The sequence below is a fragment of the Parvibaculum sp. genome (genome assembly GCF_039680535.1).
Classification (GTDB): domain Bacteria; phylum Pseudomonadota; class Alphaproteobacteria; order Parvibaculales; family Parvibaculaceae; genus Parvibaculum.
In genome coordinates, this window is record NZ_JBDKSS010000012.1 from 115,146 (window position 1) to 159,083 (window position 43,938).

Sequence of the window (43,938 nt, forward strand, 5' to 3'; positions counted from 1 at the left end):
GCCCGATACGAGCTATGCCTCGTTCATGGATGAGCGCGATCCTGCGCGCCACGCGCTCAGCTTTCAGATCAGGCCTTTCGGACAGGAGCTTGCAATCGCCTATCTCGGCGGGCGCTTCGCCGAAGAGATGGAGGGACAAGGCGAGGCCGCGATGATCGACATGGCAACATCCGCGCTTGCCGACATGTTCGGCTCGTCGATCCGTGGTGCAGTCGAAGGAGCGGTTGCGACCGGCTGGGGTGCGGACCCTTACGCGCTCGGCGCCTATTCGTCGGCGCTGCCGGGACATGCGGAGGATCGGCTCAGGCTCGCGGAACCCGTGGGCGAGCGCATCTTCCTTGCCGGGGAGGCCGTTCACCCAAGCTGGTTCTCGACCGTGCAGGGCGCTTTTCTTTCAGGCCGCGATGCCGTGGAGAGGGCGTGCCTCGCCATCGGCCATTGCTCTTGCTGAAAGCCATTGCCAGAATGGCTGCATCGAAAAACACGAAAATTCAATCAGGGAGGATTTCATGTCTCAGCCGAAACTCATCGCGAGCGGCCTGCAGTTTCCGGAAGGCCCCATCGCCATGCCGGATGGCAGCGTCATTCTGGTCGAAATCAAGCGCGGCACGCTGACTCGCGTTCACCCGGGCGGAAAGACGGAAGTCATCGCGACTACCGGCGGCGGCCCGAACGGCGCGGCCATCGGCCCGGACGGCGCCTGCTACATCTGCAATGACGGCGGCTTCGAATGGCATGAAGTCGGCGGCCTCACCATTCCGGGCGACAAGCCTGCGAATTATTCGGGTGGCCGCATCGAACGCGTCGATCTCAAGACCGGCAAGGTCGATGTGCTCTACACGCATTGCAACGGCAATCCGCTGATCGGCCCGAACGACATCGTCTTCGACAAGCATGGCGGCTTCTGGTTCACCGACCACGGCAAGGGCGATGGCCGCATTCAGTATCGCGGCGGTCTCTACTACGCGAAGATCGACGGCTCGCTCATCAAGGAAGTGGCATTCCCGGTGCTCTCCGCGAATGGCGTCGGCCTCTCGCCGGATGAAAAGACGGTCTATGTCGCCGACACATTTTCGGCGCGCCTCTTCGCTTTCGACATCGTCGCGCCCGGTGAAGTGGCTCCGCCCTCGGGCCCCGGCGGTCCGGGCCGTTATGTCGGCACGGCGCCTGGCCATTGCTACTTCGACTCTCTTGCGGTCGATGCGGAAGGCAATATCTGCGTGGCGACGCTGCTTCATGGCGGCATCACGACCTTCTCGCCGGATGGCTCGAAGATCACGCATACGGCCTTCGACGACGTCCTTCCGACCAATATCTGCTTCGGCGGCAAGGATCTGAAGACCGCCTTCATCACGCTTTCGGCCTCGGGGCGTCTCGTCGCCGTCGAATGGCCGACGGCTGGTTTGCCGCTCAACTTCCTGAACAAGTAAGAGCGGTCGTTACGCCACTACACTCTGCGTCATGCCCCGGCTTGTCCGGGGCATGACGGATTGGAGTTGGTTATTCGACGCTGATCTTCGGCGCCTTGCGGGCGCCGGCGCCGAGAGCGCTGTCGATATGCGCGCCGACGCGGCGCGCGATCTCGATGAAGACTTTCGCTTCCTCGCTGTCGGGCGCGGTGGCGACGATCGGCGTGCCGGCGTCCGAGGTTTCGCGCACCGCCATGTGCAGCGGCACTTCGCCGAGGAAATCGCAGCCGAGCGTTTCGGCCATCTTCCGCGCGCCGCCCTGACCGAAGATGTAGGATTTCTCGTTCGAGCCGGGGCTGACGAAATAGGCCATGTTCTCAACGATGCCGAAGACGGGCACGTGGGTCTTCTCGAACATGGCGAAGCCCTTGCGCGCGTCGATGAGCGCAATCTCCTGCGGCGTCGAGACGACGACGGCGCCTGTCAGCGGAACGCGCTGCGCCATGGTGAGCTGTGCGTCGCCGGTGCCGGGCGGCATGTCGACGATGAGCACGTCGAGTTCGCCCCATTCGGTTTCGCCAAGCATCTGCATCAGCGCCGACTGCACCATCGGACCGCGCCAGATGGCCGCCGTGTCTTCCGGCACGAGATAGCCGATCGACATGGTCTTGAGCCCGTAATTGGTCTTGGGCTTCAGCTTTTTCGTTTCGGTCACTTCGGGCTTGCCCGTAAGGCCGAGCATGCGCGGGATCGAGGGGCCGTAAATGTCGGCATCGAGCAGGCCCACACGGCGGCCGAGCTTGAGGAGGCCGAGCGCGAGATTGACGGCGACCGTCGACTTGCCGACGCCGCCCTTGCCGCTGGCGACCGCGACGATGGCCTTGATGCCGGGCATGTTGATCGGCCCGCCCTGCGGCGCAGGCCGCTGCGGCGCCTCGTGCTTGTGGTCGCCGTGAGAGTGGTCATGCGCGGGGCGCGGAGCCGGCTGGTCGCGATGCGCGGTCAGCACAGCGGTGACGCTGAGAATGCCCGGAAGCTTGCGCACCGCTTCCTCGCATTGCCGCCGCAGCGGTTCGGAGGTCGGTCCGCGCTCCGGCGCGACCTCGACGCTGAAGCCGACATGGCCTTCGCGAACCACGAGGCCCTGAATGAGACCGGCGGAGACGACGTCCCTGCCGCTCGCTGGGTCGATGACGGCGGAAAGCGCCTTGAGAATATCTTCTTTGGATGCGCGGTTCATGCTCTTGCCTTGATGGGCCGGAATGCCCACATGCGAGTGTGCCTGGCGCGCCTGCGGCGCGGCGGGGCCCCGGGGCGCGCGTTGCGCCTTGGGGGTGAGTGTCATATAAACCCCGGTAAGAACAAAACCAACACCGGCGAATTTCCCCAGATGAAGGAAACTTGATGCCCTGGAGCAATCAGAATGGCGGCGGCGGAGGCTGGCAGGGCGGAGGTGGCGGCAATAGAGGACCATGGGGGCAGGGCCCCTCGGGTGGCGGAAACCGGCCGCCGGACCTCGACGAACTGATCCGGCGCGGTCAGGACAAGATTCGCGAAATTCTTCCCGGCGGCACAGGCGGCTCTCGCGGCCCGGCTCTTCTGCTGGGCCTTGCCGTTGTTGCCATCGTGGCGTCGACCAGCTTTTTCCGCGTCGACACCGACCAGCAGGGCATCGTGCTGCGCTTCGGCCAGTTCGTGCGCACCGAGCAGCCCGGCCTTCATATGAAGCTTCCCTATCCGATCGAGACGGTCGCGAAGCCGACGGTGACGCGCGTCAACCGCACGGACATCGGCACGCGCGAAGGCGGCGGGCCGTCGGCGGAGGAAGGGCTGATGCTGACCGGCGATGAGAACATCGTCGATATCAGCTTTTCGGTTTTCTGGCGCATCAAGGACGCGCCGGATTTCCTTTTCAAGGTCGAGGATCCCGAGCGCGCAGTGAAGGCGATGGCCGAAAGCGCAATGCGTGAGGCCGTGGGCCAGTCGAACATTCAGGTTCTTCTGACGACGGGCCGCGCCGAGGTTCAGACCAGGGTGCGCGATCTCATGCAGTCTGCGCTCGACGCCTATGGTGCGGGCATCGTGGTGACGGAAGTGAAGCTCCAGAAGGTCGATCCGCCGTCGGCCGTCATCGATGCCTTCCGCGACGTGCAGGCGGCGCGCGCCGATCAGGAGCGCCTCCAGTACGAGGCGAATACCTACGCCAATACCGTGGTGCCCAAGGCGCGCGGCAAGGCCTCGCAGATCACGCAATCGGCTGAAGCCTATCGCGAGCAGATCGTCGCCGAGGCGGAAGGCGAAGCGAAGCGCTTCCTGTCGGTCTATGGCGAATACAAGAACGCCAAGGATGTTACGCGCCGGCGCATCTATATCGAAACGATGGAGGGCGTCCTGGGCGGCATCAACAAGGTGATCGTCGATCCGAAGAACGGCAGCGGCGTGCTGCCTTATCTGCCTCTTTCGGGCTTGAAGCCCTTGTCGCCGGTATCGGGCAACACATCCGCCGGATCATCCGCGGCTACGGGTTCGGAGGCGGGCCAATGAACAGGTCAATCGGTATCGGCGTCGTCGGCGCTCTCGTCGTCGCAGCAGTTGCGGCCTATCTCTCGCTCTTCACGGTGACCATGACGCAGCAGGCCATCGTGTTGCAGTTCGGCCGTCCGGTCGGGCAGGTCATCACGGAACCCGGCCTTTATGTGAAGGTGCCGCTCATCCAGAACGTCGTCTATATCGACAAGCGGCTTCTGACCCTCGAGTCTCCGACTGAAGAAATCATCGCTTCTGACCAGAAGCGTCTCGTGGTCGACGCCTTCGCGCGCTACCGCATCGTCGATGCGCTGAAGTTCTATCAGGCCGTCCGCGATCCGCGCCTCACCGAGACGCGGCTGCAGCCGAGCTTCGGATCGGCATTGCGCAACACGCTGGGCGACAACAGCCTCGAAGCGTTGGTGCGCGACAATCGCGCCGGGCTGATGCGGAAGATTCAGGAGAACTTCAACAAGACGGCGAGCGATCTCGGCATCGAGATCGTCGATGTGCGCATCCGCCGCGCGGACCTTCCCGAGGCGAACAGCCAGGCGATCTTCCGCCGCATGCAGACCGAGCGTGAACGCGAGGCGGCTGAAATCCGCGCTCAGGGCCAGGAACAGGCGCAGCGTATCCGCAGCAAGGCGGATCGCGACGTGACCGTGCTGCTGGCGGACGCCGAACGCGATGGACAGATCGTCCGCGGCGAGGGCGATGCGACGCAGAACAAGATCTATGCCGAGGCTTTCGGCAAGGATCCCGAGTTCTTCGCCTTCTATCGCTCCATGCAGGCCTACAAGAAGGCATTGGGCGGCGAGAGTTCGACGATGGTCGTGAGCCCGGATTCGGAGTTCTTCCGTTATTTCGGCAATGAGGGCGGCGTGAAGCCCTGATGGCCCAGGTGCCGAGGCTATCGGCTTGACCGACCTTCTCTCTGCGTTGGGCCTGGTGCTGGCGATCGAGGGGGCGCTTTATGCGGCCTTTCCCGGTCCCATGCGCCGGGCGCTTGCCGCCATCGGTTCCCAGCCTGAAAATGCGCTTCGACGCACAGGCATGCTTGCACTTGTCCTCGGGGTTGTGCTCGTCTGGCTGGTAAGGGGATAGCGGCCGGGGCAGGCCGCACGCGAGGTTGAAGGAACGACGTTCGATGGCGCGAGTGGGCTTTGTGAGGGAGTGGGGCATGCGAGCGGCCTTGGCCGGGCTCCTGGTCTCGGCAGGGTTTTTCGGCTTCGGCCTGCAATCGGCCGAGGCGCGCATGGTTCCCCAAAGCCTCGCCGAGCTTTCCGCGAAGCTGTCGCCCGCCGTCGTCAATATCTCCACGACGCAGACCGTTACCGGGCCGGCCAATGACTCCGACGAGGGCGACCTCGATGGGCAGAGCGGTCAGGGCGATGACGATAGGGGCGGCGATGGAGACGGCGATTCCGCCAATCCCTTCGGCCAGCCAGTGCCCGAGGCGCCGGTGCCGCCGGGTACGCCCCAGAAGGTGCAGTCGCTGGGCTCGGGCTTTGTCGTCGACCCAACGGGGATCATCCTCACCAACAATCATGTGATCGAAGGCGCCGACAAGATCGACGTGACCTTTTCCGACGGCACGACGCTGCCTGCGAAGCTGAAGGGCCGCGACGAGAAGACGGATATTGCCGTGCTGAAGGTCGAGTCCAAGACGCCGCTCGCCTATGTCCGCCTCGGAGACTCCGAGAAGCTGCGCGTCGGCGACTGGGTCATGGCGATCGGCAATCCCTTCGGCCTCGGCGGCTCCGTGACGGCGGGCATCGTCTCGGCGCTCAACCGCGATATCCATGCGGGCAGTTACGACGACTTCATCCAAACCGATGCGGCGATCAATCGCGGCAATTCGGGCGGACCGCTCTTCGCGCTCAATGGCGAGGTGATCGGCATGAACACGGCGATCATCTCGCCGTCCGGCGAATCCGTCGGCATCGGTTTTGCCACACCCTCCAGCACGATCGCGCCCGTGCTCGCGCAGATTCTCGAATATGGCGAGATGCGCCGTGGCTGGATCGGCGTACGCATTCAGTCGGTGACGCAGGAGATTGCGGAGACGCTTGGTCTGCCGCAGGCGCATGGCGCCTTGATCGCCGGCCTGACGGCGGGCGGCCCGGGCGAGAAGGCCGGTCTTGAAGCAGGCGATCTCGTGACCGGCTTCGACGGTCATCCTGTGCGCGAAATGCGCGATCTGCCGCGGCTCGTCGCCGAGACGGAAATCGGCAAGCAGGCGGAGATCGAAATCCTGCGGGGCGGAAAGGTGAAGACCCTGACGGTGAAGGTCGGCCGCCTTGCCGAAGCCGACTCCAAGGCGAAGACGAAGGAGAAGCCCGCGGCGAAGGCGCCTGCGGCGGAAAAGACCAAGGTGCTCGGTCTCGATCTCGTCACCGTTACGCCGGATATGCGCGAGCACTTCAAGCTTGGCGTCGATGTTGAAGGCGTGCTTGTGCTCGAGGTCGATCCGACGAGTTCTGCGGCGGACAAGGGCATAGAGCCGGGCGATGTCGTCATCCGCGTCGGTCAGGCCAATGTGCGTTCGCCGAAAGAAGTCGTCGCGGCCGTGGACGCGGAGAAGAAGGCAGGGCGCACGTCCGTTCTTCTGCGGCTTCTCAGCGGCAGCGCCCCGCGCTTCGTGGCATTGCCGCTGAAATAGATTGCGTCAGCCTTTGATTTCTTCCCTGCGGTAGCCCTGCAGATAGAGCAGCGCCGTCAGGTCGCCATGGTCGATGCGCGCGTCGGCGGCTTCCGCGACGACGGGCTTTGCGTGGAACGCAACGCCGAGGCCCGCTTCCTCGATCATGCCGAGATCGTTGGCGCCATCGCCCACTGCCATGGTCGCGTGAGGAGCGAGCTTCAATTCCTCGCGCAGGTTCACCAGCGACTCGATCTTGGCGTAACGGCCGAGGATCGGCTCGCCCACTTCGCCCGTGAGCTTGTCGTCGGCGAAAATCAGCGTGTTGGCGCGGTTGAGATTGAAGCCGACGGCGGCAGCAACGCGCTCGGTGAAGAAAGTGAAGCCACCGGAGACGAGGGCGCAGGTTGCGCCATTCGCGCGCATGGTGCCGACAAGGGCGCGTCCGCCCGGTGTCTCGACGATGCGTTCGGCATAGACTTTTTCGAGCGAGGCGAGGGGAAGGCCCTTCAGGAGTCCGACGCGCTCTTTCAGCGCCGGCTCGAAGGCGATCTCGCCGCGCATGGCGCGTTCCGTGATCGCTGAAATACGGTCCTTGATCCCCAGTTCTGCGGCCAGTTCGTCGATGCATTCCTGCTGGATGATCGTCGAGTCCATGTCGGCGACGAGAAGGCCCTTCTTGCGGTTGCCCGCGGCCTGAACGGAAAGATCGATCTTCGTGTCCGAGAAGGCCGCGCGGATCGCAGCCTCGACGGCTTTTCCGTCCTCGGCTTCGAAATGGATGTCGCAGGCGTGACCCGGTGCGAGCCAATCCGGCGCGGAGGGTGAGGGCAGAATGGTGCCGGCGGCGGCGACATGGGCTTCGGAAAGTGCCGTGGCGCTGTTACCGATCAGGGTGAGGGTGTATTTCATCGGGCGAACCGGAAAAGAGGGTGATCTTGAGCGAGCCGCTCACGACCAAAGGTGCGATCCTTATTGCAGGGCCGACCGCGAGCGGCAAGTCCGCGCTGGCGCTCGCTCTGGCCGAGAGGCTGGACGGCGAGATCGTCAATGCGGACTCGATGCAGATCTACCGCGAATTGCGCGTCCTCACGGCCCGGCCCTCGGCGGCGGAGGAAGCTCGCGTCCCTCATCACCTCTATGGCGTTATTTCGGGCGCGGAACTCTGCTCGGCGGGCCGCTGGTCGCTCATGGCGGTGAAGGTTATCGCCGATATCGAGGCACGGGGCCGCGTCCCCATCGTCGTCGGCGGCACGGGGCTCTATTTCAAGGCGCTGATCGAGGGCTTTTCGCCCATTCCCGACGTGCCCGACGAGGTGCGCGAGGCGGTGCGGGCGGAAGTCGAGGCGGCGGGCGAGGACGCCCATGCGCTCCTTCAGGCAGTCGATCCGGCCCTTGCCGAGGTCATCCGCCCGTCCGACCGCCAGCGCATCGCCCGCGGCGTCGAGGTTGCCCGGGCGACGGGACGGCCCCTCAGTGCATGGCAGAAAGAGCCGCGCGAGCCGTTGCTGGCCGGAAATATCGCCAAAATCGTGCTGGCGCCGGACCGCGCCTGGCTTCGCGCGCGCTGCGATGCGCGTTTCGAGGCGATGGTGCAGGTGGGCGCCATCGAGGAAGCCCGCGCGCTGGCCGCAAGGAACCTTGCCCCGGAGCTTCCGGTGATGAAAACCCTCGGGCTCAGGCCGCTTATCGACTATGTATCTGGAAAGATTGAGCTTTCCGAAGCCGTTGCGCTTGGGCAGGCGGAGACGCGGGCCTATGCGAAACGGCAGGAGACCTGGCTCAGGACTCAGATGATTGCGTGGCAGACCTTTTCAGAGCAAGATTCAGAAAGGCTTAAGGCCATTATCTTTTCATTTATTGACGATTTGGGGTTGACCCGTCCCTGAGCCGCCGCTAGGTTGCCCGCGCTTTTAAGGCCCCCTCGTTCGCATGGCCCGGTCTGTCCGGGCCATCCATGTTTTGGAGGCGGCGAGGAGACGTGGATGGCCCGCATGAAGCGGGCCATGACGCACAAACGGAAGGAATCGACCCATGGCTGCCCAGGAACTGACAGGCGCCGAAATTGTCATCAAGGCTCTGGTCGACCAGGGCGTGGACACGATTTTCGGCTATCCGGGCGGCGCGGTGCTTCCGATCTATGACGCGCTCTTCCAGCAGAACAAGATCCGCCATGTCCTCGTCCGCCATGAGCAGGGCGCCGTCCACGCGGCGGAAGGCTATGCGCGTTCGACGGGCAAGCCGGGCGTCGTCCTTGTGACCTCCGGCCCCGGCGCGACCAATGCCGTCACCGGCCTCACCGACGCGCTGATGGACTCGATCCCGCTCGTCTGCCTGACGGGTCAGGTCGCCACGCATCTCATCGGCAATGACGCCTTTCAGGAATGCGACACGGTCGGCATCACGCGCCCCTGCACGAAGCACAACTGGCTCGTCAATTCGGCGAAAGAGCTGACGCGCGTCATGCATGAGGCGTTTTATGTCGCGACCAACGGCCGGCCCGGCCCGGTCGTCATCGACATTCCGAAGAACGTCCAGTTCGAGAAGGCCGAATATGTCGGCCCGCAGAATGTCGTCCACAAAACCTATCGTCCGAAGGTGAAGGGCGATATCGAAGCGATCAAGGCGGCGGTCGATCTGATCGCCACCGCGAAGAAGCCGATCTTCTACACGGGCGGCGGCATCATCAATTCGGGCCCTTTCGCCAGCCAGCTGCTGCGCGAATTCGTGAAGCTCACGGGCTTCCCGATCACGTCGACGCTGATGGGCCTCGGCGCGTTCCCCGCATCCGACAAGCAGTGGCTCGGCATGCTCGGCATGCATGGCACATACGAAGCCAACAATGCGATGCATGACTGCGACGTCATGATCAATATTGGTGCGCGCTTCGATGACCGCGTGACGGGCCGCATCGACGCTTTCGCGCCGAACTCGAAGAAGATCCATATCGATATCGACGCCTCGTCGATCAACAAGATCATCCGCGCCGATATCGGCATTGTCGGCGATGCTGGCCATGTCCTCGAAGACATGATCCGCATCTGGAAGTCGAAGGCCGTGAAGATCGACAAGGCCGCGCTCGCCGACTGGTGGAAGCAGATCGACCATTGGCGCGACCGTCGCTCGCTCGACTACAAGAAGTCGGACGAGATCATCAAACCGCAATATGCGATCGAGCGTCTCTACCAGCTGACCAAGGACCGCGAGACCTACATCACGACCGAAGTCGGCCAGCATCAGATGTGGGCGGCGCAGCACTATCACTTCGAGAAGCCGAACCGCTGGCTGACCTCGGGCGGCCTCGGCACGATGGGCTACGGCCTGCCGGCGGCCATCGGCGTGCAGATCGCGCATCCCGACGCCCTCGTCATCGACATCGCGGGCGAAGCCTCGATCCAGATGTGCATTCAGGAAATCTCGACCGCCATGCAGTTCATGGCGCCGGTCAAGATCTTCATCCTGAACAACGAATATATGGGCATGGTGCGCCAGTGGCAGGAATTGCTGCATGGCGGCCGCTACTCGCACTCCTATTCGGAGTCGCTGCCCGACTTCGTGAAGCTCGCCGAGGCCTTCGGCGCGGTGGGCATCCGGGCGAAGACGCCCGGCGAGCTCGACGACAAGATCAAGCAGATGATCGACACCCCCGGACCGGTGGTTTTCGACTGCGTGGTCGACAAGTTCGAGAATTGCTACCCGATGATCCCCTCGGGTGCTGCCCATAATGAAATGATCCTGGGCGACGACCCCGAAGCCGCCATGGTCACGGAAGAGGGCAAAATGCTCGTTTAACGGCTTTTCGGCCCCCAAAAGGGGCCGATTGCCCTTTCGCGCCGGGCCTCCCCTGGGCTATAGAGCCGGGGCAAAGCGGGGCAGGCGCTCGCCTTTATGTGAAAAACCAAGCCCGCAGGTACGATGATGAGCAACGAGAGCAATATCGAACGGCACACGATCGCCGTGCTCGTGGACAACGAGGCGGGTGTGCTCGCGCGCGTCATCGGGCTTTTTTCGGGCCGCGGCTACAATATCGAGAGCCTGACGGTTGCCGAGGTCGATCAGGCCGAGCACACCTCGCGGATCACAATCGTGACGGTCGGCACGCCCATGGTGATCGAGCAGATCAAGGCGCAGCTCGCGCGCCTCGTGCCGGTGCACAAGGTCGTGGACCTGACGGTCGACACCAAGGCGGTTGAGCGCGAAATGGCGCTCATCAAGGTTTCGGGCTCCGGAGACAAGCGCGTCGAAGCGCTGCGCCTCTCCGATGCCTTCCGCGCGCGCGTCATCGACACGACGCATAATTCCTTCGTGTTCGAAGTGACCGGCGCGCCGGACAAGATCGACGCCTTCATCGGGCTGATGCGCCCGCTGGGGCTGGTGGATGTTTCGCGGACAGGTGTCGTCGCTATCGCGCGCGGCCCCGAGGCGATGTGACGGATTAAACGGAAAGTCGAAAAGGACGAGAGCCATGCGCGTTTATTATGACCGCGACGCAGACGTGAACCTGATCAAGGGCAAGAGAGTTGCCATCATCGGCTATGGCAGCCAGGGCCATGCCCACGCGCTCAATCTGCGCGACTCGGGCGTGAAGGAAGTCGCCGTCGCGTTGCGCGAAGGCTCGGCCACCGCGAAGAAGGCGGAAGGCGAGGGCCTGAAGGTTCTCTCCGTCGCCGAAGCCGCGAAGTGGGCCGACGTGCTCATGATGCTCACCCCGGACGAGCTCCAGGGCGACATCTACAAGGATCACCTGCACGCCAACATGAAGCCGGGTGCGGCGCTTCTTTTCGCCCATGGCCTCAACATCCATTTCAACCTGATCGAGCCGCGCGCCGACATCGACGTGCTGATGGTCGCGCCGAAGGGCCCCGGCCACACGGTGCGTTCGGAGTACAAGCGTGGCGGCGGCGTGCCTTGCCTCATCGCCGTCCATCAGGACGCGAGCGGCAATGCCCATGACGTCGGCCTCTCCTATGCCTCGTCCATCGGTGGCGGCCGCGCCGGCATCATCGAGACGACCTTCCAGGAAGAGTGCGAGACGGACCTTTTCGGCGAGCAGGTCGTGCTCTGCGGCGGTCTGGTCGAACTCATCCGCGCTGGTTTCGAAACGCTGGTCGAGGGCGGCTATGCCCCCGAGATGGCCTATTTCGAGTGCCTGCACGAAGTGAAGCTCATCGTCGACCTCATCTATGAGGGCGGCATTGCCAACATGAACTACTCGGTCTCGAACACCGCCGAATATGGCGAGTACGTCACGGGCCCGCGCATCATCACCGCCGAAACCAAGGCCGAGATGAAGCGCGTTCTCACCGACATCCAGACCGGCAAGTTCACGCGCGACTGGATGCTCGAGAACAAGGTCAACCAGACCAGCTTCAAGGCCATCCGCGCCCGTAACGCCGCCCATCCGATCGAGGAAGTCGGCCAGCGTCTGCGCGCCATGATGCCGTGGATCGCCGCCAACAAGCTCGTAGACAAGGACAAGAACTGACGCGATCTCGCGAACAGCCCGAAGTTGCATGAAGGGGCCCTCCGCGAAGATCGCGGGGGGCCCTTTCTCTTTCCGGGCTGCGATGACTGCCGAATGTCATCCGGGCTTCACGCGAGGATGACAGTTAGAAATGAACAGCTGAGGTGGAAGGAGAGCGACATGCCCCCATCGTCTCAACGTCACGGCGCCGACATTGCCTTTCTGCATACGGCGGCGATCCATATCGACACCTTCGATGCGCTTGGCCGCGAGATCGCGCCGGAGCTGAAGCTCACTCATGTCGTGCGAGAAGATCTGCTCGCTGCGGCGGAAAAGGCGGGGCGCGTCACTCCGGCTCTCGTCCTCAAGACGCGGGAAGCGCTGCTGGCGCTCGCCGATGGCGGCGCGCGCGTCGTCGTCTGCACATGCTCGACGCTGGGCGCGGTGGCCGAGGCCGCGAACGCGGAAGCTGCGGTGCCCGTCCTTCGCATCGACCGACCCATGGCCGACCTCGCCGTGCTGCAGGGTCACCGTATCGGCGTTGCGGCCTGCGTGCCCGCGACAGTGCCGAACACCGAGGCGCTGATCGCCGAGTCGGCGCATGCAGTGGGCCGCGACTTCGAGCTTGAGACCTTTCTCTTCGACGATGTCTGGACGGCGTTCCGGGAGGGGAGGCTGGACGACTATTACCAGGGCATCGCGGCGCGCGTCGCCGAGGTGGCCGGACGGGTCGATGTCATGGTCCTCGCCCAGGCCTCCATGGCCCCTGTGGCTGTTCTTTGCCATAATCTCCCGGTTCCGGTGCTCGCGAGCCCCCGGATCGGCTTCGAGGCGGCAGCCCGCCTTGCGCGCGGGGGAGACACAATGCGGCGAAATGCGCGTTGACATAAATTGAGAATGATTATCAGATGCCGCAAGTTTACTTCGCTCAAACTGCGGACTGACATGATCATGCGCAATTTCCTGCCGGCGGCGGCTGTCATCCTCGCTCTCGGGGCCGCGGGTCCGGCGCTAGCCGAAGACCCGCTCACCTTCGAAATCAAGATCAAGGATCACAAGTTCGATCCTGCGGTTCTCGAAGTTCCGGCGGGCAAGGAAATCAAGCTCATCGTCAAGAATCTCGACGAGACGCCCGAGGAATTCGAGTCGGCGGAGCTCAACCGCGAGAAGATCATCGGCGGCGGCAGGCAGGGCATCTTCTACTTCGATCCGCTGAAGCCCGGGACCTATCCCTTCTTCGGCGAGTTCAATCAGGCGACGGCGCAAGGCAAGCTGATCGCCAAGTAATAGTTAAGGTAGTTCGCCATGCTTGCGACCCTCATCATCGTCTTTCGTGAAGTCATCGAGGCGGCGCTCGTCCTCAGCATCGTTGCGGCTGCGACGAAAGGCGTGGCGGGCCGCAACAAGTGGCTGGTGCTCGGCGTGCTGGGAGGCATTGCGGGCGCGGCTCTTGTCGCCGTCTTTGCCGGCACGATTTCGGAATCGCTGGAAGGCGTGGGGCAGGAAGTCTTCAACGCCAGCGTGCTCTTCGTCGCCGTCATCATGCTTGCCTGGCACAATGTCTGGATGAGCAGCCATGGCCGCGAGCTTGCCGCGGAAATGAAGGCGGTCGGTCACGACGTGTCGGTGGGTACGCGGCCGCTTTATGCGGTGGCCATCGTTGTCGGCATGGCGATCCTGCGCGAAGGTTCGGAAGTCGTGCTTTTCCTTTACGGCATTGCGAGCGGCGGCGTCGGCGCATCGGGCCTGCTGCTCGGTGGCGCGATCGGCGTGGTCGCTGGTGCGGCGCTCGGCTTCGCGCTCTATTTCGGACTTCTCAATCTTTCGACGCGCCACCTCTTCTCGGTGACGAGCTGGATGATCCTTCTGCTCGCGGCGGGCATGGCGGCGCAGGGCGCGAATTTCCTGACACAGGCCGGTCTTCTGCCGTCGCTCGGCACCGGGCTCTGGGACACGTCGGCGATCCTGCCGGATGGCGGCTCGGGATTTGCCGGTATCATCGGACAGACGCTGCACACGCTGGTCGGCTACACGGCGCGGCCCTCGGGCATCCAGCTGGTCTTCTATGTCGGAACGCTCATCCTCATCGGCGGCGCCATGAAGCTTTATGGCAATGTGCGGACGCAGACGACGCAGGGCAGCGTCGCCCCGCACCCGGCGGCCTGATTCAATAAAACCAGGAATTGACGCCTGAGCGGTCGAAGGGCTGCCAGGCTCCTTCCGGCAGCGCCAGTCGGTCGGCAATCGCCCAGAGCACGAGCGGATTGACGCTCATGCCCATATGGCTCGCCTGAACCTCGATATTGTCCGTTTGCGGACCTTCCGTTTCCCGGCAGGCTTCCCATGGCACAACGCCATCTGTCTTTGAGTAGATGGCGGTGCAGGGCACGGGCGGTGCGACGCGCAGGCGCTTGGCGAGTTCCGGGTCGTAGCTTCCATCCATCCTGTAGCCGGCGGCGAAGGGGCTTCCGAGCGTGATGACCTGGCGCACCAGCGAGGGCTGCTCGCGGGCGAGCTCTCGCGCATAGATGCCGCCGAGCGACCAGCCGATGATGCTGACGCGGCGCTGGTAGCGGTCCGACAATTCCTTGAAGCGGTCGCGCACGCCCTGGCGGATCTTCTCGCTCGGGCCCCAGTTCATGCCGAGCTTCCAGGGGTGAACCTGATAGCCGAGCGCCTGGAGATAGCGGCGCAGCACCACGGTCGAGCCGTCGGAGGTGAGCATGCCGGGCAGCACGAGCACGGGATGCCCGTCGCCGCGCGGCGCATGCATCAGCGCGGGAAGCGCGGGCACCATGGAGCCCAATTCAAGAAAGACGCGGAGCTCTCCGAGCCGGGAAAAGAGGCTCGGCTCTTCAGGCGCGGAAAATGGCATGAAAACTCCGGGGTGACGCAGAGACGGAGGGCATGTTAGCGCGTCCGGTGGTAGCGGTCACCCGGTATGGGGTACCCGGCGGTGAGGCCATCAATGATGCCCGTCATGCCCGCTATCGGCACATTCGCCGCGCTCCAGCTGCACCGTCGCATGGCCGATGCCGAATTCGGAGCTGAGCCGCGCCTTGATGCCGGACAGCGCCGCGTGACCGTCGGCGCCATCCTTCAGATGCGCATGGAGTGTGACGAGCGACTGGGTGGGCGTCAGCGACCAGACATGGACGTGATGCACATCGTCGACGCCCTCGACGTTCCTCGCGAGGTCGGCCGCGATCTCGTCGGGATCGAGATGATGCGGCGTTCCCTCCATCAGGATATGCGCGGAATCCCGCGTCACCTTCCATGCGCTGCGAAGGATGAGCACCGCGACGAGCACGGAGAGCATGGGGTCCACGGGCATGAAGCCGGTGAAGAGAATGACGATGGCGGCAATGATCGCGGCGACGGAGCCGAGAAGGTCGCCGAGCACATGAAGCGCGGCGCCTTTGAGGTTGAGGCTGTCGCCCGCGCCATGAAGCATCAGGAAGGACAGGACGTTTACGATGAGGCCGCCAATGGCGACCACAAGCATGGGTGCGCCCAGAACTTCGGACGGCTGCATGAGGCGCATGGCTGCCTCGACGATGATCCATGCGGAAAGCGCCAGCATGACCACGCCGTTGAGGAAGGCCGCGAGGATTTCCGCGCGGTGCCAGCCATAGCTGCGCGCATCGTCCGCCGGCCGCCGCGCGAGGCGCACCGCGATCCATGCAAGCGCCAGCGCGCCTGTGTCGGTGAGCATGTGGCCCGCATCGGCGATGAGGGCGAGCGAGCCCGAGATGAAGCCGCCCGCCGCCTCGACGATCATGAAGCCGCCGGTGAGCCATAGCGCGACGAGCACGCGGCGTTCATTGCCCGCGCCGTGTTCGTGGGCATGTTCATGGTGATGCCCATGATCATGATGAGGCCCGTGATCGTGGTGATGCGCGGCGGACATTATTCGGGCTCCTCGTTCACATGGGCGACCATGTCGGCGATGACGTGACGCACATGAGCATCGTGAATGCGATAGAAGATCTGCTTGCCGCGCCGTTCGGCCGTGACGAGGCGCGCAGCGCGCAGAAGCCTCAGATGGTGGCTGACGAGGGAAGGGGAGAGGCCGAGCTTTTCGGCCATGTGCCCGACCGATTGCGGTCCCTCCAGCGTCTCCACGACGATCCTGAGCCTGCTTGGATCGCCAAGCAGGCGGAACATCTCGGCAAGCTCCGTCGCCTTGTCGTCGGAAAGCGAAAGCTCGGCTGTCGTCAGGCTGTGCGGGTGCATATCAATCACATATGAACAGGTGTTCATATGTAGCATCGGGGTGGTGGCGGATCAAGTCGAGTCGTATGGCCGCCCGCCTTGTGCTACATCGCCGCCATTCGTCTTCAAGCCTCATCGGGGGACCATCCATGCGTATCGGCACACCGCTCACCAAAGGCGCGACGCGGGTCATGCTTCTGGGCTCCGGCGAGCTTGGCAAGGAGGTGGCGATCGAGCTTCAGCGCTATGGCGCGGAGGTGATCGCCGTCGACCGCTATGAGAATGCCCCCGCACAGCAGGTCGCGCACCGCTCCTATGTGATCGCGATGACCGACGCGGCGGCCTTGCGCGCGCTGGTCGAGAAGGAGCGCCCGCATCTCATCGTTCCCGAGATCGAGGCCATCGCCACCGACGAGTTGGCGAAGATCGAGGCGGAAGGGTTGGCGGAAGTGATTCCCACCGCCCGCGCCGCGCAGCTCACCATGAACCGCGAAGGCATTCGCCGCCTCGCCGCCGAAGAGCTTGGACTGCCGACCTCGCCCTATGCCTTCGCCGCCAGCGTCGAGGAGTTGAAGGCGGGCGCGGCAAAAGTCGGCTTTCCCTGTTTTGTGAAGCCGGTCATGTCGTCATCCGGCAAGGGGCAGAGTTATGTCGAGAATACCGAGGGCGTTCAGGCGGCCTGGGATTATGCGATGGCGGGGGGGCGCGTCGAGCGCCAGCTCGTCATCGTCGAGGGACGCATCGACTTCGACTATGAGATCACGCAGCTCACCGTTCGCGCGCTGGGCGCATCGGGCGCGATCGAAACGCATTTCTGCGAGCCGGTCGGCCATGTGCAGGTGAAGGGCGATTATGTCGAAAGCTGGCAACCGCAGGCCATGAGCGCGAAGGCGCTCGCCCGCGCCCGCGAAATCGCCGGGAAGGTGACGGAGGCGCTGGGCGGACGCGGCATTTTTGGCGTCGAACTCTTCGTGAAGGGGGACGATGTCTGGTTCTCCGAAGTGAGCCCGCGCCCGCACGATACGGGTCTCGTCACGCTGGTCAGCCAGTACCAGAGCGAGTTCGCGCTGCATGCCCGCGCGATCCTCGGCCTGCCGGTTTCGACAGAGCTTCTGTCGCCGGGGGCGTCCGCCGTCATTTATGGCGGCATGGACGAGCAGGGCATTGCCTTCGAAGGGCTCGATCAGGCGCTTGCCGTGCCGGGCGCCGAAGTCCGCCTCTTCGGCAAGCCCGAATCCTTCCTGCGCCGCCGCATGGGCGTGGCGCTGGCGCGTGGCGCGGATACCGCCGAAGCGCGGGCGCGGGCTAAGGAAGCTGCTTCGCGGGTGAAGCCGATCAAGGGTTAGGCCCCCTTTCTTTTGCAAATTCGCAGCATAATTTTTGTCATGCTGCATTTATTCCATGTTCAAAGCCCGATACTCTCATTCAGGCAAGGGCGCTTTGCGCCAAAGCAGGTAGGATGAGCATGGATTGGGACGATCTCCGCTACTTCCTGGCAGTCGCGGGTGCGGGGAGCCTCTCGGGCGCCGCGCAGCAGCTCGGCGTCAATACGACCACGGTTCTGCGCCGCGTCGCCTCGCTCGAGGATGATCTGGGCGCCAGGCTCTTCGAACGCGAGCGCACCGGCTACCGGCTGACGGCGGCGGGCGAAAAGCTCGTGGAGGCGCTGGAGCCCGTGGACAGGCGGCTTTCCGCCCTGCCGAGGGACTTCGCCGCGTCGGGCTCCGGCGGCGAGGGGGCGGTACGGCTCGCGGCAAGCGAGGTGCTGGCGGCAGCCCTCATCGCCCCGGAATTGCCGGCCTTCCGCAGCGCCCATCCCGGCCTTGAACTTGAACTTGTGGATGACCCGCGGGGTGCAAGTCTCGGTAATGCCCCGCGTATCGGCAATCCGCTGCGCGATGTGGATGTCGCGCTCAGGGCCGCCCGGCCAACCCAGGGCGACATGCTTATGCGAAAAGTCGGGGACATGGCTTATGGGCTCTATGCCTCGACCGCTTACCTTGCGGAAAGGGGCAGGCCGGAGCAGATGTCGGACCTTGCCGGGCACGACATCATCGGATTTCCGCGCGGAGAGACGCCATTGGGTCCAGTTTGGTGGATGTCGCGCGCCGAGAAATCTTCCAGTGTTACATTCCGTTCGTCGAGCGCCGCCGCGCGCGCGGAAGCTGCGCGCAGAAATCTTGGGCTGACGGCCTTGCCATGCCTCATCGCCGACAGGGATGCGACGCTCGTCCGGGTGTTCGGGCCAGACCTTCTGGGCGCTCTCGAATTATGGCTCATGGCGCGTAACGATCTCGCCCAGCTCGCCCATGTCAGGGCGGTTATGGAGTTCCTTGTCGAGGTGGTGAAGCGCCATCGCGCGCAACTCGATGGACGTTCGCACGAGATCACCGAATTCGCTCTCAAGCCTCTGAAAAGCCCCTAAAATAAGGTGTTTTTCGTTGCGCCTCTGTCGTCTTTCGGCGTACAAACCTCAAGCTGTCGCGCGCGCCCGGGACGGAATCGCCGCTCTCGACGATTCGCTGCGGCAGCCCAAAGCTGACAGGATGCGATGCGCTTTCGCGGGGTGGACGACGGTCCGGCCGGCACCAGCAAACAAGTGACGAGGCGGGCAGGAAGAATGACCCGAAGGGTGGGAGTGAGCGGAATGGCGGGAGTGGACGGTACTGTCCTCCGCGTTCATGCGTCGCGCCCGGCCTGCACGGCGCCCCGGTTTGTTCGCATACGGATGAATAATGGGGACGATCTTCCCGGATATTGAGATAGCCTTGCTGACCGGCTTCCGGCGCGGTGGCGGGCGGCGGGCGGCGGTGCGTTAACTGAAAAGCCACCGCGATTGACGACACTTTCAACCGTCGACGGAACTCAAGACTGCGACCTCCGGCGACCTACCTTTAAAGGACAAAGATAGACATGCTTTCCGGTCTGCTCGGCATGTTCTCCGCTGATATGGCAATCGACCTCGGCACGGCGAACACCCTCGTCTATGTCAAGGGGCGAGGCATCGTGCTCAATGAGCCCTCGGTCGTGGCCATCATCGAGAAGGGTGGAAAGAAGCAGGTCCTTGCCGTCGGCGAGGAGGCCAAGCAGATGCTCGGCCGCACCCCCGGCAACATTCAGGCGATCCGGCCGATGCGCGATGGCGTCATCGCCGACTTCGAAGTCGCCGAAGAGATGATCAAGCATTTCATCCGCAAGGTTCACAACCGGCGCTCCTTCGCCAATCCGCAGATCATCGTCTGCGTGCCGTCGGGTTCGACGGCGGTCGAGCGTCGCGCCATTCAGGAATCGGCGCTCTCCGCCGGCGCCCGCCGCGTCTATCTGATCGAGGAGCCGATGGCGGCCGCGATCGGCGCAGGCCTTCCCGTGACCGAGCCGACGGGCTCCATGGTCGTCGATATCGGCGGCGGCACGACGGAAGTTGCCGTGCTCTCGCTGGGCGGCATCGTCTATGCGCGCTCCGTGCGCGTGGGCGGCGACAAGATGGACGAGGCGATCATCGCCTATATCCGCCGTCACCATAACCTTCTGGTTGGCGAGGCTTCAGCCGAACGCATCAAGAAGGAAGTCGGCTCCGCCGCCATTCCTGCGGATGGCGACGGCATGACCATCGAGATCAAGGGCCGCGACCTGATGAACGGCGTTCCGAAGGAAATCCGCATCGGCCAGCGCCAGATCGCCGAGAGCCTTGCCGAACCTGTCGGCGCCATCGTCGAGGCGGTCAAAGTTGCCCTTGAAGCGACTCCGCCGGAACTTGCCGCCGACATCGTGGACAAGGGCATCGTGCTCACGGGCGGCGGCGCGCTGCTTGCCAATCTCGATCAGGTGCTGCGGGATGAGACGGGCTTGCCTGTCTCGATCGCCGACGACGCGCTTTCCTGCGTTGCGCTTGGCACGGGCAAGGCTCTTGAGCACATCAAGACGATGAAGCACGTTCTTTCATCGGTATACTGAGTTCAGACGAAAGTTCCGCATATGCGGGCTGATGGGGCAGCGGAAGCAAGAACTTGGCGATAGATCCTAACCGGTCATCAGTTCCGATCCGTGAAATCTCCAACAGGATTTCGCTCGTCTTCATGCTGACGCTGGCGGCTGCGTTGCTGCTTCTCGGCCGGGCGGAAACCTACGTCTTCGATCGGGCGCGCCAGGTCGTCACCGATCTGACGGCGCCGCTTCTCGAAATCGCCTCGCGGCCCGTCGCCGCCGCCCGCCGTGTCGTCGAACGCACCGACGAATACGCCTATGTCTTCGACGAGAACGAGCGGCTGCGCGCCGAAAATGCGCGTCTCCTCGCCTGGAAGGAGGCCGCGCTGAAGCTCGAGTCGAAGCTCGCCCGTTATGAGGCGCTGCTCAATGTCCAGATTGATCCCCAGATCAGATATGTGAGCGGCCGCGTCGTCAGCGACAATGGCGGCCCCTTCGTCGATACCGTCATCGTCAATGTTGGCCGCGAAGCCGGTGTGAAGAGCGGCGACGGCGTCATCGACACGGACGGGCTCGTTGGACGCATCGTTGCGACTGGTGAAAAGGCGAGCCGCGTTCTGCTGCTCACCGACCTGAACAGCCGCATCCCCGTTGTGGTCGAGCCAGCGCATTACAAGGCGATCCTTGCCGGCGACAACACCGATTGGCCGAAACTCGAATATCTCGCTTCCACAGGCAGCGTGTCGCCGGGCGACCGCGTCGTGACATCCGGCGATGGCGGGCTGCTTCCGCCGGGAATTCCGGTCGGCCTCGTCATCCAGACGAGTGACGGCTTCCTGCGCGTGCAGGCATTCGCCGACCGTGACCGGCTCGATTTTGTCCGTGTCCTGAAATACGAATTCCCGAGCGAGGTGGACCGGCAAGACCCGCCTTCAATACTGCTTGGCCCGCCGGTCCAGCCAAAGCCCGTCGAGCGCGTGAAGCCCGCCGCTACCATTCCCGGCGCGCCGAAGCCCGCGACGCCGCCTCTTGCCGACGCGACGCCCGCCCCGGCGAAGCCGGTCAAGCCCGCACAGGTTGCGCCGAAGGCCGAGAAGAAACTCGCGCCCGCTCAGGCTCCAGCTTCCGCAGCTGCCCCTGCCGCGGCGCCTGGCCCCGCGACAATGCAGCCGGTGCCCGACGCGGCGGAGGAAGTGCCGCCGCCGCCTGAGGAAGAAGATGTGGTGCCGGGCGCGCAAGACACGCCGGGGACCGAGTGATGGCGAAGCTCGAATCCTATACGCCCACACCGGCGGCCCGCGCGGGCCGCATCGTGCTGACCGTGCTGCCCTTCATCATGGGGCTTGTCTGCGTGCTGTTGTCCTTTGTGCCGGTGGGCCGCATTTTCGGCACCTCGGTCATGCCCGCATTCGGGTTGATGGCGATCTATTACTGGGCGGTCGTTCGATCCGAAATGTTCCCGGTCTATGCGGTCTTTCTGGTGGGGCTGCTGTCCGATCTTCTTTCGGGCGGCCCCATCGGGCTCTGGGCCTTCGCTTATGTGCTTACCTACATCGTCGTGCTGACGCAGCGCTTTCTTGCGGTGAATGCGCCGTTCTCCGTTTTCTGGCTCGGCTTTCTGATGACCGCGATTTTCGCGGGCTTCGTCGGCTGGGCCGCAGCTTCGCTTTTCTACAGCGCCTTTCTCCCGATCGGGCCGGTGGTCTGGCATCTTTTCGTGACGGTGGCGCTGTTTCCGCTCTTCGCGTGGATATTCGGGCTCATTGAGCGCCGCATCCTTCCTTCGAGCTAGAGAAGGAGCGGGAACGAGACATGCAGATCGACGGCAGAGACAGTTCTCGGTACGAGACCTTCACGCGGCGCACCCTGGTGCTCGGCGGCGCGCAAGCGGCCGCGTTCGTCGTTCTGGCCGGCCGGATGTACTATCTGCAGGTTCTCAAGTCCGACGAATACAGGATGCTCGCGGAAGAGAACCGCATCAACGTCCGTCTGCTGGCGCCGCTGCGCGGCCGCATCGTCGACCGCTATGGAAGCGTTCTCGCCTCCAACCGGCAGAATTACCGCGCCGTTCTCGTCGCCGAGCAGACGCCGGATATCGCCGAGACGCTGGACAAGCTGTCGCGCATCGTCGCGATCACGCCCTTCGACCGGAAGAAGATCATGCGTGATCTCGCCCGCTCGCCGCGCTTCATGCCGGTGACGGTGGCCGAAGACCTGACCTGGGAACAATTCGCGCAGGTGAATTTCAACGAGCCGGATCTTGCCGGCGTTCAGCCTGATGTCGGCGAGACGCGCTATTATCCCTATGCGATGGAACTCGCCCATGTCGTCGGCTATGTCGGCCCTGTTTCCGACAAGGAGATGGATGCAGCCGATGATGAGCAGCCCCTGCTCAAGCTTCCGGGTTTCCGTATCGGCAAGAGCGGTATCGAAAAGACCTACGATCAGGAACTGCGCGGCGTCGCGGGCGCGACGCATGTCGAGGTCAACGCCTATGGCCGCGTGATCCGCGAACTCTCGAAGGATCAGGGCAAGCCCGGTTCGGAAATCGTGCTGACGCTCGACATGGAGATCCAGAAATTCGCCTGCGACCGGCTCAAGGAAGAATCCGCCAGCGCCGTCGTCATGGATATTCACAACGGCGACATTCTTTCCTTCGTTTCGACGCCGGCTTTCGATCCGAATGAATTCAACATGGGGCTCAGTCAGGACCAGTGGAAAATGCTGGTCGACAATCCCTACAAGCCGCTGACCAACAAGGCGCTCGCCGGTCTTTATCCGCCGGGTTCCACGTTCAAGACGATCACGGCGATTGCCGCTCTCGAGGCTGGCATCGATCCGAACCATACCGTCGGCTGCAACGGCAAATATGCGCTGGGCAACCACCTCTTCCATTGCTGGAAGAAGGAGGGGCATGGGGCCATGAACATGCATGACGGCATCAAGCATTCCTGCGACGTCTATTTCTACGATGTCGCCAAGCGCATCGGTATCGACGCGATCTCCAAGGTCGCGTCGCGCTTCGGGCTGGGCGAGACTTACGATCTCGAAATTCCCGGCGAGAAGAAGGGGATCGTGCCGACTCGCGACTGGAAGCGGGCGACGACAGGCGTGAGCTGGCAGCAGGGCGAAACGCTGATCACCGGAATCGGGCAGGGCTTCCTTCTGACCACGCCGCTGCAACTCGCGGTCATGGCGTCACGGCTGGCGAATGGCGGATATGCCGTGAAGCCGCGCCTCACGCGCGCCATTGGCGGTCAGCTCGTGCAGGTGCCGGAGGCGCCCCGGATGGATGTCGACCCCGAACATCTGAAGATCGTGCAGGGCGGCATGAACGGCGTGTCGAATGAGCCGGGGGGCACGGCCTACCGCGCCCGCATCGCCGAGGTGGGCATGGAGCTTGCGGGCAAGACGGGATCGGCGCAGGTGCGCCGCATCAGCATGGCGGAACGCGATTCTGGCGTGCGCAAGAACGATACGCTCGAATGGCGCCTGCGCGACCACGCGCTCTTCATCTGTTTCGCGCCGGTCGCGGAGCCCAAATATGCCATGGCGCTCGTGATCGAGCATGGCGGCTCGGGTTCGGGTGCGGCTGCGCCCGCCGCGCGCGACATCATGCTTGAAGTTCAGAAGCGAAATATGGCCAAGCCGCAGGCCTATGTGCCGCGCCGCGATGTGGAGGAGGCGTGATGCTGGACCTGCGTCGTTTTACCGGCCGCGAAATGCGCATCGGCGACAAGCTGATGGAGTTCAACTGGGGCTTCCTGCTGTTGCTCACGGTCATCTCGTCGATGGGCTTCGCCATGCTTTATTCCGTGGCGGATGGCAGCTTTTCCCCCTGGGCCTTGAAGCAGATGATTCGCTTCGTCCTGGGCGCCGGCATCATGATCGTCGTGGCGCTGGTCGACCTGCGCCTCTGGATGCGCATTGCCTATCCGCTTTATGCGGTAGCGCTGGTGCTCGTGACCGCCGTGGACATCGTCGGCTTCAAAGGCATGGGCGCGCAGCGCTGGCTCAATCTCGGCATCATCCAGTTGCAGCCGTCGGAGGTCATGAAGGTCGCCATTCTTCTGGCGTTGGCGCGCTATTTCCACGGGCTGACGCTTGAGGAGGTTTCGCGCCTCAAGAACCTGATGGTTCCGTTGCTCATCGTCGTCGTGCCTGTTGGCCTGGTGGTGAAACAGCCGGATCTCGGCACGGCGATTCTGCTGACGGTCTCTGGCGGCGTTCTTTTCTTCGCGGCGGGGCTGGCGTGGCGGTATTTCATTCTGGGCGGTGTTGCCGTTCTCGCCGCCATTCCGATCGTATGGGACCGCCTGCACGACTATCAGCGCAACCGTGTCTTCACCTTCCTCGATCCCGAGCGGGATCCACTTGGCGCGGGCTATCACATTCTGCAATCGAAGATTGCGCTCGGTTCGGGCGGCGTCTTCGGCAAGGGCTTCATGGCCGGCACACAGGCGCATCTGAACTTCCTGCCGGAAAAGCAGACCGACTTCATTTTCACCATGCTGTGCGAGGAGCTGGGCTTCGTCGGCGGGCTGACCTTGCTCGCCTTCTACGCCGTGGTACTGATCTATTCCTTCAGCGTGGCGGTGCAGTGCCGCAACCAGTTCGGCAGGCTTCTGGCCCTGGGCATCTCGGTTTCGTTCTTTTTCTATGTGTTCATCAACTCGGCGATGGTCATGGGCCTGCTGCCGGTCGTCGGCGTGCCGTTGCCGCTCGTTTCCTATGGCGGCACGGCCATGCTTTCGCTGATGTTCGCCTTCGGGCTGCTCATGAGCGTCTATATCCATCGCAACCTTGAAATTGCTCGCGGCAACAACGCCTTCTGGTAACCGGATCGGGTTTTTCGGCCTGCGTGGAAATGGCCGGAATGCCGCAAAAAATAGTTCGCACAGGTTGCTGGACAGACCCTCCGAGCTTTGCTATTAGCAGCGCTCTCAGACGGATTTGGTGGTCCCTGAGACCCGCGGCCGATACTGCTCCGCAGTTCAGGCCTTCGGCGGGCGCATAGCTCAGTTGGTAGAGCAGCTGACTCTTAATCAGCGGGTCCGTGGTTCGAGTCCACGTGCGCCCACCAAAAAACCAAATAAAATCAGTGTTTTATAGACGCGGAGAGAGTCCATTTGGACTCGATCCCGAGAAGTCATTTGGACTTTTTTGCATTTTCCGCGCGCCAGGCGTCGCGTTTCTTCAGTGCGTTGCGCGCTTTTTCGGCTGTAGCGCGCGAGTATCGAGTCAGCATCGAGCGCGTGAGATGACCGCTCATAGACATCATTTCGTCATCGCTTGCGCCCGCCGCACCGAGATGCGTTAGAGATGTCCTACGCATGTCAGAAAGTCGCAAGGAATCTGGAAGCCCTGCAGCGCGCATTATATCGCGCGCAGCGTGCGTCAGATGCGACGCGCCCCAGGCTCGGCCGGTCGTCTCGCATGGAGCCAGTGGCTTCCCAGGCGCCCGCACGAGGCCTTCGAGCTCGATAACCAGTGCATCACTCGCCGGGAGCTGCATACGCGTCCCGGTTTTCGTCTGCTCGAAGACGAAGAGGCCGTCAGCGTAAATGTCCCAGCTCAATGCGCGGACATCGACCAGGCGCTGCGCGAGCTCATATGCGAGACGCATCAGAAGCCCGATAGAAGGCTTCCCGGCAGCATTAGCGGAGTCGATGAATGCCTGCATTTCCGCTGCAGTCCACACGACCTGGCGAGCAGGGAGCTCTTTCAGCGATGGCTTCGAGAACGGATTTTGTTTCACAAGCTTCCACCTGATCCCGAGCCCGAACGCGCGGCGGGCGACACGGATCATCGCATTTGCATATGCAAGCCCATGCTTTTTCCGCAGCAGTTCATAGAGCGAATCGACATGGCGATGCTCGAGCTTCGCGGCCGGCATGTCGCCGAATCGCGCGCCGTTCTTCAAAACAGTGTCTTCGAGCGCGCGCATGCATTTGCGATAATCGCCCTGCGTTTTTTCCGCTCTGTCGGTGAAATAAGCGCTGCGCTGATACCGGTCGAAGAGGTCGGCGATGCTGCCAGGCTTTTTCCTGTCATGCTTCAACTCTTCGCCGCGGCGCGTTGCGGCGCGCCACTCGTCGACTATGCGATTAAGCTCTTCAGCCTTAGCGACGGCGCGGCCTAGGTCATCCCCGAGCGGTTGTCGCTCGACAATGCCGGCCGCCCGAAGGTCAGATTTCGGGTTGTAATAATATGCGGTCCTGCCGCCGGCGCACAGACGGCTTTCTAGGTAGCGGACTTTCAGAGCTCGCATCAGAATGCTTCATCGAACGGGTTTTCGTCGATCGATCGATCTGTCAGCCCCCGCTGGCTGTCAACCCACTTTATCACCGATGCAGCGGAATAGCGCTTGATAAGCGGATGGAGCTTCGGGAAACCGATTCGCTCGAGTGCCCGGCGGTTCGCATAGAACCAACTGCGCGAGCGACCGAGCGCGCGAGCTGCTGATGTTGTGTCTATGAAAAGCGTCTCCATTCAAGGCATGTGAATAAATTTCAAGCGCAGTCAATAGAAAAGGCTGCGGTGAGATCTACGGCCTCAAAACATGGTTAAAAAGAAGTTAACACGCGTTCTGATTCACTTCCTCGGCGAGCACGTCGATGAACTTGCGGGCCGCGATGATCGGCTTCTGCGCCTTCTTTTTTCGCTCGCGCGAAGCTCTTCTTTCGATGGGACCATGACCATCGCCGGCCACAGGGCTACAGAAGCAGCGCCAGCGGCTGATCGGTAGAGAGGCGCTTTCGAGGCTTCGGCGAGTGCTTTCGCTACCTCGATATCGGCGCCGCTGAGCGACTTCGCCAGGGACCAAGTCTCATCATATGCACTGCGAGCGAAAGCCTCTAAAGAGCCAGCAGTGAGCGGCCTGAGCTTGAACTTCTCGCCAGACAGCGCGCCGCCGCGCTTGTTCTCGAAGCCGCGCGCGGCGATCTGAGTGAAGCGCTTCAGAACACGACCGCTATCTCTGCGCATGCCCTGAACGGTCGCGTTCGCGAATGCCGCGGCGCCAGGCTCTTTCACTGAAAGCGAGTGCTCGACCGCGTCGAACAAGCGCTCAACGCGGCGCAGCTGACAGAGCCTAACTTTGATTTCGTCGCCGGCGACGTAGTCTTTTATGAAGCGGCGCCGGAGAACTGACATTCATTTCACTCCTCGTTCTTTTCGCTGGTCAAGACATTGCTCCCGATCGTACCCGACGCAACAACAGCCGCGGAATTTTCATCCGCGGCTGTCATTTTCTTTGTCAGAAGGGCTATATGTGGCCACGAGGTCTAAACCGGCAGCAGCGCGGTGACCTGTTTCACCATTGCGGCGCTTGTAACGTCTAAGTCTCCGCCGATGTCGAGTTGATAGTGGTAGAACTTGGCCCCAGTAGATACGGAGCCCACGTATCTGAGCTCCCCAGGCTTGCCGGCGGCCGCAGGCGAGATCCAAACGCCGACTTTGCAACCGGCAGCAAGCACATGACTGAGGACCTGATAGCGATCTTTCTCTTCGATCTGGGGCTTGTACTTAACCTCGCCCAGGCCGATCACGACTTTATCTTTCCGGAATATCAGGTCAGGCTTCGTCGGGAATTGGTTGTTGTCGAGGAACAGCTTGCCGTGGTGCTTCGGCTTGTTACCGTCGAGCACAGCGATCTTCTTGTCCCGGAGCGCATCGCGGAACGTGTTACGGACGTAGCTTTCGAAGATGTTGTCGAGCGAAAAGAGGAACGAGGGCATCTCGCTGCCCTGAGCGTCGTAGCCGAAGCCGATCTGCGTATAGCCAAGGAGCATGGCGTAAACGGACAGTGCACCGCGATATTGTTCTCTAACCCAACGCGGAGCAGTGTCGGCGAGGGCCTCATCGCCAAAGCGCATCGGCTCTGACACAACCCGATGTAGTGCATTGAGGGCTTCTAGCAGGAGCTTCCTCTCGGCAGTCCACTTCGGGGCTCGAGGCACCAAGCGCAGGAAGGCCAGACATGCAGACTTCAGCACTGCATTGACCGATAAGTGTGCGGAGAAGGTAAAGACGTCACCTGAGATGGTGAGATCGTCACCGCGCGATAGGTGGCGGGATACAGTGCGCCCGAAATCGATCCTCGGCTTGTAGAAGCCGGTGTAGGGCATGCGGTAATAGCCACGTGCCAGGCCGAAATCCATGATGGAACGTAGGTAGTGGCAGAAGCTGCGGGCGAGCAATTGGTGGGGTGCCGAGGCATTCGTGCGCTCATATGATCGCAGCACAGGCAGCACGCGATCGTAGCTCTCGTCCGCAACGGCCAGCATGCGCCACAGGTTTGCCAGCGGAAATTTCGGCCGCAGATTGAGTACGATATCGCTCGTTAATGGCAGGTAGCCAATGAGACCTAGGGTGCGGAGGCTAACGCCGTCTAGGACGTCTTTGAGCTCCACTGCGGCAAGCGTCCGGGTCTCCGGGAGGACGAGAGAATGGCCAGCGTTGTCGAATAAATCCTCGCGCGGGAACACTCGGTTCTCGCGCTCTTCGATGTCGACTATCCGCACCGCGCGAGCCAATTCAGGTCTTTGGGGTCGGCGCCGGGCCTTCGTCGTCGGCGCCGACGTCGTCCTCCTCGTGCTGGGCCGCAGTCAGCAAGGCGGCGATCTCCGCAGCCGTCGCGTCAAATGTGACGCGATCATGCATGTAGGCGCGATTAAGCCCCATCTTCACGCGTCCTAACCAGACTGCCTTCAGGTCGTCGAGTGTCCGCACGCGTAGGAAATTTGTGTGGCCGAAGCCATTGGGCATCGCCCCGTCGATGATCGTGAACATTTGCACGGTGCGATTTACCAAACCAGGCTCAACGTGATTCTCCTCGAGGTGAGCGCGCAGCGCTGTCGCACTCGGCTCCATCTCAATGACCCAAAAGCGCCGTAGCAATGCATCGTCCAGGTCAGTGACCGATCTGTCGTAGGGATTCGCTGTAGCGATGACGATCAGGTTACGCGGAAGCGTGATGTCGTCCTCAGCGTAAGACAGGCGAAACGACTTCTTGCGATACGAGGGCTCCAAGTACGTGAGCACCTCGCCGAAGATCCTAGCCACGTCGCCGCGATTGAGCTCATCGATGACAACCACATAGGTACTGTTGGGGTCGGCCTGAGCTTTTTCGGCGTGCTGCATGAACAAGCGGAAAGCGAGCTTGTAGGTTACCCCAACCTCCTCGCCCTCGTCGTTCTTGATGGCGACTGGTCGAAAGCCCTGCACAAAGTCGTCATAGCCCATCGCAGGATGGAACTGCAGGAACAACTCGCGTTTCGGATCACCACCCGCGAGTTTGATGGCCAGCTGCCGCGCCTTACGGGATTTGCCCGTCCCCGGAGGGCCGGCGAGCAGGAATGAGTAGCTTTCTTTCAACTTGATCGCGGTCGTGATCGAATTGTAGTCCTGATCGTCGTCGGGCAGCAGCGGCAACTCATCGTCATTGTCGTACTCGGGGGCTGCGTCGATGAGCGCATAGAGTTTTGGGGCGAGTTGGGCGAGGAACTCTTCATTGGTGGTTTTGGTAGCGATGGTCGTCGGCCACGGCAACGGAGGGTCCGTCAACTTGAAGCGTCCAAGATATTCCGCTTGGAACTGAGTCAAGCCGAGCACGGTCTTCACAAGATGGTCATAGAGCGCTTGCCACCCATCGATCTCGTCCGGCATGCCGGTGAAAGCGAATAACCAGACCATGAAGTCTTCGAACCGGAACGTGGCCGAGATATCTTCCTCGAACGCGGCTTTGAAGCCGCTTTCCAGCTGGAAGATCGATTTATCCCCCTCGATGAGCCCGCGCTGGGCCCATTCCCGATAGCCACGGCTTGAGGAGATGTTGCCCCAAAACTTAGTGTCTTGCCGAATGATGTAGTCGCCGGCGTAAGGGCCGCTCTTCCAAGTGACGTCCTCGAATCTGGGCCGAAGTAGGTTCCCTCGCTTCATTGGCTCGAGACCAACCAACGCGCCGCCAAAGTACCGATCGACGAGTCGATCGGTGCCAAGTTTCTTCGACAAATCCGTGACAGCAGTCGTATTGACGTCATTTGCGGCGAAGACAAAACCAGTAATCAGCGTGGTGCCGGAGTGCTCCTGCAGCCGCTCAATCGCCGCCTTGATGGTGGGAATGTCAAAATACTTCACGGATCAATCGGCCGCCCCTGGCCTGGCTTACGGAAGTTATTCTTGTTACCGGCCCAAGTGTCCCATAGCGCGGACGGTTTTAGAAGACACTTTTGCACTTCCTTCCATGTGGTTGGTTTATGGCCGTCTGATTGGAGCGTGGTCTCGATGTAATCGACGTAGTCCTCCCCCATTTCGACGCCGACCACGTTGCGGTCGTGTGCCAGAGCGGTGAAGACAGTCGTGCCAGATCCGACGAACGGGTCGAGCACGTGACCGCCGATAGGACTACCGACCTCGATGCACCGTCGCGCCAGCTCGGATGGGAACGCGGCGTTGTGGCCGGCTTGGCGGGTGCGGAGGTTACGTTCAATCGGGATGTTCCAAACGTCCTCCTCAACTAGCTTCGTGCGGTCGAAGGAATAGAAGCGGGACTTCGAGAACATGAAGACGTGTTCGTACTGCCGGTACGGTCGATCACGCGCAGTCGGTTCGACGAAGGCGTTGACGCGGTTCCAAATAATGTCGCTGCGCAGCGTCCACCCGCGTTGCTGCATGGCGAAGGCGACTTTCCACGGCACGCCGATCATCGATTTTTTCGGGATATCCCATCCACTTCGGTCAACAGGACGCAGCTTCGTCCGGGCGAAATTACGCGACGAACTGCGAGGGTCGCTGCCATGGGGCTGGCCGTTGCCGGAATAATATGTGTCACCGATGTTGAGGAAGAAGACACCCTCAGGGTGCAGTGTGCGCTTCACCTCATCAAATACCTTCATCAGCGCATCGATGTAGGCGTCGACACTCTCCTCATGGCCTACCTGGCCATCGTAGCCGTAGTCCCGCACCCAGTAGTAAGGCGGTGACGTCACAGCGACGTTGAACACTTCGTCTGGCAGTTGCTTGAGCATCGTCGCGGAATCGCCAAGAATGACGCCGGCGAACTTGCTATCGGCAGTGACCCAACTCGAATGGTCTAACTGGCTAGATGATTGGAAGGGACCGGTGGTCCTGGTGACTGTTTTCTTCTTCGCCCGCTGAGCGGATTTCGTAGCCATGTCAATGCCCTCTTTGTAGGCGCGTCGCGCCGACGATAGCGACTCCGCAGCGAAAAAACGACGTCTTTCTATTAGCACACAATAAATTAAAAGAGAACAGATCGGGAACAAAATATGGCTGCCGTCTTCAGGCATCCAGCTACCCAGAGGCGTCGCCAAAAGCTACCGGATAACGTCTGCATAGGTGTCACGTCTTGGCGCTAAACGCATTCGTTTACCAGGAAGAAGGAGGCACCTGAGATCGGCAGCCGTACAAGATGTGACCGCGAGTAACGCGCCGCGATCGAAGTGATGCAGCAGCGCATCGGGCTTGCCCCGCCGCCAGATCGCCGTCACCGACGAAGTCATCGACCAACCCACTACCCGGCGAGAGAAGAGGTCGATCACGGCCGCCACATAGAGCCAGCCCTCGGCCGTCCAGATATAGGTGAAGTCCGCCACCCATTTGCGGCTCGGGGCATCGGCCTCGAATTGACGCGCCAGCACATTCGGTGCGATGGCGTTGGTAGATCGCTCGCGCTTGTCCTTGGGGAGAGATCGCCGCCGAGGCCGCGCCCGCAAGGCCTGCTGCCGCATCAACCGTCCGACGCGATACAAGCCGCAAGCGTGCCCGGAGGCCAGCACGTCATGCCAGACGCGCCGGCCTCCGTAGGTCCGGTCACTGGCAAGGAAGCTCGAGGGCACTTCACTGCCCAGCATCTCATCGCTGCGGCTTCGAGTTATTCAACCGCTGCGATGCTTCCGTGTGCAAACGGGTCGTCGAGGTCGGCGGCGTTCTCATTCGCCGCCGGCGTGTCGGCCTCAGCCGCGCGCGCTTTCAGCGCGTCCATGCGCGGCTTGAGCTTGAGCTGCTGCGCTTTCGTAAGCGTGCACCAAAATTCCCTGAGGGCGTCGCTTCCGCGCTCAGCCTCGTCGCCGGCCGTCCTGACCAGGAGCTCGAGCTGTGGATCGCGCGCGATGTCGCCGAGCCACGCCGCGATTGCCCGGCCGGTCTCTTCCGAGATCACGGTATTGCCGGGGAAAGCATGGAGAAGACCTGCCGGGCATTTCGTCATCGACGGGAACCCCTGGCGACCAGGCTCATTCGAGAGCATCGCAGAGGCAGTCATCTCGTAAATGAACGCGCTCTCCGCGACTTCCTTCCAGCCGACGCGAACGACCTCATCGCGGCCGCCGGCGTTCTTGCGCTGCTCATATTCGGGCTTTGCGCGCAAGCAGACGACGACATGCATGCGTGTCCGGAGCAGCTCGCTCATGAAGCGCTTGTGCTCTCGCTTCGGAGCAAGCCACTTCAGAAGGCCCTGAAGCGGCTGGCCGCGCCCGTTGCGCTGCGCGTCGGCCAAATCGATGACTCCGCCGTTGCCTTCCCACTCATGACTTGCGCTGTCGATGACAACCACGTCATAGCCGGCATCCTCGAACGCGCGCAGCGCCTCGATGTAGCGCGCCGGCGAAAACGGAGGCGTGAGGTCGATGACATCGAATACATGGTCGCTCGCATAGATTCCGCTGCGGCCCGATTCTGTGTCGATGAAGCCGATCTTATTTCCAAGGCCGGCTGCGAGGCGCAGTGCCGACTTCGTCTTTCCAGATCCACTTGGACCGGTCAGCGAAATCAAAAGATGAGTATCCTGGCGAGAGGCTCTCCGAATTTCCATTTCTGTCTCCGATCCGTTTGATTTCTGTTCCGCCGCGATCCGATCAATCTGCCGCAAGCACAATTTCGATGTCGCGCTGTGCCCAACCAGGCAGCGCGAGGATGAATGCGGTGTCGCGATCAGGCGTGTTTTCCTGGCGATATCCAGGCCAATCGTTCCGCTCAATGCAGTCAGCGAACATTCGAATCGCCTCACGGTTTTTCGCGCGGCCGGCTGCAACAGCGTCTTCATCGAACGCGGCGACGCTGCAGAGGTACGGCGCGTTCTTGTCCTGAACGACGAACCAGAAATTCTTCGCCTTCTCGCCCGTCACAGCCTCTACCGCGTCGAGATACCACGCCGCCTGCATGTGATAGCCGAGGCCATATGCCTTGCGCGCGAAATCAGACGGGTTTGCTGTGGTCGAGGTCTTCAGATCGACAAGGAAATTGAAGCTCGCCGGCGTCCAGTCGGGGCGCGCTTTAAGCCAAACACCAGTTTCGGCGTCTTTCCAGACGAGAGAAAGTTCAGAAAAACCAGCACCAGAGAACGCTTTACCGGCGATCGGATGAGAAAGAAGCGCAGCGCGCATGAGCTCGAGCTCGTCGGCCGTCTTCTTCAAAAGCGGAATTGTTCCGGCCTCACGCGCTTCATCGCGCGCCGCCTGCGCTTCCTTCTTGCGCCAATCATCTGCATCGATCACCGCAATGGAATCTGCGTATTTTTCGCGCTCGAGATAGAGCAGATGAACCGCGCTGCCGACATCGAAATGCGCTTTTTCTTCGCGCTCGTAATCGGGATTGAGATAGCTGCGCGCATAAAGCATCGCCGGGCATTCATGGACGAGTGCTCGCGCCATCGACGAAGATAGAGACGGCGTCTTCGTGAGCATCCCGTGATAGACGCTGTGCGGGATGTCTGCATACACGCCTTGCTCGATATCTGCGCCGTCTACGTAGGTCCCGATATCCATTTACATTCTCCCTTAAACAAGATCGCGCTCAAATTCGACCGCGATTTTGTTAATCCGCATTTGTTCGTTCGTATGCCAATCAATGAGACATTGACGGCCGTATGGACTCAGAAACGCCCATCGCATGAAAGTCGAAGGCGTCGTTGACTTTCAACCGTCCGAGGAGCGCCATTCTCACCTTCGCACGCATGCGCGCCATAGAGCACACGCGGTATCCCTTCGACGGAGTGAGCGGCAGAAACTCTTTCGAATAGCGCGCAGCATCCATGAGCTTGTCGTTGTGCTCTCCGGGGGGGGGCGCGGCGCGAGCCGGCCTTCGGCGTGCGGATCTTGTGCGTGTAATGCTTGTTCATTTGATCCTCCTGTTGTTCGACGCAACAGGGATATGGGTCCAAAAATTGGCGGCCCGTTTTCGAACCCATATCCAATTCGGACGGCATTCCGCCAGCCTCAGCCGGGCTGCAAGCGCGTCGGCCCCGTCCATTCTCCAGCCGACGCGCAGGCCTTATTGGAATGGGGTGAGGCAATGAAGCTCAATGACAACACGATCACGTCTGCTGTCAGCCGCGCGATGCGCGAGCTATCAGACGAATCTGGATACGCGGATTGAATTTCTGAACTCGATTTTGCGACGATCCGAGATATTGCAGAGATGCATGCGCTCGAGCGCACGCAATATGGAGAGCATTTTCGCGTCCTTAAAATGGAGTTAACGAGAAGAAAGGAGTTGCTTGACGCGTTTGCTTTCCAAAAAACGGACTCTAAATCAAAAATATGAGAAGCGCGGCGCAGTGCCGCCTCCAGAAAGAAGGAAGAGAAAAATGCGGAATGCAAAAACCGAAAAGTTTGAGTTCACCGCCGCCAACAATGGCTCAAGCGGAATCGCGGAAGTGAAGCTCGAGGGCGGCGAAGAGATCGAGCTTTCTATCGGACTCGATCGCGAAAGCATCAGGGCGTGCAACCGCGTGACGGGCGTCGAGTATGATCTCGACTTTTCTCAACCGAGCCTGTCGATCGATTGGTGCCGCTCTCTTTCCCGCGAAGAAGCCGCGCGCGCGGCGGTCGAAAATTGGCTCGAGGTCGAGCGCGAGATGCGCGCCGCCTGAAGAAATCGGAGGGGTCTCCGGCCCCCTCCGACATCATAAAAAAAAATCACTGTCTCGCAAAAAAAGCGCTCTGTCGGTCGACCTTTTAAATTCGGCTCATAGAGAAAAATTAGAAGAGCGGCGCGGTGCCGCATTTCAAAAAGGGAAAGAAGGAAGAGAAAAATGCAGAATCTCAAAAATCGAGTCAAAGAAGCCGTCGATGAGATCGACTTCGCTGAGTATGTCGCTGACAGCTTCGGAGAAGCATTCGACCCGTCTCGCGAGTGGCTCGAAGACTTCATCGAGGGCATCGACGACAGCAAACTTCTCGAAGTCGCGATCGGAGCTTTGCGCAACTCCTTTTCCGGTCATGACTCGTGCTGCGAGTGCGGCGAATTCGCTGAGAGCAAGCTCAGCGAAGAGCAGCGCGCAGAAATTCTCGAGGCCGCGCGCGATGGCTTTGAGCGCTTCAAGATCGAGGCTGCTGAGCGCGAGGCTGAATATGAAGCTGCTCGCGAAGCCGAAGAGGATCTCGAGAATGCCTGACGATGACTCCGGCCGGGGCTTCGGCCCCGGCCCAGGTCCGGAAGTATCAAATTGCGCCGGCGGAAACGGCGCGGAAAACATGGAGAAAGAAATGCAGGAAATCTCTATCAAATCTCGCAGAGAATCTGTTTTTGAGGCTTTTATCTGCGACAGAGATCGCGAGTTTAGGATCGAGATTGAACTTTCCGGATCGCGAAATGCGAGCGCATCGGGAGGTTCGAAGAACGAGTTCGGAAATTTCGGAAGCGATTTCAAGATCGGTCATAAGAGCTTCGATTCCGATCTCGATGAATTCGAAAGGGTCTATAGCGCAGCAAGGGCATGGCTCAATTCTTATGATGAGGCGATCGAGAAGCTCGAAGAAAAGCTTTTCTCAAGTGAGTTCGAGGATTGTCTCGTTGACGAATTTGAAGAGTTCTTCTTCAAAAACTGCCCGGATTTTTTCTCGAAGAAGAGCATCAGTTTCGCTCAGATCTATAACATCGCGATCGGCGCGCTGGATAGATCGCTCTCTGAATCTGACGATGCGGATGCGGATGCAGACGCCCTTCTTTCTCAAGATCAGCGCAGTCGTCTCCTCGAGATCAGCCTTCGGGCTGCGATCGAGGGCATGGAGAGACAAATGTAAAAAGCTAAAAAAAGCGAAGGTCTGTCAGCCGCACCCATTTTCTGAGTGCGGCTTTTTTAATGCGAAAACAGGGAGAAGAGAAATGCCGAACTTCAATAAATACAAGGGTTTTATTGTCCATCGCGATGTAGCCGATCGCTTCATCGATGCAGAAACAGGGATCGAAATCTTCATACGCGCGAATGGCGAGGGCGGATTCGCTTGCACTGCGCGCCGCGCCGATTTTCTGCTTTCTGAACTGAAATTCGAAATTCCGTCCGAGCTCGTCGAGGAGCTCAGCGAGCATGCGATCGGCGTCGCCGCGCTCGTTCTTGCTATTATTCAGGTTCGAAATGTTCGCGAGCAAGAGCGCGATTTTCCGAAGGCTGTCTTCGCTGCTTCAGATGAAGCCGGATCTGCAATCATCATCGGCGGGGAGCTCTGACATGACCAGCCTCGCTCAGGAAATTGTATCCATAGCGGCCTGGCGCCGCGGCGACAGGCACGCCCTGGGCGAGGTTCTCAAGGCTTATGATCCCCTCATCAAAGCCAGGGCGCGCGCCGCGCATCTGAAGAATCCAGACGTGCAGCTTGACGACTTCATTCAGGCTGCGCGCGTCGGCTTCATCATCGCATGCAAGAATTTCGATGAAAGGCGCGGCGCGCGCGTCGCTCGCATCGCAGAGTTCTATATCAAAACCGAGTTTCACGCGCTTCTGATTTCGAAGCGCGTGACAAGCGCAAACAGCTCGCAGCATTTGCGCGCGCTCTTTAATCGCCTTCCGCGCGAAGCCAGGACACGTGGCTTCGATCTATCGAGGCTTTCTGAAGCGCAGGCGGCCGAGATCGCATCATCGTTTCTTTGCTCGCGCGAGCATGTTTCTGCTGTAGCGGCATTCATCAGCTCGCCGAGGACCGTACTTGATGCGCATGACATGCCGACGATCGCGCCGTCTCAGAGCGATGCTCTTGTTGAGAACAGAACGAGAGCAGTCATCGAATCCGCGCTCGAAAGTATTCCCGAGCGCGAGCGGTTGATCGTCGAGTTGAACGTGCTTCGCGACCCGAAAATCAGGCTCGACAAGATCGGCGTGATGGTCGGGCTCACAGAAGAGCGCGCGCGTCAGCTTCGAAACGTCGGTCTCGGTCGCATACGCGCTCACTTCGACGCGCGCGGAATTGAATCTTCGGATCTGTTTTCGGAGGTCGCGGAGTGAGAATAAGGGAGACGAAAGACATCGACCGCGCCGCACAAATCGCGTGCATAAAAGCCTTCCAGCGCGGCAATGTGACTGCGCTTGATCCTGTCGTCAGATCGCACGAGAAGCTCATTCGGGCAACTGCATTGCGCGTCAAGAAGACGAGTCCGAAAGCCGACATTGAGGAGCTAAAAAGCGCCGGACGCATTGGGCTTTGCGACGCTGCCGCGTGCTCTGGCTGCGATAGAGAGATCAGGTTCTCGACATTTGCTGTGCATTACCTGTGCTGTGAGAAGATCTCGTTGGTTCGCAACGATGCGGCGATAATTCTCTTCGTCATGTTCTCACTGTCAGTGGCCGTCTTCTTCAACAGCGGAATTGTTCCGGCCTCACGCGCCTCCGCCAGAGCTGCTTGCTGACATCGCCCCGGCGCCTGAGCTGCAGTTCATCGCGCCGTCCGACGCCGTCGCATCTTCGGCTCTTTCACCGGCCGGCGAGCGCGCGCCGCGGCGCCTGGTTCGCGAGCTGAATGCGCGCATTGCGGCATGGAAGGCCTGGGCGGCCGAGTAAATCATCGCGGAAACAGAATCCAAGAAGTGGCGCCATCGCGCCCTACTTTTTTTGCTCAGCGCGCAGAGAGTTGAGAAAGAACCATATCTAGATCGATGACAGTCGTAGTCGGTCTACGTTTGTCTTTATACGCAAAAGGTGGGGCGCGCAGTGGGGCATGACCTAGGGCGCCATAGGTCCTAGTGGGGCCCAGTGGGGCGTAGTGGGGCACAGAGGGGTTTTCAAGCAATGCAGCATCAATTCGCACATATCGAGCTATGGACCGCAGCTGGCTCTCAGCGGGCCGGCAAAAAGCGCTGGAGCGCGCGCCAGATACTCGAGGAGATGTCGCGCGCGCCAGGTGCATGCGATCATGTCGAGCGGCCGGCGGCGCCTGTTCATCTCTTCGGCTGCGCGCCTATGGAGCTTGCAGATGAGCTCGAAATGACTGCCGCTGATTTGCGCGACAGCCGTGGCCGCTCGACATCCGGACGGGCGCGCGTATTGCTTGCCGCGGTATACAGCTTCCCGACGCCGCGATCTGAGGCGCGGCGCGAAGAGGAGGCATCATGGGCGCGGGATGTGCTCGCATTCAACCTTCGGTTCTTTGGCGAAAAAAATGTCAGGTCCGTCGTCGCGCATACAGACGAGACATTTTTTCATATTCATGTAGCCGTCACCGCGCCTCGCATCGGCAATCGCCTGGCCTGGGAAGAAGTTCATCCAGGCCTGGCTGCAGAAAGCGGGGCAGCATCTGTCGGCGCATCTCCAAAAGCTCGGAAGACGGCTTACATGAGCGCTATGCGCTCATTCCAAGACCGCTATTTCAGCGAAGTCGCGGTGAAGCACGGGCAATCGCGCATTGGACCGCGCCGGCGCCGACTCGATCGCGGCGAGTGGCATGCTGAGCAGCGCGTATCTGCCATGCTTAAGAAAGCTGCAGGACGGCCGCTTGAAGATGTCCTGTCGGCGGACTACTGGAGGTCACGCTTCGAGCGAGCTGAAAGAGAAAAAGCCGCCGCAATCCAGCGCGCGAACGCGGCTGAAAGGCAGGCGGCTAAGCTGAAACGGCAGGTAATTCGACTTCTCAAAAAGCTCAAAAAATTTGTGCTTTTGAGGGTCAGAGTAATTCGGAAGGAGGCGCCGATTTTGACTCCTCCGAGGATACGCGATCGCGAAAGAATTCGGGAATTTCAGCGGACGAATACGAGGAATCGGGGGATGGTGTGATGAGAGGTGGGGAATTTCTTGGCGAAGTGCTGGACCTTGCGCAAGCGATCGCTGACTTCGAAAACGATGAAGTCGTTGCCGGATTCCGTCTCAAGAGAATGGATTTTCGAATCCTTCCTCTCGATGACGACGATTGCTTTTTTCCCGATCCGCAACGCGTTGTAGAGCCGTCGGCGCATTGCGAATATGATGCGCCCAATTCGTCAGCGCGGTGACTGAATCGCTCTCGAAAAGCGTCACGTCGCCATCGAAGAACACGACGCCGACGCGCTGAAGAGGGCAGCACCACATAAAGAATTCGGCGTCAAATCGCACTCCGTTTTCGATGCATTCGATGCCACCGGAGCAAAGAGACTTCAGTCTTTCGACTGAGAGTTCTACGGCCGGCCAGGTCCAGGCCACGCCGGCCAGGCTCTCAAAACAGCGCGGAGCTGGCGCTGCTTCAAGAGCATCGAAAATGTCACAACCGAATTTCGAGCGGGGAGGCATCATGCGATTAAACTCCCTTTCTCGTGCGCTTCGTCTGCATATTTCCGAAGCGATTTCGAGGGCGTGAAATGAAGATCGCGCTCGATGCCAAGGCCGAACTTGCCGCGAAATTGCTCAAGTTCCGGGAGATAGATGTCTCCGGTCTCCGGGAATCCCTGACCGAGATCGGCGAGGCCGAAGGCCAGGTTCGGTTCATCAGGATATATAAAGCTTAGCAACCAGGTGCCGGCGCCGCACGGATTGAACAGCTTCACAGGCGGTTGAAGATCGAATTCATTAGCGCCTTTTTCGACATCCAGGCCGATTTTGATGAGCTTTTCGCGCAGTTCTTCAGTGAGAAGCGTCATAGTCGACCTCCCTAGCAATAGACATCGCAAGATCCTCGCTGCCGACGTATTCCACCAGCCATGCGTGCGCGATGTCTTTCTTTAGCTTGTATGTGGCTTTTACCGTCGCGCGGTGACGCGTCAGCAATTCATCCTGAGCGATTGACGCAATGGAGCGGAAAAGCTGATCGAATTCAGGCTGCATCAATGATGCGGAGCGTGCGGCGTAGATGAGCTTTGAAATCTCGTCCGGAACGTCATTGCGGCCGGCGAGTTCGTAGATGTCTGTCAGAGCTTCTGCAAGCTCGCTGTGAAGCTTTCCGGTTGATAGAGCAGCTTGAACTGGCTCTACCAACGCGCGAATAATCTCAGTCCGCGTCTTCATGATTTTCCTTTCAATGCGCGTCGTCGTCGGAGAATCCGACGACGCGCAATGGCCTCGAGCTACGCGCTTAACAGAAAATCGGCGCCTTGCTGTGCTTTAGATGCACACGCAAAAATCGGCCGAGAGTCAGCTTTGAGACGTTGAAGCCAGGCGGATAAATAGTGAGCATGGTCTTCGCGAGTGACGGCTTGAATTCCAGCAGCAGAGAGCGTCATCGCGGCGCCAAGCTCTGCAACGAGCTCCTCCATTGCATATGAGGCATCGCCGAAGCGTCCGCTTAGATCGCGGTCTAGGCGATGAGAGGCTCCGGTCGCGTGCATGGCTTCATGCGCCGCTGTAGATGCCCAATCTTCATCGCTGAAAAACGACGATGCCGAAGGCAGAGATATGGCGTCAGCTGCGGGGTGATAAGCTGCAAACGGCGACGCATTGTTGACGCCTCCGCGGAGCTTGAGTTTGTCGAGAATTTCAAGAACACGCGCGTCTTTCTCGACTGCCGTTCGGAGAGGCTTCACGCCAGCTGCGGCCTCGAGATCAGCGCGCGTGGCAGCATCGGCGTCTGTCTGCGAAAGATTGAAGACGGCGTAAGTTTTCACGCCTCGGAATTTTCCTTTCTCAGTCGCGTCGTCTGTCTCTTTGCCGAAAAGATAATAGATGACGCGCGTCCCTTTTGCGCCCTTGCTGACCTGAACGCCGGCCGCTGTGAGCGCTTTGAATGTGCCGAAGACTGGCGAGCTGAATCCAGATAAGCCAAGAAGCAGGGCGTTGATGCCGCGATATTCACGTCCATCAAGATTGCGGGCGCCGCCGACTGTGGACCAGGGGCAGATCCATTTTGACGGCGATGCTTCTCCTATCTCGATAGCAGAGACAATTCGCTCTGTGACCTCCGTGTAGACGTCATGGCGCTGTTTCACCTGGCTCACCAATTTCATTGTTTCTGACCGCGCTTCGAGCCGCCAGGCGCGGTCAGAAATCCTCTTCACAAGCCGATTAGATTTCGGCATGCTACAAAGAGAGCGGAACGAGAACGAAAAATGCCGACGCTGGATGAATTAGCGCGGAATGGAGAGCTTCTGCGCGTATGCTGCCGCGACAGAAAATGTGCCCGCGTAGCTCTATTTGAGTCGTCTGCTGTGGCAGCATTTATTGGCGAAGACAGGCAATTGACTAAGCTGAATTTCCGCTGCTCTTCGTGCGGAATGTTTCGCGCGATGGTTTATCCGACTCCGCGCGAGGCTCTAAAAATGGTCTTGAAGCGCAATCGAGTTTTTCCGAAGCCGCTCGGATTTATTCCTCCGCTGTAGCGGTAACTGCTGGTCGTTTTCTGAACATCAACCAGGCGAGTGCGCAGACTGCGATCGATCTGAACACAACATGCGCGAGCAAGGCTTTATTGTGGACTCCTGCAGTGAATGTCGTGATGGACAAGGCGTGCAAGACAGTGATCGAAGGTGGAGGCTGGCTCACCGTGGTTCAAATTGGCGAACTACTCGTCGATAAGGCAGACAATCCCGCCGATCAGGCTTCATCTTCTGGCCGGGTAAGCCCGGCCAGCCTGCCGCCAGATGAGGGGCGCGTAACGTCGTGCAGCGCATCATGCGTCTGGTCTATCGCCGTGGATTTTACGCTAAGAAGGCGTCATGATAATTAATAGTGTATTTCGCCTTCAGGCAAGAATGCCGGTCGCTCACACGGCACCTGAATGTACGGAGTGAAGTCATGGTCGCACTTCCCTTGCCGACATTGCCGGACGCGATATCCATTCTTCAATCACTTTCGCTCGATCTGCGCTGGACATGGAGTCATGAAGGCGACTCCCTGTGGTCCTATGTCAATGAGGAGCTGTGGGAGCGCACGCACAATCCGTGGGTCGTCCTGCAGGGCACACCAGGGGAGCGTTTCAAGGCGCTGGCATGCGACAGGAAGTTTCTAGACGAGCTTGCGAGTTTTGTTGCCGTTCGCGAACGATATTTGAAGACGCCGGGATGGTTTCGCAGCTCAGAGCACGCGTCGCAGCTGGGAGGCGTGGCCTATTTCAGCATGGAATTCGGTCTCGGAGCCGCGCTGCCGCTCTATGCCGGCGGCCTTGGCGTTCTGGCGGGGGATTTTCTGAAGGCGGCCAGCGATCTCGATGTTCCGATTGTCGGGATAGGTCTTCTCTATCAGGAGGGCTATTTCCGGCAGGTCCTGGATGCGAGCGGCGCCCAGCAGGAGTTCTATCCATTCAACGAGCCGGCCGCGATGCCGATAGAGCCAGTCATTCTTCCCGAAGGCGCCTGGTTGCGCATCCCGCTTGAAATGCCGGGCCGCGTTGTGCTGCTGCGAGTCTGGCAGGCGAATGTGGGGCGCGTGAAGCTCTATCTGCTCGACAGCAACGATGCGCTCAACGGCCCGCCGGATCGGGGCATTACCGCGAAGCTCTATGGCGGTGGAACCGAAACGCGGCTGATGCAGGAGATCGTGCTCGGCATTGGCGGCTGGCGTGTCGTCAAGGCTCTCCATCCGGAGATCGAGGTTTGCCATATCAATGAGGGGCACGCCGCCTTCGCTATCATCGAGCGTGCGCGCCAACAGGCGCTGAAGGAGAATATCGACTTTTGGGACGGCTTGTGGGCGACGCGAGCAGGCAATGTCTTCACGACGCATACGCCCGTTGCGGCGGGCTTCGACAGGTTTCCCGCTGACTTGTTACGGAAATATCTACCCTATGTTGAAGGATCGATCGCGGGAGATAGTCTCACGCTCGCGGACATACTGGCGCTTGGCCGGATCAATCCAGACGATGAGGACGAGCAGTTCAACATGGCATATCTCGCGCTGCGCGGCTCGGCGACTTCCGTGGGCGTCAGCCGTCTGCATGGCGAATTCAGTCGCCGCATATTTCAGCCGCTGTTTCCGCGTTGGCCGACCTGTGAGGTGCCGGTCGGGCACATCACCAACGGCGTTCATATGCCGACATGGGACTCCGCGGAGGCCGACAGGATATGGACGGAAGCTTGCGGGAAGGAAAGGTGGCGGTCGGACCCAGGCACCGAGGTTGCGAATATCGCCCAGGTCCCCGACGAAAATCTATGGGCGATGCGAAACAAGAGCCGTGAGCGCCTCGTCCATCTGGCGCGTCGGCATCTGGCGACCCAGCTCAGGGAGCGGGGTCGCGACGCGGGGGCGGTGCACACTGCCGATACCGCACTTGACCCGAATATTCTGACCATCGGATTTTCGCGCCGGTTCACCGAATACAAGCGAACGGACATTCTGCTTCGCGACCTCGACCGTCTGGGACGCATTCTTTTCAATGAAAACCGGCCGGTTCAGATCGTGACCTCCGGCAAGGCCCATCCTGCGGATACTCATGGAAAGGAAATGATCCGTTCGTGGATCAATGTGGCGCGTCAGCCGAAATTCCGGCAGCGCGTGGTGTTTCTCGAGGATTACGACATCGATCTCGCGCAGCATCTTGTTCAGGGTGTGGATGTCTGGATCAATACGCCGCGCAGGCCGTGGGAAGCGTGCGGCACGAGCGGCATGAAGATTCTCGTCAATGGCGGCCTCA

45 protein-coding genes, 1 tRNA gene and 1 pseudogene (1 of these 47 cut by a window edge) are annotated in these 43,938 nt (G+C 60.9%); 30 read left to right on the forward strand and 17 right to left on the reverse strand.

Features of this window, described 5'->3' with window-relative positions:
* Both ABFC66_RS06805 and ABFC66_RS06810 read left to right on the forward strand, forming a co-directional pair.
* Window positions 1-451, forward strand: the final stretch of a protein-coding gene (locus tag ABFC66_RS06805; RefSeq protein WP_346740188.1) for an NAD(P)/FAD-dependent oxidoreductase. The gene continues 815 nt to the left of window position 1, outside the view; the window shows 451 of its 1,266 coding nt (coding positions 816-1,266); its start codon lies beyond the left edge, outside the window; it ends in the stop codon at window positions 449-451.
* Window positions 452-509: 58 nt separating this feature from the next.
* A complete protein-coding gene (locus tag ABFC66_RS06810) occupies window positions 510-1,430 on the forward strand; it encodes an SMP-30/gluconolactonase/LRE family protein (RefSeq protein WP_346740189.1) in 921 nt (306 codons plus the stop codon).
* 70 nt (window positions 1,431-1,500) lie between these two features.
* On the opposite strand, the gene ABFC66_RS06815 is transcribed toward ABFC66_RS06810, so the two are convergent.
* Window positions 1,501-2,649: an Mrp/NBP35 family ATP-binding protein gene (locus tag ABFC66_RS06815; protein WP_346740236.1), complete on the reverse strand. Its 1,149-nt coding sequence runs from the start codon at window positions 2,647-2,649 to the stop codon at window positions 1,501-1,503.
* Between the two features lie 164 nt (window positions 2,650-2,813).
* Between ABFC66_RS06815 and hflK the strand changes: the two genes are divergently transcribed.
* The 4 genes from hflK (at window position 2,814) to ABFC66_RS06835 (ending at window position 6,597) form a co-directional block, all read left to right on the forward strand.
* Complete coding sequence (gene hflK / locus ABFC66_RS06820; RefSeq protein ID WP_346740190.1) at window positions 2,814-3,953, forward strand: FtsH protease activity modulator HflK; 1,140 nt, start codon at window positions 2,814-2,816, stop codon at window positions 3,951-3,953.
* Window positions 3,950-4,828, forward strand: coding sequence for a protease modulator HflC (gene hflC, locus ABFC66_RS06825; protein WP_346740191.1), 879 nt, complete (start codon window positions 3,950-3,952; stop codon window positions 4,826-4,828). Before hflK ends, hflC begins: the two co-directional genes overlap by 4 nt.
* Before the next feature lie 25 nt (window positions 4,829-4,853).
* A complete protein-coding gene (locus ABFC66_RS06830) occupies window positions 4,854-5,039 on the forward strand; it encodes a DUF2065 domain-containing protein (protein WP_346740192.1) in 186 nt (61 codons plus the stop codon).
* 76 nt (window positions 5,040-5,115) lie between these two features.
* Complete coding sequence (locus tag ABFC66_RS06835; RefSeq protein ID WP_346740193.1) at window positions 5,116-6,597, forward strand: DegQ family serine endoprotease; 1,482 nt, start codon at window positions 5,116-5,118, stop codon at window positions 6,595-6,597.
* A 6-nt stretch (window positions 6,598-6,603) separates the two neighbouring features.
* Here the strand turns inward: ABFC66_RS06835 and serB are convergent, their stop codons facing one another.
* Window positions 6,604-7,488: a phosphoserine phosphatase SerB gene (gene serB / locus ABFC66_RS06840; protein WP_346740194.1), complete on the reverse strand. Its 885-nt coding sequence runs from the start codon at window positions 7,486-7,488 to the stop codon at window positions 6,604-6,606.
* Window positions 7,489-7,514: 26 nt separating this feature from the next.
* On the opposite strand from serB, the gene miaA reads away from it, so the two are divergent.
* The 7 genes from miaA to ABFC66_RS06875 all read left to right on the forward strand — a co-directional run bounded on the left by miaA (window position 7,515) and on the right by ABFC66_RS06875 (window position 14,206).
* Window positions 7,515-8,465 (forward strand): tRNA (adenosine(37)-N6)-dimethylallyltransferase MiaA, encoded by a 951-nt coding sequence (miaA, locus tag ABFC66_RS06845; protein WP_346740195.1) that lies wholly within the window; start codon window positions 7,515-7,517, stop codon window positions 8,463-8,465.
* Window positions 8,466-8,610: 145 nt separating this feature from the next.
* A complete protein-coding gene (locus tag ABFC66_RS06850; protein ID WP_346740196.1) occupies window positions 8,611-10,368 on the forward strand; it encodes an acetolactate synthase 3 large subunit in 1,758 nt (585 codons plus the stop codon).
* A gap of 126 nt (window positions 10,369-10,494) precedes the next feature.
* On the forward strand, window positions 10,495-11,007 hold the full coding sequence (ilvN, locus tag ABFC66_RS06855; protein ID WP_346740237.1) for an acetolactate synthase small subunit: 513 nt from the start codon (window positions 10,495-10,497) through the stop codon (window positions 11,005-11,007).
* Between the two features lie 34 nt (window positions 11,008-11,041).
* Window positions 11,042-12,061, forward strand: coding sequence for a ketol-acid reductoisomerase (gene ilvC / locus ABFC66_RS06860; protein ID WP_346740197.1), 1,020 nt, complete (start codon window positions 11,042-11,044; stop codon window positions 12,059-12,061).
* A gap of 159 nt (window positions 12,062-12,220) precedes the next feature.
* The gene (locus tag ABFC66_RS06865; protein ID WP_346740198.1) at window positions 12,221-12,925 is read left to right on the forward strand and encodes an aspartate/glutamate racemase family protein; all 705 of its coding nucleotides are present in this window, start codon (window positions 12,221-12,223) and stop codon (window positions 12,923-12,925) included.
* Window positions 12,926-12,985: 60 nt separating this feature from the next.
* Window positions 12,986-13,327: a cupredoxin domain-containing protein gene (locus tag ABFC66_RS06870; protein ID WP_346740199.1), complete on the forward strand. Its 342-nt coding sequence runs from the start codon at window positions 12,986-12,988 to the stop codon at window positions 13,325-13,327.
* Window positions 13,328-13,345: 18 nt separating this feature from the next.
* Complete coding sequence (locus tag ABFC66_RS06875) at window positions 13,346-14,206, forward strand: FTR1 family protein (RefSeq protein ID WP_346740200.1); 861 nt, start codon at window positions 13,346-13,348, stop codon at window positions 14,204-14,206.
* A 1-nt stretch (window position 14,207) separates the two neighbouring features.
* Here ABFC66_RS06875 and ABFC66_RS06880 read toward each other — a convergent pair whose 3' ends face one another.
* The 3 genes from ABFC66_RS06880 to ABFC66_RS06890 form a co-directional block, all read right to left on the reverse strand.
* Window positions 14,208-14,915: an alpha/beta hydrolase gene (locus ABFC66_RS06880; protein ID WP_346740201.1), complete on the reverse strand. Its 708-nt coding sequence runs from the start codon at window positions 14,913-14,915 to the stop codon at window positions 14,208-14,210.
* 90 nt (window positions 14,916-15,005) lie between these two features.
* On the reverse strand, window positions 15,006-15,950 hold the full coding sequence (locus ABFC66_RS06885) for a cation diffusion facilitator family transporter (RefSeq protein ID WP_346740202.1): 945 nt from the start codon (window positions 15,948-15,950) through the stop codon (window positions 15,006-15,008).
* The gene (locus ABFC66_RS06890; RefSeq protein ID WP_346740203.1) at window positions 15,950-16,303 is read right to left on the reverse strand and encodes a metalloregulator ArsR/SmtB family transcription factor; all 354 of its coding nucleotides are present in this window, start codon (window positions 16,301-16,303) and stop codon (window positions 15,950-15,952) included. The genes ABFC66_RS06885 and ABFC66_RS06890 overlap by 1 nt, the downstream gene beginning before the upstream one ends.
* A gap of 101 nt (window positions 16,304-16,404) precedes the next feature.
* Between ABFC66_RS06890 and purT the strand changes: the two genes are divergently transcribed.
* The 8 genes from purT (at window position 16,405) to ABFC66_RS06930 (ending at window position 25,262) form a co-directional block, all read left to right on the forward strand.
* A complete protein-coding gene (purT, locus tag ABFC66_RS06895; RefSeq protein ID WP_346740204.1) occupies window positions 16,405-17,601 on the forward strand; it encodes a formate-dependent phosphoribosylglycinamide formyltransferase in 1,197 nt (398 codons plus the stop codon).
* A 113-nt stretch (window positions 17,602-17,714) separates the two neighbouring features.
* On the forward strand, window positions 17,715-18,680 hold the full coding sequence (locus ABFC66_RS06900) for a LysR family transcriptional regulator (RefSeq protein WP_346740205.1): 966 nt from the start codon (window positions 17,715-17,717) through the stop codon (window positions 18,678-18,680).
* A 488-nt stretch (window positions 18,681-19,168) separates the two neighbouring features.
* The gene (locus tag ABFC66_RS06905; RefSeq protein WP_346740206.1) at window positions 19,169-20,209 is read left to right on the forward strand and encodes a rod shape-determining protein; all 1,041 of its coding nucleotides are present in this window, start codon (window positions 19,169-19,171) and stop codon (window positions 20,207-20,209) included.
* Window positions 20,210-20,262: 53 nt separating this feature from the next.
* Window positions 20,263-21,438, forward strand: a complete 1,176-nt coding sequence (locus ABFC66_RS06910; protein ID WP_346740207.1) for a rod shape-determining protein MreC — start codon at window positions 20,263-20,265, stop codon at window positions 21,436-21,438.
* Window positions 21,438-21,971, forward strand: coding sequence for a rod shape-determining protein MreD (mreD, locus tag ABFC66_RS06915; protein WP_346740208.1), 534 nt, complete (start codon window positions 21,438-21,440; stop codon window positions 21,969-21,971). The genes ABFC66_RS06910 and mreD overlap by 1 nt, the downstream gene beginning before the upstream one ends.
* 20 nt (window positions 21,972-21,991) lie before the next feature.
* On the forward strand, window positions 21,992-23,869 hold the full coding sequence (gene mrdA, locus ABFC66_RS06920; protein ID WP_346740209.1) for a penicillin-binding protein 2: 1,878 nt from the start codon (window positions 21,992-21,994) through the stop codon (window positions 23,867-23,869).
* The gene (rodA, locus tag ABFC66_RS06925; protein ID WP_346740210.1) at window positions 23,869-25,017 is read left to right on the forward strand and encodes a rod shape-determining protein RodA; all 1,149 of its coding nucleotides are present in this window, start codon (window positions 23,869-23,871) and stop codon (window positions 25,015-25,017) included. The genes mrdA and rodA overlap by 1 nt, the downstream gene beginning before the upstream one ends.
* A gap of 169 nt (window positions 25,018-25,186) precedes the next feature.
* Window positions 25,187-25,262: transfer RNA gene (locus tag ABFC66_RS06930), tRNA-Lys, on the forward strand.
* Window positions 25,263-25,328: 66 nt separating this feature from the next.
* On the opposite strand, the gene ABFC66_RS06935 is transcribed toward ABFC66_RS06930, so the two are convergent.
* The 8 genes and pseudogenes from ABFC66_RS06935 to ABFC66_RS06970 all read right to left on the reverse strand — a co-directional run bounded on the left by ABFC66_RS06935 (window position 25,329) and on the right by ABFC66_RS06970 (window position 33,966).
* Window positions 25,329-26,450: a tyrosine-type recombinase/integrase gene (locus ABFC66_RS06935; RefSeq protein ID WP_346740211.1), complete on the reverse strand. Its 1,122-nt coding sequence runs from the start codon at window positions 26,448-26,450 to the stop codon at window positions 25,329-25,331.
* Window positions 26,451-26,773: 323 nt separating this feature from the next.
* Complete coding sequence (locus ABFC66_RS06940) at window positions 26,774-27,334, reverse strand: hypothetical protein (protein WP_346740212.1); 561 nt, start codon at window positions 27,332-27,334, stop codon at window positions 26,774-26,776.
* Between the two features lie 131 nt (window positions 27,335-27,465).
* Window positions 27,466-28,716, reverse strand: a complete 1,251-nt coding sequence (locus ABFC66_RS06945; protein ID WP_346740213.1) for a hypothetical protein — start codon at window positions 28,714-28,716, stop codon at window positions 27,466-27,468.
* A 1-nt stretch (window position 28,717) separates the two neighbouring features.
* Window positions 28,718-30,319, reverse strand: coding sequence for an AAA family ATPase (locus ABFC66_RS06950; RefSeq protein ID WP_346740214.1), 1,602 nt, complete (start codon window positions 30,317-30,319; stop codon window positions 28,718-28,720).
* Entirely contained in the window at window positions 30,316-31,356 is a 1,041-nt protein-coding gene (locus ABFC66_RS06955) for a site-specific DNA-methyltransferase (protein WP_346740215.1), read from the reverse strand. Before ABFC66_RS06955 ends, ABFC66_RS06950 begins: the two co-directional genes overlap by 4 nt.
* A gap of 276 nt (window positions 31,357-31,632) precedes the next feature.
* Window positions 31,633-32,070, reverse strand: a pseudogene (locus tag ABFC66_RS06960) (IS3 family transposase); the annotation flags it as partial.
* A gap of 5 nt (window positions 32,071-32,075) precedes the next feature.
* Entirely contained in the window at window positions 32,076-33,014 is a 939-nt protein-coding gene (locus ABFC66_RS06965; RefSeq protein WP_346740238.1) for an AAA family ATPase, read from the reverse strand.
* Between the two features lie 43 nt (window positions 33,015-33,057).
* Window positions 33,058-33,966 carry a PD-(D/E)XK nuclease-like domain-containing protein gene (locus ABFC66_RS06970; RefSeq protein WP_346740216.1) on the reverse strand — a complete coding sequence of 303 codons (909 nt, stop codon included), beginning with the start codon at window positions 33,964-33,966 and terminating at the stop codon, window positions 33,058-33,060.
* A 731-nt stretch (window positions 33,967-34,697) separates the two neighbouring features.
* Here ABFC66_RS06970 and ABFC66_RS06975 point away from each other — a divergent pair.
* From ABFC66_RS06975 to ABFC66_RS07005, 7 genes are all read left to right on the forward strand, one after another.
* Window positions 34,698-35,072, forward strand: coding sequence for a hypothetical protein (locus tag ABFC66_RS06975; RefSeq protein ID WP_346740217.1), 375 nt, complete (start codon window positions 34,698-34,700; stop codon window positions 35,070-35,072).
* 162 nt (window positions 35,073-35,234) lie between these two features.
* Window positions 35,235-35,597: a hypothetical protein gene (locus ABFC66_RS06980; protein ID WP_346740218.1), complete on the forward strand. Its 363-nt coding sequence runs from the start codon at window positions 35,235-35,237 to the stop codon at window positions 35,595-35,597.
* On the forward strand, window positions 35,590-36,225 hold the full coding sequence (locus ABFC66_RS06985) for a hypothetical protein (protein ID WP_346740219.1): 636 nt from the start codon (window positions 35,590-35,592) through the stop codon (window positions 36,223-36,225). The genes ABFC66_RS06980 and ABFC66_RS06985 overlap by 8 nt, the downstream gene beginning before the upstream one ends.
* Window positions 36,226-36,307: 82 nt before the next feature.
* Complete coding sequence (locus ABFC66_RS06990; RefSeq protein WP_346740221.1) at window positions 36,308-36,649, forward strand: hypothetical protein; 342 nt, start codon at window positions 36,308-36,310, stop codon at window positions 36,647-36,649.
* A gap of 1 nt (window position 36,650) precedes the next feature.
* The gene (locus tag ABFC66_RS06995) at window positions 36,651-37,421 is read left to right on the forward strand and encodes a sigma-70 family RNA polymerase sigma factor (protein ID WP_346740222.1); all 771 of its coding nucleotides are present in this window, start codon (window positions 36,651-36,653) and stop codon (window positions 37,419-37,421) included.
* Window positions 37,418-37,822: a hypothetical protein gene (locus ABFC66_RS07000; protein WP_346740223.1), complete on the forward strand. Its 405-nt coding sequence runs from the start codon at window positions 37,418-37,420 to the stop codon at window positions 37,820-37,822. Before ABFC66_RS06995 ends, ABFC66_RS07000 begins: the two co-directional genes overlap by 4 nt.
* A gap of 379 nt (window positions 37,823-38,201) precedes the next feature.
* Complete coding sequence (locus ABFC66_RS07005) at window positions 38,202-39,182, forward strand: hypothetical protein (RefSeq protein ID WP_346740224.1); 981 nt, start codon at window positions 38,202-38,204, stop codon at window positions 39,180-39,182.
* 90 nt (window positions 39,183-39,272) lie between these two features.
* Here ABFC66_RS07005 and ABFC66_RS07010 read toward each other — a convergent pair whose 3' ends face one another.
* The 4 genes from ABFC66_RS07010 to ABFC66_RS07025 are packed head-to-tail and all read right to left on the reverse strand — an operon-like array spanning window position 39,273 to window position 41,317.
* On the reverse strand, window positions 39,273-39,674 hold the full coding sequence (locus ABFC66_RS07010; protein WP_346740225.1) for a hypothetical protein: 402 nt from the start codon (window positions 39,672-39,674) through the stop codon (window positions 39,273-39,275).
* Window positions 39,671-40,018 (reverse strand): DUF2958 domain-containing protein, encoded by a 348-nt coding sequence (locus ABFC66_RS07015; protein WP_346740227.1) that lies wholly within the window; start codon window positions 40,016-40,018, stop codon window positions 39,671-39,673. Before ABFC66_RS07015 ends, ABFC66_RS07010 begins: the two co-directional genes overlap by 4 nt.
* Entirely contained in the window at window positions 40,002-40,382 is a 381-nt protein-coding gene (locus ABFC66_RS07020) for a hypothetical protein (RefSeq protein WP_346740228.1), read from the reverse strand. Before ABFC66_RS07020 ends, ABFC66_RS07015 begins: the two co-directional genes overlap by 17 nt.
* Before the next feature lie 59 nt (window positions 40,383-40,441).
* Window positions 40,442-41,317, reverse strand: a complete 876-nt coding sequence (locus ABFC66_RS07025) for a zincin-like metallopeptidase domain-containing protein (protein ID WP_346740229.1) — start codon at window positions 41,315-41,317, stop codon at window positions 40,442-40,444.
* A 260-nt stretch (window positions 41,318-41,577) separates the two neighbouring features.
* Here ABFC66_RS07025 and ABFC66_RS07030 point away from each other — a divergent pair, with 260 nt between their 5' ends.
* Window positions 41,578-42,036, forward strand: coding sequence for a hypothetical protein (locus ABFC66_RS07030; RefSeq protein WP_346740230.1), 459 nt, complete (start codon window positions 41,578-41,580; stop codon window positions 42,034-42,036).
* A gap of 68 nt (window positions 42,037-42,104) precedes the next feature.
* The coding region (gene glgP, locus ABFC66_RS07035) for an alpha-glucan family phosphorylase (protein ID WP_346740231.1) at window positions 42,105-43,938 on the forward strand (1,834 nt) is incomplete at its 3' end.

Excerpts from the sequence above, each read along its gene's own strand:
- ABFC66_RS06810 (WP_346740189.1), top strand. The coding sequence starts at position 510 with ATGTCTCAGCCGAAACTCATCGCGAGCGGCCTGCAGTTTCCGGAAGGC.
- ABFC66_RS06815 (WP_346740236.1), bottom strand. The coding sequence starts at position 2,649 with ATGAACCGCGCATCCAAAGAAGATATTCTCAAGGCGCTTTCCGCCGTC.
- hflK (WP_346740190.1), top strand. The coding sequence starts at position 2,814 with ATGCCCTGGAGCAATCAGAATGGCGGCGGCGGAGGCTGGCAGGGCGGA.
- hflC (WP_346740191.1), top strand. The coding sequence starts at position 3,950 with ATGAACAGGTCAATCGGTATCGGCGTCGTCGGCGCTCTCGTCGTCGCA.
- ABFC66_RS06835 (WP_346740193.1), top strand. The coding sequence starts at position 5,116 with ATGCGAGCGGCCTTGGCCGGGCTCCTGGTCTCGGCAGGGTTTTTCGGC.
- serB (WP_346740194.1), bottom strand. The coding sequence starts at position 7,488 with ATGAAATACACCCTCACCCTGATCGGTAACAGCGCCACGGCACTTTCC.
- ABFC66_RS06850 (WP_346740196.1), top strand. The coding sequence starts at position 8,611 with ATGGCTGCCCAGGAACTGACAGGCGCCGAAATTGTCATCAAGGCTCTG.
- ilvN (WP_346740237.1), top strand. The coding sequence starts at position 10,495 with ATGAGCAACGAGAGCAATATCGAACGGCACACGATCGCCGTGCTCGTG.
- ilvC (WP_346740197.1), top strand. The coding sequence starts at position 11,042 with ATGCGCGTTTATTATGACCGCGACGCAGACGTGAACCTGATCAAGGGC.
- ABFC66_RS06865 (WP_346740198.1), top strand. The coding sequence starts at position 12,221 with ATGCCCCCATCGTCTCAACGTCACGGCGCCGACATTGCCTTTCTGCAT.
- ABFC66_RS06870 (WP_346740199.1), top strand. The coding sequence starts at position 12,986 with ATGATCATGCGCAATTTCCTGCCGGCGGCGGCTGTCATCCTCGCTCTC.
- ABFC66_RS06875 (WP_346740200.1), top strand. The coding sequence starts at position 13,346 with ATGCTTGCGACCCTCATCATCGTCTTTCGTGAAGTCATCGAGGCGGCG.
- ABFC66_RS06880 (WP_346740201.1), bottom strand. The coding sequence starts at position 14,915 with ATGCCATTTTCCGCGCCTGAAGAGCCGAGCCTCTTTTCCCGGCTCGGA.
- ABFC66_RS06885 (WP_346740202.1), bottom strand. The coding sequence starts at position 15,950 with ATGTCCGCCGCGCATCACCACGATCACGGGCCTCATCATGATCATGGG.
- ABFC66_RS06890 (WP_346740203.1), bottom strand. The coding sequence starts at position 16,303 with ATGAACACCTGTTCATATGTGATTGATATGCACCCGCACAGCCTGACG.
- purT (WP_346740204.1), top strand. The coding sequence starts at position 16,405 with ATGCGTATCGGCACACCGCTCACCAAAGGCGCGACGCGGGTCATGCTT.
- ABFC66_RS06900 (WP_346740205.1), top strand. The coding sequence starts at position 17,715 with ATGAGCATGGATTGGGACGATCTCCGCTACTTCCTGGCAGTCGCGGGT.
- ABFC66_RS06905 (WP_346740206.1), top strand. The coding sequence starts at position 19,169 with ATGCTTTCCGGTCTGCTCGGCATGTTCTCCGCTGATATGGCAATCGAC.
- mreD (WP_346740208.1), top strand. The coding sequence starts at position 21,438 with ATGGCGAAGCTCGAATCCTATACGCCCACACCGGCGGCCCGCGCGGGC.
- mrdA (WP_346740209.1), top strand. The coding sequence starts at position 21,992 with ATGCAGATCGACGGCAGAGACAGTTCTCGGTACGAGACCTTCACGCGG.
- rodA (WP_346740210.1), top strand. The coding sequence starts at position 23,869 with ATGCTGGACCTGCGTCGTTTTACCGGCCGCGAAATGCGCATCGGCGAC.
- ABFC66_RS06935 (WP_346740211.1), bottom strand. The coding sequence starts at position 26,450 with ATGCGAGCTCTGAAAGTCCGCTACCTAGAAAGCCGTCTGTGCGCCGGC.
- ABFC66_RS06940 (WP_346740212.1), bottom strand. The coding sequence starts at position 27,334 with ATGTCAGTTCTCCGGCGCCGCTTCATAAAAGACTACGTCGCCGGCGAC.
- ABFC66_RS06955 (WP_346740215.1), bottom strand. The coding sequence starts at position 31,356 with ATGGCTACGAAATCCGCTCAGCGGGCGAAGAAGAAAACAGTCACCAGG.
- ABFC66_RS06965 (WP_346740238.1), bottom strand. The coding sequence starts at position 33,014 with ATGGAAATTCGGAGAGCCTCTCGCCAGGATACTCATCTTTTGATTTCG.
- ABFC66_RS06970 (WP_346740216.1), bottom strand. The coding sequence starts at position 33,966 with ATGGATATCGGGACCTACGTAGACGGCGCAGATATCGAGCAAGGCGTG.
- ABFC66_RS06980 (WP_346740218.1), top strand. The coding sequence starts at position 35,235 with ATGCAGAATCTCAAAAATCGAGTCAAAGAAGCCGTCGATGAGATCGAC.
- ABFC66_RS06985 (WP_346740219.1), top strand. The coding sequence starts at position 35,590 with ATGCCTGACGATGACTCCGGCCGGGGCTTCGGCCCCGGCCCAGGTCCG.
- ABFC66_RS06990 (WP_346740221.1), top strand. The coding sequence starts at position 36,308 with ATGCCGAACTTCAATAAATACAAGGGTTTTATTGTCCATCGCGATGTA.
- ABFC66_RS06995 (WP_346740222.1), top strand. The coding sequence starts at position 36,651 with ATGACCAGCCTCGCTCAGGAAATTGTATCCATAGCGGCCTGGCGCCGC.
- ABFC66_RS07005 (WP_346740224.1), top strand. The coding sequence starts at position 38,202 with ATGCAGCATCAATTCGCACATATCGAGCTATGGACCGCAGCTGGCTCT.
- ABFC66_RS07010 (WP_346740225.1), bottom strand. The coding sequence starts at position 39,674 with ATGATGCCTCCCCGCTCGAAATTCGGTTGTGACATTTTCGATGCTCTT.
- ABFC66_RS07015 (WP_346740227.1), bottom strand. The coding sequence starts at position 40,018 with ATGACGCTTCTCACTGAAGAACTGCGCGAAAAGCTCATCAAAATCGGC.
- ABFC66_RS07020 (WP_346740228.1), bottom strand. The coding sequence starts at position 40,382 with ATGAAGACGCGGACTGAGATTATTCGCGCGTTGGTAGAGCCAGTTCAA.
- ABFC66_RS07025 (WP_346740229.1), bottom strand. The coding sequence starts at position 41,317 with ATGAAATTGGTGAGCCAGGTGAAACAGCGCCATGACGTCTACACGGAG.